Source organism: Arthrobacter sp. 10L424 (assembly GCF_056395325.1).
Genome location: NZ_JBFTJH010000002.1, coordinates 1 through 57671, shown reverse-complemented (window position 1 = coordinate 57671; position 57671 = coordinate 1). Strand labels below are relative to the sequence as shown.

Genomic DNA, 57671 nt, shown 5'->3' with positions numbered 1-57671 from the left:
CCCTCGTGGAGGCGCTTGATGTTGTGCTCGGCAAGCGCACCCCGGTGCTCATCCACATCGCGTCCGGTGCGCGGTCGAGGTTCGGTCGGGCTGAACGGGTCCGCTGATCCCGGCTGTGAGGTTTCGGCAACAACTTTGGCGCTGCCGCTGCGAGGGCAGCCGGGCGAGCCGATGGGGCCGACATCCGTGAAATGGCGCGGATTGTCCCACCCAACAACGGATCGGAATAGGGTCTCCTTTCCGTAAAGCTTCCATGTAAACGCTTGCATTCCTCACCGGATGTTGATTAGTGTGATGGGCACCACAGCAACGCACCGCCGTTTTTATCCGGTACTCAGCGAGGAGCCCCCAGTATGAAAACACCGAAGTTTCTACTTCCCGTCGCCGCAGCAGGCGTTCTAGCCCTTACCCTCTCGGCCTGTGGCGGCGGGGGCGGCACCACCGCCGGCGCCGACGCCGAGCAGGGCCTGGACAGCCGCGGACCCATTACCTACGTCCAGGGCAAGGACAACAGCAACGTTGTCCGCCCGCTGATCGAGAAGTGGAACGCTGCCCACCCGAACGAGAAGGTCACGTTCAAGGAGCAGACCGACCAGGCCGACCAGCAGCACGATGACCTGGTCCAGAACTTCCAGGCCAAGAACGCCAACTACGACGTCGTCAGCGTCGACGTGGTGTGGACCGCCGAGTTTGCCGCCAAGGGCTGGCTCCAGCCGCTCAAGGACAAGATGGCGCTGGACACCTCCGCGATGCTGAAGCCGACGGTCGAGAGCGCCTCCTACAAGGGCACGCTCTACGCGGCCCCGCAGAACTCCGACGGCGGCATCCTGTACTACCGCAAGGACCTCGTCCCCACGGCGCCCAAGACCTGGGACGAGATGATGAGCATGTGCTCCATCGCCAAGGAGAACAACATCGGTTGCTTCGCGGGCCAGTACGCCAAGTACGAGGGCCTCACGGTGAACACGTCTGAGGCCATCAACTCCGCTGGCGGTTCCGTACTGAATTCGGACGGCAAGCCGAACCTGAACACCCCTGAGGCCAAGGCCGGCCTCGAATCTCTGACCAAGGCATATGCCGATGGAAACATCCCGAAGGAAGCCATCACCTTCCAGGAGGAGCAGGGCCGGCAGGCCTTCCAGGACGGCAAACTCCTGTTCCACCGCAACTGGCCCTACGTCTACAACCTGGCCATGACGGAAGGTTCCTCCAAGGTCAAAGACGTCCTCGGCATGACCGCGCTGGTCGGCGCGAGCGGCCCCGGGGCATCGACGCTCGGCGGGCACAGCGCCGGCATGAGCGTCTACTCGAAGAACAAGGCCACGGCTTTGGACTTCCTGAAGTTCCTTACCTCTGAGGAGACCCAGAAGTTCTACGCCACGCAAGGCTCACTTGCTCCGGTCCTCGGCGCGCTCTATGACGACCAGGAACTTGTCACCAAGCTCCCGTACCTGCCCGTGCTGAAGACCTCGATCGAGAACGCCGTACCGCGCCCTGTCACCCCGTTCTACCCGGCCGTCACCAAGGCCATCCAGGAAAATGCGTACGCTGCCATCAAGGGCGAAAAGACCGTAGACTCGGCCTTGTCCGACATGCAGAAGTCCATCGAGTCCGCTAGCGCGGGACAGTAGCCCAGTCATGGCTACCGAACTAGGCCCGACGCCGGTCAAGGAACCGGCGTCGGGCGGTGCTCCGATCCACCACGGCCCCAAGGGCGTGGGCGAGGACAACGCAATAGCGAGCCAGGGCAAGTGGGCCTCGTGGCTGCTGGCGCCGACCATCGTTGCGCTGGCGATTGTGATCGTTTACCCGATCATCAGTGCCATCGTGATGTCGTTCCAGAAAGATGCCGGCCTGGACCCCGTCACGGGTCTCTTTACCGCCGGCGGCCCGGCTGGTTTCTCCAACTACACCAACTGGCTCTTCCAGCAGTGTGCCGCCCCGGGCGGCGGAACCGTGGCCTGCCCGCCGGGAACTTTGGGCGCGCAGTTCTGGTCCGCGACCGGGACCACCTTCTACTTCACGATTGTCACCGTCACCCTTGAGACGATCCTCGGCTTCTGGATGGCGATCATCATGGCGCGGACCTTCCGCGGCCGCAGCCTGGTCCGCGCGGCCGTGCTGGTGCCGTGGGCCATCCCCACCGCCGTCACCGCGCAGCTGTGGCTGTTCATCTTCGCTTTCGAAGGCATCGGCAACAAACTGTTCAACACGACCATCCTGTGGACGGGCAGCGAAATCCCGGCCCGGTGGGCGGTCATCATCGCCGACACCTGGAAGACGACGCCGTTCATGGCGCTGCTGATCCTGGCCGGCCTGCAGATGATCCCGGCCGAGGTCTACGAAGCGGCCAAGGTCGACGGCGCCTCCGCCTGGCAGCGGTTCCGGATGATCACCCTGCCGCTGGTGAAGCCGGCGCTGATGGTCGCCATCCTCTTCCGGACGCTGGATGCCCTGCGCATGTTCGACCTCCCGTACATCCTGACGGAAGGCTCCAACAACACCACTACGCTGTCCATTTTGGTGGTCAACCAGATCAGGCAAGGCTTCAACTCCGCCGCCGCCTTGTCCACCATCACATTCATCATCATCTTCATTGTGGCCTTCATCTTTGTCCGCTTCCTCGGAGCGAACGTCGTGGAGCAGCAAACCGGCGCAGGTAAGGGGAAGAAATGACCGCCGCGACCGAACTCCGGGCCGAGCAGGACCGAGGCCGCAAGGCGGGCCAGAACCGCGAGAAATGGGCGAGTGTCCGCACGTACGTCAGCGCCGCCGTGATCCTGTTCTGGTGCCTTGCACCGGCGTACTGGATGGTGGTGACGGCGTTCCGCGACGTGGGCTACACCTACGACACCTCGCTCCTGCCCACCCACGTGACACTCGACAACTTCAGGACGGCGTTCGACACGTCCTTCGGCAACCACTTCGCCCAGGCGCTGCTGAACAGTGTGTTCATCGGTGTGACAGTGACCCTGATCTCGCTGGTGCTGGGCGTGTTCGCGGCCTATGCCCTGGCCCGGCTGAACTTCCGGTTCAAGTACCTGGTGCTGGGCTTCATCCTGGGGGCGTCCATGTTCCCCGGCGTCGCCCTCATCACCCCGCTGTTCCAGCTGTTCACGAATATCGGCTGGATCGGCACCTACCAGGCGCTGATCATCCCCAATATCTCCTTCGTCCTCCCGCTGACGGTCTACACCATGACGTCGTTCTTCCGGGAAATGCCGTGGGAGCTTGAGGAAGCGGCCCGCGTGGACGGGTGCACCCAGGGGCAGGCGTTCCGGAGGGTCATCATGCCGCTCGCTGCACCGGCCATCTTCACGACGGCGATCCTGGCGTTCATCTCCTCATGGAATGAGTTCCTGATCGCCAGTCAGCTCTCGAACGACAAAACCCAGCCGGTAACAGTGGCCATTGCCAACTTCGCCGGTGCCCAGCCGCAGCAGATTCCGTACACCGCGATCATGGCCGCCGGAACGATCGTCACAATTCCGCTGGTCATCCTGGTGCTGGTCTTCCAGCGTAAGATCGTCGCTGGCCTCACCGCCGGCGCCGTGAAGTGACGGCCCGGCAATGAACGCCAAGCCGAGCCGTGGTCTGGTGCGGAGCGAACACCGTCGTGTCCGCTCCGGCGAGGACTTCGACATCATCATCGGGCTCCTCGGTTTCTGGGCGCTGGTGCTGTTCGTGGTCACCGTCTGGATGGAGGTGACGGGCCAGCCGGCGCTGGGCTGGGCCCTGGGCCTGCTGGCCATGGTGCTGGCCGTGTACGGACTGATCCGGCTGCGTCGCCGTCTGCCGGAAAGGACGGCAACCAGGCGCAACTGAGGGCCGGAGCTGCGGCTCTGGGTCGCGGGGGCGGGCAAGGAACTCCTGCGTCCGGGCATCAGGCGGCAGCAGACAGTCGACAAGGGGACACGGTGGCAAAGACAACGGACAGGGCGCAACGCGGAGGACACTCGGGCGTCAGCATCGAGGACGTGGCCCTGGCTGCAGGAGTTTCCACCGCCACAGTGTCCCGCGCCGTCCGCGGCCTGCCCAGGGTCTCGCCGGCCACCCGGGAGAAGATCCTGGGTATCGCCGAGGACCTGGGCTACGTCGCCTCCTCCTCGGCTTCCGGGCTGGCAACCGGCCGCACCAAAACCATCGGAGTGCTGGCCCCGTTCGTCAGCCGCTGGTTTTTCTCCAAGGCCATCGAAGGTGCGGACCGGGAACTGCATGCCCGGCAGTACAACCTCTCGCTGTTCAATCTCGGCGGCCACGGCAGCAACCGCGAGCGGCTCTTCAGCAAAACGATGGTCTACAAGCAGATCGATGCGCTGCTGGTCCTGTGTATGGCGCTGACGCATGAAGAGATCGAACACCTCCAGAAGATCGACATCCCGTTGGTCGTCGTCGGCGGCCACGTCGAAGAATGCCCCTACATCGGCATCGACGACTACGCCGCCGCCGCCACGGCGGTGCGGCACCTGATCGGACTGGGGCACACGGAGATCGCACTGCTGCACGGCGACGACGAAACCGACCTCAACTTTGACGTCCCCAGGGTCCGGATCAAAGCCTTCCAGGAGGTGATGGCGGAAGCCGGCCTGAACGTCCGGGAGGAATGGGACGAATGGGGCGATTTCACCGTCCCCAGCGGCCAGAACGCCTTCCGCCGGCTTTGGGACAGGCCCGGGCCGAAGCCCACCGCCATCTTCTGCGCCTCCGATGAGATGGCCATGGGGATCATCTTCGAGGCCACCCGGGCCGGAGTCCGAATCCCCGATGAACTCTCCGTAATCGGGATCGACGACCACGACTTTTCCGAGGCCATGGGCCTCACCACCGTCAGGCAGCGCCCCGACGAGCAAGCCGAACTGGGCACCAAAATGCTGCTGGACGAACTCGATGGAAATGAGGGGGCAGTGCGCTCCACGGTGGCCCCGCACCAGCTGATCGTCCGAAGCACAACAGCGCCGCCCCGCAACGCCGGCGCTGGCGCCGAAGCCGGCAGGGCCGCGCGGGGTGCAGGGACCCGGGAGCAGGGCGGCCGGCAGCCCGCCTAGTCAGTGCGGAACCAGTTCCTCAGGAAGCGCGGGCGAGTTGCCGGATCGGGATCCAGCGGGACGCCAGCCGGCGGTAGGCAGCGGCCGCCCCGGTCATGTCCCCTTCAGCCAGGCACTCGATGCCCAGCCTGACATCCATGGGCGACTCATCCGGGTAGACCTTGTCCGCCACGGCGCCGTAGTCCAGTTCCACCATCGACTCCGCGTGGAAGAGCTCCAGCCATTCGGTGAGCTGGGTCAGGTCCTCGAGCATGTCCAAGTCCGGCGCAGCGAGGGCCAGATGGGCCACCGCATAGCGGACCCGATCGAGGGCTTCGCCGATGGTCGCGCGGATCCGCACGGTGACAATGTGCCCCTCGGATTCCACCACGTCCGTCGGATCCGATTCCTGGAAGAGGCAGAACCAGCTGAACGGGATGCCCCACGTGGATGCCCGGGTGTGCACACGGCCCAGTCCGGCGTGCGCCCGCACATCATCGATGCGCTCCTGGTGCTTGTCGCGCTGCTCCTCCGGAATCAGCAGCTGCGCCAAAGGCCCATGGATCCCCTCCATCAAGGCGTTGGCGGCCAGCCCGGCCCGGAGCACAAGCTGGCTCGGGCAGTACAGCAGGCCGTCCGGATGCCCTGTGCCAGCCGGATGCCCCGCGCCGTGAGTGCCGGCGTCGGGAAGTCCGCCGCCTGCCGTTGGCGATGCTCCGGGAGCGCTGTCCGGGCGCGGTGCGGCAAGGATGCGGACCAGGTCCGTCGCCCCGGTGGGGAACGGGTCTCCGCCCGGGCGGGTGATGCGGCCAAGGGAAGCGAGCAGCTCGGCGTTTTCGACGGCCGCGCGGGAGACGCTCCGGGATCCCGCCTCGCGGAGGGTCTGCTGCTGGCCCTCCGGGAACGCCGCCAGGGGTTCGTAGATCCGCAGCGCCGAGGAGAACGGCAGCCCCGCCTGTCCGTGGTAGAGGTTTCCCGTCATTGGATTCCGTCGCTTCCCTGTGGCCTCATCAGTCACTCAGCTCCACGATTACGGGGGCGTGGTCCGAGGCGCCTTTGCCTTTGCGTTCCTCGCGGTCGATCGCGGCGCCGGTGACGCGGGCGGCCAGCGCGGGGGAGGCGAGGACAAAGTCGATCCGCATCCCTTCCTTTTTCGGGAAGCGCAGCTGTGTGTAGTCCCAGTACGTGTAGACGCCGGGTCCGGGGGTATGCGGGCGGACGACGTCCTGGAAGCCGGCGTTCTCGAAGGCATGGAAGGCTGCCCGCTCCGGCTCGCTGACATGGGTGAGGGCGTTGGCCCGGAAGTAGTCGATGTCCCAGACGTCATCGTCCTGCGGGGCAATGTTCCAGTCGCCCATCAGGGCGATCTGCGCCTCGGGGTCCTCCCGGACCCAGCCCTCGGCATGGGTCCGCAGCGAGTCCAGCCAGCTGAGCTTGTACGGCATGTGCTCATCGTCGAGGGCCCGGCCGTTCGGGACATAGAGGCTCCAGACCCTGACGCCGCCGCAGGTTGCGCCGATCGCACGGGCCTCCTGCACGGCGTCCTTGCCGTTCTTGCCGAAGACCGGCTGGTCAAGGAAGGTGCGTTCGACGTCGTCGAGCCCCACCCGCGAGGCGATCGCCACGCCGTTCCACTGGCTCAGGCCGAAGTGCGCCACCTCGTAGCCCAAGCTCTCGAACAGCTCCCAGGGGAAGTTGTCGTCCTTGCACTTGGTTTCCTGGATGGCCAGGACATCACAGTCGGTGCGCTGAAGCCAGGCTTCAACGCGGTCGGCACGGGCACGGAGCGAGTTCACATTCCAGGTAGCTATCTTCACAGTCCCTAACTTACCGAACTTGGCTGCCGGGCGAAGCTGCCGGCCGGCCACGGCCCCTCTGGAATTTAGTAGGAAGTCCGAGTATATTCAGGAGCAGCAGATGACGTGGGTCACAGGCGGCCCGGCCGCCACTACGTCAAACCACACGGTGCAAAGGAGCATTCCATCATGGTTCGCGAGCTATCCCATTACATTGACGGGCAGCATGTTGAAGGCACCTCGGGGCGCTTCAGCGATGTCTACGATCCGTGCACCGGCGAGGTCCAGGCCCGTGTGCCGCTGGCCAGCACCGAAGAGGTCCGCAACGTGGTCTCCAACGCGGAAAAGGGCCAGCTCGAGTGGGCGGCCATGAACCCGCAGCGCCGCGGCCGGATCCTGCTCAAGTTCGTTGACCTGGTCAACCAGAACATGGACGAGCTCGCCACCCTGCTGTCCTCGGAACACGGCAAGACCTTCCTCGACGCGAAAGGCGACATCCAGCGCGGCATCGAGGTCGTCGAATTCGCCGCCGGCGCCCCGCACCTGCTCAAGGGCGAATTCTCGGACAGCGCCGGAACCGGCATCGATGTCCACTCGCTGCGCCAGCCCCTCGGCGTCGTCGCCGGGATCACCCCCTTCAACTTCCCGGCCATGATCCCGCTCTGGAAGTCCGGCCCGGCCCTCGCCGCGGGCAACTCCTTCATCCTCAAGCCCTCCGAGCGTGACCCCTCCGTGCCGTTGCGCCTCGCCGAGCTCTTCACCGAGGCCGGCCTGCCGGCCGGCGTCTTCAACGTCGTCAACGGCGACAAGGAAGCGGTGGACGCACTGCTGGAGGACCCCCGCGTCCAGGCCATCGGCTTCGTCGGCTCCACTCCGATCGCGCAGTACATCTACGCCACGGCCGCCGCCAACGGCAAGCGCGCCCAGTGCTTCGGCGGCGCCAAGAACCACATGGTGATCATGCCGGACGCAGACCTGGACATGGCCGCGGACGCCCTGATGGGGGCAGGCTTCGGCTCCGCCGGCGAACGCTGCATGGCCATCTCCGTGGCCGTGCCGGTCGGCAAGGCCACCGGCGACGCGCTCGTCGCCAAACTCGAAGAGCGGATCGCGGACCTCAAGGTCGGCCACAGCCTGGCGAAGGATTCCGACTTCGGCCCGGTCGTCGCGGCGTCCGCCAAGGAACGGATCGAAGGCTACATCCAGGCCGGCGTCGACGAGGGCGCCACCCTGCTGGCCGACGGCCGCGGACTCAAGGTGGAGGGCTACGACGGCGGCTTCTGGGTCGGCCCCACGCTCTTCGACAACGTCACCAAGGACATGACGATCTACAAGGAAGAGATCTTCGGCCCGGTCTTGAGCGTCCTCCGCGCCGAGGACTACGACGAGGCCCTGCGCCTGTGCAGCGAGCACGAGTTCGGCAACGGCGTGGCCATCTTCACCCGCGACGGCGACTCCGCCCGTGACTTCGCCAGCCGGGTCCAGGTGGGCATGGTGGGCATCAACGTGCCCATCCCGGTGCCGATCGCCTACTACACCTTCGGCGGCTGGAAGGCCTCCGGCTTCGGCGACCTTAACCAGCACGGCGCGGACGCCTTCCGCTTCTACACCAAGACCAAGACGGTCACCACCCGCTGGCCCTCCGGCATCCGCACCGGCGCCAGCTTCGTGATGCCGGAAGGCAGCTGATGGCGGGCAAGCACGCCGAGGACGCCGCGGCGGCGGAAGTGCTGTTCGAGCGGCGCGGCCGGCTTGGTGTGGTCACGTTGAACCGTCCCCGGGCGGTCAACGCGCTCACCGCGGGCATGGCCTCGGCCATGCTGGAGCAGCTCACCCTCTGGGCGGACGACGACGCCGTCGCGGCCGTCCTGGTCCGCGGCGCCGGTGACCGGGGACTGTGCGCCGGAGGCGACATCGTTGCCATCTACCGGGACATGCTGGACGGCGGCGACGCGACAGCCGACTTCTGGGCCGAGGAATACCGGCTGAACTCCCTCATCTCGGGCTACCCCAAGCCGTATGTGGCATTCATGGACGGGCTGGTCCTCGGCGGCGGGGTGGGGATTTCCGCGCATGGCTCGGTCCGGATCGTCACCGAACGCACCCGGATGGGCATGCCCGAGACCACGATCGGTTTTGTGCCCGACGTCGGCGGAACCCTGCTGCTCTCGCGCTCACCGGGAGAGTCCGGCACCCACGCCGCCCTCACGGGAGCCCACCTGAGCGGCGCCGATGCGCTGTTCCTGGGGCTCGCGGACCATTTCGTGCCGTCCGCAAGCCTGGCGGAACTCGAGGTGGCGCTGGAGAGCGAGCCGGCGGACGCCGCCGTCGCGCGCTTCGCCGGGGAGGCCCCGAACTCTGTCCTCGCAGCGCAGCGGGAATGGATTGACGCCTGCTATTCGGCCGACGACGCCGAAGAGATCCTGCGGAGGCTGCGCGCTTTCCGTGGAGAGAACGCAGCTGAAGCGGCCGATGCCGCGGACACGGTCGAGAGCAAGTCGCCGACCGCCGTGAAGGTGGCACTGGCGTCCCTGCGCCGGGTCCGGGGCCTGAGCCTCGAGGAGGCCCTGGAGCAGGAGTACCGGGTGGGGCTGCGGTTCCTGGCCGGCCCCGACTTCCGCGAGGGCATCCGCGCGCAGGTGGTGGACAAGGACCGCGACCCGCACTGGCAGCCTGCCAGCCTGGCGGAGGTCAGCCGGGACGACGTCGAATCCTATTTTGCGCCGCTGGGCGACCGTGAACTGCAGTTGTCGAAGGAGCGGGACAATGTCTGAAACATCGCCGTCTGAAGCATCACAGGCCGGATCAGGCCGGCCCGGACCCGCAGAGTCCGGCACCATCGCCTTCCTGGGCCTTGGCCACATGGGCGGGCCGATGGCCATCAACCTGGTCAAGGCCGGCTACACGGTGACCGGCTTCGACGTAGTGCCGGCCGCACTGGAAACAGCCCGGGCGCACGGCATAACCACCGCGGAGACCGCGGTCGAGGCGGTGGCGGGCGCCGCCGTCGTGCTGACCATGCTGCCCAGCGGCAAGCATCTCCTGGACGCCTACCGCGGCAGCCCCGGCGGGCCGGGACAGCAGAGCCAGCCGGGCCTGCTGGACGTGGCCCGGCCGGGCACCGTCTTCCTGGACTGCTCCACGATCAACGTAGACGAGGCCCGCGAGGCCGCCGAGCTGGCCCTCGCAGCCGGCCACCGGGCCGTTGACGCCCCGGTCTCCGGCGGCGTCGTCGGGGCCGAGGCCGGCACCCTGACGTTTATGGTGGGGGCACTTCCCGAGGACTTCGAGGCAGTCACGCCGATGCTCGAAGTCATGGGCAAGCGGGTGGTGCACTGCGGGGAACACGGTGCCGGGCAGGCGGCGAAGATCTGCAACAACATGATCCTTGGCGTCTCGATGATCGCGGTCAGTGAGGCCTTTGTGCTCGGCGAGAAGCTGGGCCTGACCCACCAGGCGCTGTTCGATGTCGCCTCCGCGGCCTCGGGCCAGTGCTGGGCGCTGACCACCAACTGCCCCGTTCCGGGGCCGGTCCCCACGAGCCCTGCCAACCGCGACTACCAGCCCGGTTTCGCGGGAGCCCTCATGGCCAAGGACTTGAAACTGGCGCTCAATGCGCTGGAAAGCACCGGCGTCGCCGCCCGGCTGGGACCGCTCGCATCAGAAATCTACGATACCTTTGCCGCGGAGGGCGGGGCGGGCCGGGACTTCTCCGGAATCATCACCGACATCCGGGACAAGTCCGGCCACTGACCGCCGATAGACATTTCGAACAGCTGAGGGGACAGGCATGACGGAGCAGTACACAAACATTCTGGTGGAGCGGCGCGGACGGGTGGGGCTCGTGACGCTCAACCGGCCTGAGGCGCTGAACGCCCTCAACAAGGCCACCATGGACGAACTCGTCGCCGCGGTATCCGCCATGGACGCCGACCCTGCAGTGGGCGCGGTGGTGGTCACCGGCTCCGCCAAGGCCTTCGCCGCGGGCGCCGACATTAAGGAAATGCAGTCCAAGGGCTACATGGACATGTACGCGGCGGACTGGTTCCGGGGCTGGGAGGACCTCACCCGGCTGCGCATCCCCGTGGTCGCGGCGGTGTCCGGGTTTGCCCTCGGCGGCGGCTGCGAGTTGGCGATGATGTGCGATTTCATCATCGCAGGGGACAACGCCAAGTTCGGCCAGCCGGAGATCAACCTGGGCGTGCTGCCCGGGATGGGCGGCTCGCAGCGCCTCACCCGCGCCGTCGGCAAGGCCAAGGCGATGGACATGATCCTGACCGGACGCTTCATGGACGCCGAGGAAGCCGAACGCGCCGGCCTCGTGTCCCGCGTGGTGCCGGCCGCGGACGTGGTGGAGGAGGCCGTGAAGGCCGCCGAGGTGATTGCCTCCAAGTCCAAGCCGGTGGCGATGGTGGCCAAGGAAGCAGTCAACGCCGCCTTCGAGACCGGGCTGGCCCAGGGTGTGCTGTTTGAACGCCGGGTGTTCCACTCACTGTTCGCGACCGAGGACCAAAAGGAAGGCATGGCGGCGTTCACCGAGAAGCGCCAGCCGGACTTCACGCACCGCTGAGGCGCGCTGCGTCGTCAGGTGAAGATGTCGGCGACGTACCTGCCGTGGGTGCGTTCCACCTCATCCATCCAGGCCTCGGCCTCCGCCTTGGAGGCGCCGGTCGCCTCGCGGTAGATCAGCGCGCACGTCTCGCGCACCTGCGGTGCCATGTGTTGGCCGTCGCCGCAAACGTAGACGGTGGCGCCCTGTCGGACCAGCTCGACGACGTCGGCCCGGTCCGCCCACAGCCGGTCCTGGACATACTTCAGGCCGTCTTCGGGCGCGGCGGAAAAGGCCGGCCGGAGGTCGAGGCTGGCTTGGTCTGCCCAGGAGGCAAGTTCTGTGCGGTAGAGGAAATCAGTGTCCGGCGCCCGGCAGCCGAAGAACAGCAGGGCGGGGGCCGGCGTCGTGTCCTCGGCCTCGGCCCGCAGCGCCCGGTCCTGGATGAATCCGCGGAAGGGTGCCAGCCCGGTTCCGGCGCAGACCATGATGAGCGGGACGTCCAAGGACGATGGCGGGTGGAAGGCCGTGTTCGAGGCACGGACAGTAACCGCGACCCTTGACCCGGGCCTGGCCTGGGCGAGGAAGGTGGACGAGGCTCCCTCGAAGACACCGCGTCCCGACCACGCCGGAGCCTGGATGACGGAGAAGGTCAGGGTCGCATGGTCGGGGCTCCAGAGCGGGGACGAGGAAATGGAGTACCGCCGTGGGGTCAGCTGGGTCAGCAGTTGCAGGAACGAAGTGAACGACAGCTGGCTTGACGGGTACATTTCCAGCAGATCCAGGACAGAGACGCGCTTGTCGAGGATCTCGGCCGCATGCCGCTCGCGGTTCTCGGCCAGGGCCGCGAGTTCCCCGCGGTGTGCCGGATCCGTCGCGACTTCAGCCAGGCTCTCCAGTTGCGTGCGTGTGGCGGGGACCGCGAGCTCGACGTAGCTGCTCAGCAGTTCGCCCACAGCCACTGGAGTGCCGGTGGGCAGGAACGTGTCTCCCTGCTCCATGCTCAACTGGACATGCGAGTCGTAGTCGAGGTTGAAGTGGGCCAGGGCGCGCTGGACGAGGGCGCTGGGGTTCAGCGGCAGGACGGCCAGGTAATCCCCGGTCCGGTAGCTCATCCCTTCGGGCAGGGCGATCTCGACGTGCCGCTTGGACCGGGCGCCAGGCTTGGCCAGATCGACCAGTTCGCGGTTTGCGACGACGGTACCGAGGGCCAGCCCGTTCTGGCGCAACAGCGGATCCCGGACGTTGCCGACGAACTGGAGTTCAAGCTGGGGCTGTGCGGCGGGTGTGCTGGTCTTCTGCCCGAGGGCGGCGTCCACGGCGGGCCAGAATCCCGCGTACCACTCTTCAAAATCGCCGAAGAAGTCGCCGCGGGCGTTGGCTTCGCCGCGGTGATAGATCCGTGTGGCGCCGGCCGCCTCGAGCCGCGTGTCGATGGCCTTGGGCACCTCCTGGTACGTTCTCGCCCAGTCTTTGTTGCCGTTGCCGAAGACCGTGTACCGCACTCCGGCGAGGTCGCCCGGCTGGAGGTCCCCGGTCCAGGCCACGAATTTTCGTGCGTTGTCCGGCGGCCGTCCCTCGTAGGAAGAAGCCACGATGGCGACGAGCCCGGCCGTGGGCAGTCCGCCGGCGGCGTCGTCGAGCGGTCCGATGGTGGGGCTGTAGCCGCGCCGTCCGGCGTCGTTGGCGATGCGCTGGGCGAGGTCCTGGGACGTGCCTGCATTGGAACCGTAGAGCACCCGGACCGGGACGCCGTTGGGCTCTGCTGTTGCCGGCGCCTCCGCCTGCCGGGCACGTTCGACGGCGGCCTGGGGACCGGCCGCGATCGTGACGTCCCGCCGTCGCACCTGGATGAAGAGACCTTCGGGCTTCATGGTCAGGGTGTGGTGGATCTGCAGTTCATAGCCCGGGTCCGCCGGCGTGATCTCAAAGCGCTGCAGGAGCTTGGCGAGGAAAAGCAGGGCCTCCTGCAGGGCAAATCCCCGGCCGATGCAGGAGCGCTGGCCGTTGCCGAAGGGCTTCCAGGCGTTGGCAGGGATTTCCGCTGCCCGTTCCGGGGAGAACCGGTCCGGATCGAAGAGCCCGGCGTCCTCGCCCCACGCCGCCTTGTCGCGGTGCAGCAGCGGGAGCAGGACCAGGATTGGCTGGCCCGCCGGGATCTCGTAGCGGCCGCCCAGCGTTGTGTCCTCGAACGGGGCGACGTTGAACCCCGGGGCGGTGGGCCACAGCCGGAGCGTCTCCTTGAGGATCTGGTCCAGGTACCCCAGCCGCGGCAGGTGCTCGAACCGGGCGCTCTCGGCGCCGAGGACCTCGTCCACCTGGGCGCGCGCCTTGGCCAGGACGCCGGGGTGGCGCAGCAGTTCGTAGAGCGCAAAGGACAGCAGGCCGCTGGTGGTCTCATGCCCGGCCACCAGGAAGGTGACCATCTGATAGCGGATGTTGTCCTCGGACAGCCGCTCGCCGGTCACCGGGTCCGACGCGTTGAGCATGGTGTCAAGGATGTCTTCGCTGCCTGCCGGGCTGGGATTGCGCCGGCGGTCGCTGATCATCTGGTCGGCGACCTCGAACATCAGGGCGTTGTCTTCCTCGAGCTGGTGGCGTCGGCGCAGCATGATCTTGTTCTGGACGGGGAGCCTTCGCGCCCGCTGCCCGGATTCGACCAGGGCGCGGACCATCGCCCCCACGAAGGGATGCAGCTCCTCCCGGTAGAGGCTGTTGAAACGGTAGCTGAAGGAGCACAGGGCGATCGTGTCCAAGGTCAGCCGGGTGGTGTTGTCCGGAACGTCGATCCGGGCATCGGGGCCGAGCCTCTCCCATTTGAGGAGCAGCTGCTCGGCGATGTCGTCCATACCGCTGAACATCCGCTTCAGCGCCGCTGGCCCGAAGGCCGGCATCAGGATCCGGTGCGCCTTTTGCCAGTTGGGTTCCTGGGTTTCCGCGGTGAACAAGCCGTCGCCGATGAACTCGCGAACTTGCCGGAGCGATACGCCCAGCACTTTGCCGAAACGGGACTCATCGCACACTTCGTTGACGAGCTGCTGGGAGGAGATGGCGATGACGCTGCGGTTGAAGAACTGGATTCGCACAATAGGGCCATACCGCTCGGCAACCTCGGCCACTCCCAGGAGGCCCTTGCTGGAGTCGATATCGGGCAGGTTGCCGACCACCGGCTTCGGGGGAGGCTGCGGTATTGGGACGCTGGGCGAAGTCATAGCCCCTCCTGGGCGCTGGCCGATCGACGCTCTGTGCGCACGGATTGCCGCCTGACCGGACGGCACCGTCCGAATTCGAACCACGATACTCCGGTCAGGTTCGGGGCAAAATAGGCTCCCACAGCTCTCTGCGATGCGGGAGCATTCCATGACGCGCAAAAGCCCTGCCGCTACGGGAAAACCGCAGCGGCAGGGCTTTGCGCGTCGCGCGGCAAATTTCCGCCGCGTGGACCTGTCAGGCCGCGCTGATGCCGAACAGCCCGATGATGAGGGCCATGACCGCCAGGGTCACCAGTTCGTGGGCGCAGTTCAGCGCGGTCAGCCCGGCGGGCCGGCCTTCGAACGCGTCATGGGTGATGAACCGGGCCGCCGTGAAGCCGGCCCACAGAATCACCGCAGTGACCAGAGTGTTGACCAGGAAATTTCCGCCGTAGAAGTGCTGGGAGATGGCGGCGGAGCCGGCCAGGACCAGGGCGCTGACGAAGCTGACCACCAGGGTGATCAGGATGGGCTTGACGGCGTCCTTGGCGTCACCGCTGGGGGTGACCTTGGCGACGCGCATCCAGTAGTTGCCGAATACCTTCGGTGTGTACCAGACGGACCCGACCACCATGCTGGACAGCGTGGCCAGCAGTACTGCCCAGATGTTGATCTCCGGAATCATTGCGCTCCTCATGTTCAGGGTTGGTTTCTTTCCGAAGTCTAGGGGACCTCCGGGGCTGCCCTGCGGATTGCCAACTACCTCTTTTAGGAGGTAATTGGATATCCGCGCATTTCGGTACGGTGATCCAAGTCGGCGGGAAAGGCGTTCGACTGCATGAGTCGTCTCCTGGGGCCGCGGAGCCCATCGCTGCATTGTGACGGGCGGTCGTTGGTGGGGCATTGCAGCCCTGTGGATCACTCGCTGAAGTCGCCGGCGTTGCGGCGGAAGGTGCCCAGGATCCGGATCAGCTGGTCGACATCCTGCTCCGCGAAGCCGGACTGGGCGAACACCTCTGAGTTGAGTGCCGCCGTCGCCCGTTTGGCCAGCGTGCGCCCCTCCTGGGTGAGTTCAATCAGGGTGGTTCGCCCGTCCGTGGGGTGTGGCGACCGGATCACCAGCCCCGCCTGCTGCAGCCGGTCGACGGCGTTCGTCACCGAGGTGGGGTGGACCTGCAGCAACGCGCTTGCCTTGTTCATGGGCAGCGCGCCGCTGCGGGCGAAGCTCAGCAGGGCGAGCAGTTCGTAGCGGGCGAACGTCAGCCCGAACGGCTTCAGGACCCCCTCGATCCGGGCCAGCAGCAGCTGCTGGGTCCGCATGATGGCGGTGATGGCAGCCATCGGCGCGGCGACGTCGGACCAGCCGTGCCGTTCCCAGTTCAGCCGGGCGTCGGCGATCGGATCACGCGGCAGCGGCGTTGCCACGGCACCCCCAGCTTCTCGTCCTCAGTCTCATGGGGTTCAGCCTAGCTTTTCGGCCGGGCTTTTCAGGCCGGGGAAGTCGGCTTCGGAGTACTCCGTGCCGAGACCCGCCGGGACCGTGCCCCCGCCGTGGCGCAGTTCTTCGCTGTGCCGCAGTTCCACGCGCCGGATCTTGCCCGAGATGGTCTTGGGCAGCTCGGCGAATTCCAGCCGGCGGATCCGCTTGAACGGTGCCAGGTGGTCGCGGCAATAGCGCAGGATCTCCTCGGCGAGCTCCGGGCCGGCCTCGTGCCCGGCCGCCAGAACCACAAACGCCTTGGGCACGGAGAGCTTGAGTGCGTCCGGGGAGGGGACGACGGCGGCCTCGGCCACTGCCGGGTGCTCGATCAGGACGCTTTCCAGCTCGAACGGGGACAGCCGGTAGTCGGAGGATTTGAAGACGTCGTCGCCGCGTCCCACGTACGTGATGATGCCGCGTTCGTCCCGGCTGGCCATGTCACCTGTGTGGTAATAGCCGTCGCGGAACGCTTCCGCCGTCTTGTCGGGGTCGCCGTAGTACGCCTTCATCAGCCCGACGGGCCGCGGGTCGAGGCGCAGGCAGAGCTCGCCGTCGTCGCCCTCCGCGCCCGTGGCGGGGTCCACCAGGACGACGTCGTAGCCCGGCAGGGGTTTGCCCATGGCGCCGATCTTGATCGGCTGGCCGGGGGTGTTGGCGATCTGCACGGTGGATTCGGTCTGGCCGAAGCCGTCGCGGATGGTCTGCCCCCAAGCACGCTGGACCTGATCGATGACCTCGGCGTTGAGCGGTTCGCCGGCGGACACCACCTTGGTGGGCGGGTTCTTGAGCAGGGTCAGGTCGGCCTGGATGAGCATGCGCCAGACCGTGGGAGGGGCGCAGAAGCTGGTGACGGATTCGCGGTCCATCTGCTCCATCAGCGCCTTGGCGTCGAAGCGTTCGTAGTTGTAGATGAAGACGCAGGCCTCGGCGATCCACGGTGTGAAGACGTTGGACCAGGCGTGCTTGGCCCAGCCGGGTGAGGCCACGTTCAGGTGCACGTCGCCGGGTTCCATCCCGATCCAGAACATGGTGGACAGATGGCCCACCGGGTAGGAGGTGTGCGTGTGCTCCACCAGCTTGGCCTTGGAGGTGGTGCCCGAAGTGAAGTAGAGCAGCAAGGTCTCGTCGGCCAGCGTCGGCGCGTCAGGCGTGAAGTCCTCGCCCGTGCCGGCGGACTCCGAATATTGCAGGGCGGACTTGCCTGTCTCTGCGATGCCGCCGCCGATCTCGATCAGCGTGTAGTCGCCCGGAACCTCATCGAACTTCTCGATATTGGCGCTCCCGACGGCGGCCCAGTTCGCGCCGCCGCGCTCTACGCGGTCCTTCAGGTCCGCCGGCCCCATCAGGGTGGTGGTGGGGATCATAACGATGCCCAGTTTGATCCCGGCGAGCATCAGTTCCCAGAGTTCCACCTGGTTGCCGAGCATGATGATCATGCGGTCGCCGCGCCGCACACCCTGGCTGCGCAGCCAGTTGGCAACCTGGCCGGAGCGCCGGGACAGGTCCGCGAAGCTGCGCCGGGTGGCGGAGCCGTCCTGCTCGACGATGACCAGGGCCGAGTTGTCCGCCTTAGCCGGGTCCGCCGCGATCTGGTCGAACCAGTCCAGGGCGAAGTTGAAGTGCTCAAAGCGGGGCCACTGGAATTCGCTGCGCGCCGCGTCATAGTCCATGCGGAGGTCAAGCATGCGGTCGCGTGCTGCGCGGAAATCCTCAGTGACTGTCATGGTGCACCTTTCGAAGTCTGGTGGCGCAGCCGTTTCAGGCCCGGCGCCGTTGCCCGGCGACCACCCGTTGCCTAGTGATCCCCATCACTGTGCAATATACTAGGACATCCAAGGGTTTGGAAGAGCCGGCCCGGTTCATGACCGGATCACTACGAAGGGATACATGCCCGTGCAGCCACGAGGACGTGCCAGCGGACAGGGCCTCGAAGAGGTTAAGACTCAGGGCAACAGAGCAGGGGAGGGTGCAGCCGGCGTGGCGGCGCCGCCGTTCCCGGACGCCGACCTGATGTACATCGTCGACCTGCTGTCCCCGGCGGAACAGTCCCGCTACCAGGAGATCCGTGATTTCCTGCAGTCCCGGATCCGGGCGGCCTCGATCGACTACTGGAACCGCGAGGAATTCCCCTTCGGGCTGCTGGCCGAACTCGGCAAGTACGGCCTCGGCTGCCTGCAGACCGACGGCACCTCCAAACTGTTCAAGGGCCTCATGTACGTCGAGGTGGCCCGCGCCGACGTGTCCCTCTCGGCCCTCGTCGGGATCCACAACGAGCTGATCGTCGGCATGATCGACCAGCTCGGCTCCGAGGCGCAGAAGGCCCGCTGGCTGCCGGGACTCACCGCCTTCACGCAGATCGGCGCCTTCGCCCTCACCGAGCCGGACCACGGCTCGGACATCGCCGGAGGGCTGGCCACGACGGCCCGGCTCGAGGGCGGCGAGTGGGTGATCAGCGGTGCCAAGCGCTGGATCGGCGCCGGTACGATCGCGGACTTCGCCCTGGTCTGGGCGCGGGACGTCGCGGACCAGCAGATCAAGGGCTTCATCGTAGAGACGGACCGCCCCGGCTACACCGCCACGAAGATCGCGAACAAGATCGGGCTGCGGATCATGCAGAACGCGGATATCGTGCTCGACGAGGTCCGCATCCCGGAGTCCAACCTCCTGCCCGGGGCCACAGACTTCTCCAAAGCCAACGAGCTGCTCCGCGATTCGCGCGCCTGGGTGGGCTGGCAGGCCGCCGGCATCCAGCTGGCCGCGTTCGACGTCGCGCGTTCCTACTCGCTGGAGCGGAAACAGTTCGGCAAGGAGCTGGCCCGCTTCCAGCTGATCCAGCAGCAGCTGGCCGAGATCCTGGGCAACGCGTCCGCGTCGCTGTCGCTGATGGCGCAACTGGCCAGGATCCAGGAGGACGGCAAGCTCGAGATGGTCCAGTCCGCGATGGCCAAGTCCACCACCACCCGGCTGGCCAGGGCCTCGGTGGCCATGGGGCGCTCGCTGATGGGCGGCAACGGGATCAGCAGCGACTACGAGATGGGCAAGCTCTTCGGCGACGCCGAAATCCTCTACACCTACGAGGGCAGCTACGAGATCAACTCGCTGATTGTGGCCAGGGCCGTGACCGGGAAGTCCGCGTTCGTTTAGGCGTGCCGCGGGGAGAGCGGATCCGTCAGGGCAGGAAGCGGTAACCGATTCCCGCCTCCGTGATCAGGTGCCGCGGACTGGCGGACTCCGGTTCCAGCTTGCGCCGGAGCTGGGCCATGTACACACGGAGATAGTTGGTCTCCTTGGCATACGCCGGGCCCCAGACCTCGGACAGGAGCTGCTGCTGGGTGACGAGTTTCTCCGGGCTCCGGACCAGCACCTCCAGCATCTTCCATTCGGTTGGAGTAAGCCGGATGTCCTGGCCGTCGCGGAGGACGCGGCGTTTGCCCAGATCCACGGTGAACGCTTCGGTGGCGATGACCGCAGGCTGTTCCGGCTCTGCGCTGCGGCGCAGCAGCGCACGCAGGCGCGCCAGAAGCTCGTCCAGCCCGAAAGGCTTGGTGATGTAATCGTCGGCGCCGGCGTCGAGTGCTTCCACCTTGTCCTCTGACCCGTGCCGGGCGGACAGGATCAGGACCGGCACCGCGCTCCAGCCGCGAAGCTTCCGGATCACGGCGGAACCGTCCATGTCCGGGAGCCCCAGGTCCAGGATCACGAGGGCCGGCGGCTGCTGCTGCGCAGCGAGCAACGCCGAGCGCCCGTCGGCGGCCGTCACCACGTTGTAGCCATGGGCCTGCAGCGTGATCCGCAGGGCCCGGAGCAAGTACGCGTCGTCGTCGACTACCAGCACGGAGGTCATACCGGGTCCGTCCCGGACGCGAGGAGCGGCGGTGCGTGGAGGCGGCCGATGACCTCCGATTGGGGCTGCAGCGGCGCCTGGCCCGGCTCGGCGCGGAACGGAATGCCGGAGGACAGCGGAAGGCTGATCACCATGGTCAGGCCGCCGCCCGGCGTCGCTTCGGCGGTCAGCCTGCCGCCCATCGCCTCGGCGAATCCCTTCGCTACCGCGAGGCCGAGCCCCACTCCGGTGGCCTGCGTGGCATCGTCGAGGCGCTGGAAGGGACGGAACATATCCACGACGCGGTCGGCCGGGATGCCGCTTCCGTGGTCGATGACGCGCAGTTCACCGGCCGGGCGGCCACTCACGGTCGCCGGCCCCAACCCTCCCGCGGAACCGGCCAGGACAATATCGGACCCGGGGGCGTACTTGACGGCGTTCTCCACGATGTTGGCAATGACACGCTCGAGCATGCCCTCGTCCGCCTCGACCTCGGGCATGTTGGCCGGCAGCTCGACGCGCACCCGGTCCGGGGTGATCCCGTGCAGCCCGCCGGGAATGACCTCGTACCACCGCACCGGCCGCAACAGCGGCTTGATCGAGTCGGACGTGAGCCGGGACATGTCCAGCAGGTTTCCCACCAGCACTTCCAGCCGGTCCGAACAATCCTCGATGGTTGCCAGTAACTCGCGCTCCTCTTCCGGGGTATAGCGGACGCCTTCCTGCCGGAGGCCCCCCACCGCGAGCTTGATGCCGGCCAGCGGAGTGCGGAGATCGTGCGAGACGGCGCGAAGGATCGACGTTCGCATGGTGTTGCTTTCAGCGAGCTTCAGGACTTCGGACCGGCTGGCCAGCAGTTGCCGCCGTTCCAGCTGGGCCAGCAGATGGACACCAAAAGCGCCCAGGAGCCGCCTGTCACTGGCGGCCAGCACCCGGCCGGACAGGACGAGGCACGTGGTGGCGTCAATTTGCTCCACGTTGTCTCCGTGGAGGCTTCCATTGCCCGGAATCTCCCCGGGCCCGGGACCGAAGCCGGGAACTTCGCCGGCACTGGCGACCAGCCGCCAGCCCTCACCCTGGCCCGCAGCGGCGCCGGTTTTGGCCCCGGCGCCGGCCCGGGAGGCGCCGTCGTCCGGGCGGCTGAGCAGGGCCGCGCCCCGGACCTGGAAGACGTCCAGTGCCTGCTGCAGGAGTCCCGCAATCGTGTCCTCCGAACCGGCCGCCCCGCGCGAGAGGTCCGCGAGCGTGGCGGCCTCCGCCCTCGCGAGGGCCGCTTCCTTGGAACGCCGGGCGGAGACGTCAACCACGGTGGCCACTGCGGCGGACACGCCGACAAAAACCAGGAGCGTCAAGACATTCCGCGAGTCGCTAATGTGCAGGGTGCCTAACGGCGGGGTGGAGAAGTAGTTCACCAGCAGGCTGCTCCAGAGCGCCGCGAGGATCGCGGGCCACAGGCCGCCGACCAGCGCCACGGCGACGGAGCCGGTGAGCTGGATCAGGACAGCGGTCGCCACGTTCTTGTCCGGGCTGACGGCCAGCAGGAACTGCAGCAGGACGGGAAGCAGGACGGCCATGAGAAAACCCAGCGTGACGCGGGCACGGCCCAGGTCCCGCCGCCGCGGCACCCCCGGGCGGCCGCCCTCAGACTGCTGGGACACGATGTGAACGTCGATGGCGCCGGCGCCGCGGACCACTCTGGCGCCGGTGTGGCCGCCACGAAGTCCTGCCAGCAGTCCGGCCAGGCCGCCGCTGCGGGGGATTCCGACGACGATCTGGGTGGCGTTGACGCTGCGGGCGAAGTCCAGCAATGCGGCGGCCGGGTCTTCCCCTGCCACGAGGTGGTAGCTGCCGCCAAGGTCCTGGACCAGCCGGCGTTGGGACTCCAGCTCCTGCGGCGATTCCGCGGCCGCGGTGTCCGCTGCGCGCACGTGCACCGCCAGGAGGTCACCGCCGTTGACCCGGTTGAGGATGCGGGCACCGCGGCGGATCAGGATCTCACCCTCGGGGCCGCCGGGCAGCCCGACGACGATCCGTTCCCGGGCCGGCCAGCTGGCTTCGATTCCGTTTCCCGTCCGATACCTTGCGAGCCCCTCGTCCACCCGGTCCGCCAGCCACAGCAAAGCCAGCTCACGCAGGGCCGCCAGGTTGCCCGGGCGGTAATAGTTGGCGAGCGCAGCGTCCACCCTGTCAGCCGCGACGATCCTGCCGTCCGCGAGGCGCTGCCGCAGGAGTTCGGGGGAGATGTCCACCAGCTGGATCTGCCCGGCCCGCCGGGCGATCTCATCAGGCACACTCTCCACGGGCCGGACGTCGGTGATGGCGCTGACGACGTCGCTGAGGGACGCGAGATGCTGGATGTCCAGGGTGGTCAGGACGTTGATGCCGGCGTCGAGCAGTTCGTCGACATCCTCCCAGCGGTGGGCGTTCGGGCTGTCCGGGGGATTGGCATGGGCGTAGTCGTCGACGATTGCCGTGGCGGGCCCGCGGCGGATCACCGCGTCCAGGTCCAGCTCTTCGAGGTGGAGTCCTTGATAGGGAACCCGTTTGGCCGGGATCAGCTCGAGTCCTGCCAGCAGGGCGCGGGTGTCGCTGCGTCCCCGGTCCCGGGCGAACGCGACGACGACGTCCTCGCCGCCATCGCGCAGCCGGTGCCCTTCCCGGAGCATCGCGTAGGTCTTGCCGACGCCAGGTGCTGACCCCAGAAAGATGCGCAGCGTTCCACGTGCCATGGAGCCATTCTTCCATTTCAGCCGGCCTCGGGCGGGGCGGCCCGGCGTCAAGGATTCGTCAAGATCCCCGTCTCGACACCTGCGCCGCGGGCGGCCGCTGCTAGCTTCGCAATTGAGAGCTGTGCGGCGCACTGCCATCTGGGTATGCGCCGTGAGGGAAGGAAAAACATGACCACGCTGAGCAGGCCGCCGGCAGACCCGTCGGCGCCGCGGCCGCGAACCATTTCCGGTCTGAAGAACTGGCTGCTGTTCGGGCTGCAGGACAGCAAGGGCTCCCATCAGGGCCCGGGCGGAGTGCCCACTGCCCATGAGAAAAAGCACTCGTGGTGGCAGGTGATGTGCCTGACCGGCGTCGACTATTTCTCCACCCTGGGCTACCAGCCGGCGATCGCCGCGCTCGCCGCGGGCGCGATTTCGCCGCTCGCGACCCTCGTCCTCGTCGCCATCACGTTGCTGGGCGCCTTGCCCGTCTACCGGCGCGTCGCGGGCGAGAGCCACCGGGGCGAGGGCTCCATCGCGATGCTCGAGCGGCTTATGCCGCGGTGGGGCGGAAAGCTGTTCGTCCTGGTGCTGCTCGGTTTCGCCGCAACGGACTTCATGATCACCATGACGCTGTCGGCGGCAGACGCCACGGCGCACCTGATCCAGAACCCGATAGCCCCCGCCTGGCTGCAGGGACAGAACGTGCCGGTCACGCTGTTCCTGCTGGCGCTGCTGGGTGCGGTCTTCCTGCGCGGATTCAAGGAGGCCATCGGCGTCGCCGTCGTGATCGTCGCCGTGTACCTGAGCCTGAACGTCGTCGTGCTGGCAGTTTCGGTCGTTGAGGTGTTCACGCACCCCGTGGCCGTGGACAACTGGTGGCAGGCGATCTCGACGTCGCACGGAAACCCCCTGCTGGCTGTCGGTTTTGCCTTGCTCGTCTTCCCCAAACTCGCGCTTGGTCTTTCCGGGTTCGAGACGGGCGTAGCCGTCATGCCGCAGATCCGGGGACACGCGAACGATACCGAGGACAATCCAGCCGGCCGCATCGCGGGCACCCGCAAACTGCTGACGACGGCGGCGGTCATCATGAGCAGCTTCCTGATCGTCAGCAGTTTCATCACCGTCGTGCTCATCCCGGAGCCGGAATTCCAGCCCGGCGGGCAGGCGAACGGGCGCGCCCTGGCGTTCTTGGCCCACGAATACCTGGGGGTGGGGTTCGGTACCGTCTATGACATCAGCACCATCGCGATTCTCTGGTTCGCCGGGGCCTCCGCGCTGGCCGGGCTGCTGAACCTGGTGCCCCGTTACCTGCCCCGCTACGGGATGGCCCCCGGGTGGGCCCGGGCCGTCCGGCCGCTGGTGCTCGTGTTTACCCTGGTCGCGTTCCTGGTCACCTGGCTGTTCGACGCCGACGTCGATGCTCAGGGCGGCGCCTACGCGACCGGCGTCCTGGTTCTCATGACCTCGGCCGCGGTGGCCGTGACGCTTTCGGCCCGGCGTAAGCAACAGCGCAAACGCACTGTCGGGTTCGGCGTCGTCGCCGTCGTGTTCATCTACACCACGGTCGCCAACATCATCGAACGTCCGGAAGGCATCCGGATCGCTTCGGTGTTCATCCTGGGAATTATCGTCATTTCGCTGCTGTCGCGGGTCCGACGCTCGTTCGAGTTGCACGCCACCCACGTCCACCTGGACCGTGAGGCCCTCGAATTCATGTCCGACGAGCTGGACGGGCCGCTGCGGATCATCGCCCATGAACCGCTCCGAATGACCGCGGAGGCCTACCGGCAGAAACTGGAGTCAGCCACGGAGGTCAGCCACTTGCCGCTGGACTACCGCGCACTGTTCCTCGAGGTGGTGGTGGACGACTCCTCCGACTTCGAAACGGAGCTTATGGTCCGGGGCGTGACGCGGCACGGCTACCGGGTCCTGGAAGTCCACGGGCCCGTGGTCCCGAACACGATCGCCTCCGTCCTCCTCCACATCCGCGATGTGACGGGCCTGATGCCGCACGTCTACTTCCGCTGGACCGAAGGCAACCCGGTCACCAACCTGCTCCGCTTCCTGGCGTTCGGCGAAGGGGAAATCGCGCCCGTAACCCGTGAAGTGCTGCGGGAAGCGGAACCGGACGTGACCAAGCGCCCGTGGGTCCACGTCGGCTGACCGGACCATCCCTAACGACAAACGCCCCTCCCGAGAAATCCTCGAGCGGGGCGTTTGTGGTGTTGGGGAAAGCATGGCGGCCGGCTGGCCGGTGCTGCGATCCGGAGTACTTAGAGCGGGCGGATGTTCTCAGCCTGCGGGCCCTTCGGGCCCTGGGTGACGTCGAACTCGACCTTCTGGTTCTCGTCCAGGGAGCGGTAGCCGCTGCTGGCGATTGCCGAATAGTGGGCGAAAACGTCGGCTGACCCGTCATCCGGGGCAATGAAGCCAAAACCCTTTTCGGCGTTGAACCATTTAACTGTGCCTGTAGCCATGCCATATCCTTCTGAAATGCTGCTGATCTCCGGCGGCCCGGAGGCCAACGGCTGCGGAGACATTCGTCCGCTGTTGCCCAACCTACGGGTCCGGGGGCCATGGTGCAAGAGGCCAACGGGCGCATTTCGTCTTGTCCCGGGGCCATAGTCGGGGCACCATGGCAACAATCCCGGTGGTTATTGCGACCCGGAACGACGCCGACATGCTCGCGCACCCCCGCTAGGCGGAGCCGTAGAGCGCGATCAGATCGCGGCTCATTTGGTGCGGCGAGGTCTCGCTTGGACTGTGTCCGCCACGGTAGACCGCGATGCGCGCGCCGACGGATTGCGCGAAGCGGCGGTGCAGCGCCAGCGGCCAGAGGTCGTGTTCCCCGACGGCGACGAACTTCGGCAGCGACGCCGCGGCCAGTTCATCCCTCAGATCCGGCGCGTGCTGCATCAGCCCGATGATGTCCCGCACGGAGCTCCGTCGGGTGAACCGAAACCGGTAATTCACGAACCGTATCCGGTTGGGCGGGACGTGCACGACGTTAACGCGGATGCCCAGGATCATCAGCGCGGCGCCGACCCGGGGCCTGATCCAGCCGCTGAAACGTCCGACGCGCTGGACACCACGGAAGCTCTGGCCCGGTTCGGGAGGGCAGCTGAGCAGGGTGAGGCTGCGGAATTTTTCCGGCCGCCGGGAGAAGGCCAGCTGGGCGAAGATCGCGGCGAAGGAATACCCGACCACGTGCGCGGGGCCGTCCTCGGCGTCGAGCATGGCGATCAGGTCATCGGTGAACAGCTCGTAGTCGTAGTGGGCGCGGGGAGGTGTGAGGTTCTCGGGGCCCGCCGCGGCCGATTCGTACTGCCCGGCAATGTCGCAGGTCAGGACGTAATACCCGGCGGCGGCCAGCTCCGGCAGCATCAGCACAAAGTCTTCCTTGGACCCGGTGGCCCCGGGGATCAAGAGCACCCGCGTGTTTCCCGGGGTGCCTATGGCAAGCGTGGCAAGTTTTCCGCTGGGGGCTTCGAAGGTGCCGCGCACGGCGCCGTCGGGCAGGACGGTCCAGTCAACATCGCCCAGGGCGGCGTCCCGCCGGGCCGCTTCATCGACCAGCGCGGATCCGAACCCCTCGGGTTCCGGATCGTTCAGTGCGTTGCTGTCGGCAGACACCATGGTCTTAACATAGCCCGGTGCGGCAGCGGGCGGGACGGCTAGGACGCCGCTCAGGCCACTTTATGCACGAAGGTGTGAAGCCGGCGGTACACTTCCTGCGATTCCGGGTAGCGGAAGTCCTGCTGCCAGGTGTGTTCGGTGTTGGAGCTGTCCCAGCCGTAGATGAGGCTGTCCACGTGGACGCCATGTTCGCGAAGCCGGGCAATGAAGTTCATGTTGGCGGCGAAGAAGAAGTCCCGCTCCGAGGTGGTCACAAAGACGGGCGGGAAGCGGGAATCCAGCCATTCGATCGGCGAGAGGAAATCCGCGCCCTCGCGGAGGGCCTCCAGGTGCCCGGAGTCGGTGCCCGTGCGGCCGAACCCGCCGAAGGCGCGGCGCAGGCCGCCGCGGATGCCGCCGGTGCGGCCGCCGGGATGGAGGCCGGGCAACAGCATGCGGACGAAGTTCAGGCTCAGCACGAAGCCTTTTTCGAAGAACACGGAGAAGTCCACCACGCTGCAGTGCTGGACCAGGCCTTTGAAATCGGCGGCGGGGACGGCCGGTGTCAGGCCGTGGTGCCGCGCCAGTTCCGGCTGGAAGCTGGCTGCTGTCAGCAGTGCCGCAATCTGCCCGCCTGCGGAGTCACCGCCCAGCACGATCCGCGATGCGTCGCCGCCGTAGCCGGCGATGTTCTGCCGGACCCAGGTCAGCGCTGCATTGGCATCCGCCAGGACGTGGGACATCTGGAAGCGCGGAGCCTTCCGGTAATTGACGTTGACCACCACCATCCCGCCCTCGGCCTGGCTCGCGCAGTACTTGGTCAGCGAGGCCTTGTCTCCGGACGTCCAGCCGCCGCCGTGGAAGTACACGTAGACGGGCAGCGCTCCTGGTGAACTGTCGGAACCGACGTCGGGAGTCCCGGCGCCGCCGTTGGGGGAGGGGGTGGATTGGGAGGGGGTGACGGGGGAGGGGACGATGACGTCCAGGCGGTGGGCCCGGATGCGGTCGCCGACGAAATCGATGTCATGGAAGTATTCGACGCCGGTAATCGGGTCGACGTTGAAGCGGGAGTTCTCGCTGGCCTTAACCGAATGCATCAGCACCCGCCAGGTCCACACCGGAACCCGTTGCAGGAGGTTCCTCGCCTTGCGGGCCGGCGCGAAAGTGCCGGCTGGTTGTTGCGCTGACCGGTGCGGCCAGCGGGGAATCGACCGCTCGTGGTGCGTTGGCCGATGGGCCGGTGTGGTCATGATTCGATTCTATCTGGCACGGTTGTGCTACAGCTGTGGGGTCTGATCTCGGCTCACCGCAGGGATCGCGACGGGATCGTTGCCCGCTTCTGCCGGATCAAGGCTTCTCATTGATGGTGCCGGCGGCTCCGTCAACGGTGACCGTCTGGCCGGTGTGCAGCCGCGTGGTGGCGTCCGGGACGCCCACGACCGCCGGGATGCCGTACTCGCGGGCCACAACGGCCCCGTGGGAAATGATCCCGCCCATCTCCATGACAAGTGCACCGGCCGTCATGAACAGCGGTGTCCAGCCCGGGTCAGTGGAGGGGGCCACCAGGATTTCGCCGGGTTCCAGGTGGGCGCCCACCGGGTCCAGGATCACCCTGACCCGGCCGGTGGCGGTGCCGGCAGAGGCCGGTGTTCCGGTCACGGCACCGGATGCGGGCGAGTCCGCCATCAAGGCGGCCTCGACGTCGGTGCCGTCGGAGAGCAGCAGCCGGGGGATGCGCCGGCGTCGTAGCTCCGTGTCGTACAGCCGGCGGCGGTCCGTGACGATGCCGTGCAGGTCCGCGCCGCGCAGGCCGACGCGGATCTCGTCGAAGTCCAGGAAGAAGACGTCGTCCGCGGCCGCGACCGTGCCGGCGGAGGCCAGGTCGGCGCCGACGCGGAGGAGCTGCCGGTGCATCTCGCCGAGTATCAGCACGATGTAGAACTTGGGCAGTTCGCGTAACCCGGCTAGCTGCCGCACACGGCGCAGGCTCAGCTCCAGGGCCCGTGCGCGCCACGGACTCCGGGCACGCGCCTGTTCCACGAGGCCGCGGATCCGGTCCTCCGCATGCTCGGCGGCCCGGGCGAACTGCCGGTCCGGGGCCTGCTCCGGGTCCTCGACGCGGAGGTAGTTGGAGATCATGCCGAGGATGTGGTCGGGCTTCGCGGACCAGCGCGGCATGCCGAGGTCTATTTCCGCCACGGCGCGGTGGCCGTAGCGGGCGAGGAAGCCGCGCACTCCTGACTGGGCCCGGGGCGGCAGCCGGCCGGCGAGATAGTCGGCGGCCAACTCCTCGGGCCGTTTCGCCAGGAACTCCCCGCGCGACACCGGGTCGTCGCCGATGAAGGCGGCGAGCTGCCACAGTTCCAGGTCCATTTCGGTGGTGATGTTGTGGGGGAGCCCGCGCAGCACGGCCTCCAGCTCACGGGGCGCCGCGATGCCGCGCAGCAACCGGCGGGCCACGGCCAGCATGAGGTAACCAACGGACGGGCCCGGCAGCGTGGCCTGAATCAGCCCGTTAATCGTCCGACCAAGGATCTGCTCGGTGTAGTCCAGCCGCTGGGCGGAACTGACGGGTTCGGCCAATTCCAGCTCGGATTCTATCTTCTTCCCGTAGCTCATCGCCCGGCGCAGCTCAGCTGCGGGTCGGAAGGCGGCCCGGACCATGGCCGGAACGAGGCCTGCCATGAGGGCGAGGCTGGCCGTCTGCTTGCTGCTGCCCGGGCGTTGGGGCGGTTGCGGGCCGGTGCGCCGTCGCCCGGCCCTGCGGATGGATTGCCCAAACGAGTGCTCGATGACGCCGAACCGTGGATCCTCGAGCAGCGCGGGAAGCACGGCCCCGGATCGGCCGTCCGCCAGCGGGAGGATCCGGAGCAGATAAACCCGCCCCGATTTGCTGCGGGCCACCGCCGTGAGGTCCACGTACATCCGCAGCCCGGGGTTGGCGTACCGCCAGGGGCCCTTGCTGTTGCGCATCATCTCGAGGGCGGACAGCCCGAGCGGGGTGATCGGCCGGGTCAGCCCCTGGAACAGGGTGCCGCACAGGTACACCCGGATGGGGGCGGAAGCCCCGGCTGCGGCGTCTTCGGGTGCGGGTTCGGGCAGCGGATACAGCGTGGTGATCGGGCGTGACTGGGTGAGCCAGATCTTGCCGCCCCTTTCAATGGCCCACTCGATGTCCTGCGGCGCGCCAAAGAGGCGCTGGACGCCGTCGCCCAGCGCGGTGAGCTCCTGGAGCCGGGGGCCGCTCAGGCTCGGACCCCGCCCGGATTCCGGTCCTCCCGGGGTGCTCCGGATGACGGAGGCGGACGCCGTCTCCAGCACGAACTGGTCCGGGTTGACCGACCCCGAGACCACGGCCTGGCCTGAGCCCGGGCTCGCGTTGATCACCGTTTCCGTCCGGGTCCCGGTGACCGGATTTGCGGTGAACAGGACCCCCGCCGTCGCGGCGTCGACCATGACCTGGATGACGACGGCGAGCCCGACGTCGCGGTTGCTGATCCCGTTGGCGGAGCGGTACGCCACGGCCCGCTCGCTCCAGAGCGACGCCCAGCAGCGGCGGACTGCCTCGACCACCGCGTCGGCGCCGGTGACATCGAGGAAGGAGTCCTGTTGCCCGGCGAAACTAGCGAAGGGCAGGTCCTCTGCCGTGGCCGAGGACCGGACCGCCACGGGCACGCTTCCGCCCATTCCCTCGTAGGTTTTCCGGACCGCGGCATCCACCTCGGGCGGGATCGGGGACTCCTCGATCAGCCTCCTGGCCCGCGCCGCAACCGGGCTGAGTTCACCCGGGACTGGCCGGGTGGGGCCCGACGCCCGGGCCGCTCCGGACCCGATCGCGTCGAGTTCGGCCGCGAGGGCGCCGAGCCCGGGCGGTGCCGCCAGATCATACGCAAGCGTTGTCAGGCAAAACCCGCTCGGCACGGGCAGCCCGGCCGCCACAAGCTTCCCGAGGTTCAGGGCTTTGCCGCCCACCAGCCGCAGGGGCGCAGCGCCGGCCCCGCGGAGGTCCAGCACAAGGGGCTCTGCGGCACTGTGCTCAGTGTCCATGCTTGCGCCTACGGGTTATCGTCGGCGGAGCCGTCGTCTTCCCACATCACGTCCAGATTGCGGAACACCGGCGGCCCGTCGCAAAGGGCGGCCATCCTGGCGGCGAAGTCGGAGGTCTCCGGCCGGCCGGAGTTCTCCATGGCCGATTCGTAGGAGTCGAATTCGACGATGGTGAGATACGTTCCGGGGTTGTCGCGGTCCGCGGTGGCCAGGATCCGGCGGAAAGTGGGAGCAGTGCTCCCGTCGGTCCTGGACGGCCGGCCCAGGGCTTCAATTTCCTCAATGCGGGCGGTCTGGAATTCGATGATCTGCACGAACCTGGCCATGACGGCTCCTCGACGGCGGCGGATGCTGATGCGCTTCACGGTAGCCCTCCCGCTTTAGCAGAACAAGAGCCAGCACAAGGGCCCGTGCACGAGGCAGCGCACGGGACCGACCCGGAGCCCGCGCAACATTGCCGCGCCGCCGTCGGAAATGGTCAGGGGGTCAGCAGGACCTTAATGGCGCGGCGTTCGTCCATGGCGCGGTAGGCCTCCGGTGCTTCCTCCAGCGGCATCACAACATCGAAGACGCGGCCCGGATTGATGGTGCCGTCGAGGACGTCCGCCAGCAGTTCCGGGATGTAGGTCCGGGCGGGGGCCATGCCGCCGCCGATGGAGATGTTCGTGTCGAAGAGGTAGCGCAGCGGGATCTCGCTGCCGCCGGTGGGGACGCCAACAAAGCCCAGCGCGCCGCCCGGGCGGGTGCTGTGCAGTGCCTGTTCCATGGATTCTTTGGTCCCGACGCATTCGAGGACGGAATCGGCCAGCACTCCGCCGAGGAGTTCGCGGACCTTGGCGACACCCTCTTCCCCGCGCTCCTCCACGATGTCGGTGGCCCCGAACTCGCGGGCGATCGCCTGGCGGTCGGCGTGGCGGGACATCGCGATGATCCGTTCCGCCCCGAGCCGCTTGGCGGCCAGCACTCCGCACAGCCCGACGGCGCCGTCGCCCACCACCACGACGGTCCGGCCCGGTCCGGCCTTCGCGGCGAGGGCTGCGTGGTGGCCGGTCGCCATCACATCGGACAGCGTGAGCAGGCTCTTCCGGAGGGCGTCATCCGGCTCCGTGATGCCGGGAACCTTGACGAGGGTGGAATCGGCCAGCGGGACGCGAACCGCCTGGCCCTGGCCGCCGTCGATCGCGTGCCCGGCGTCGTCCTTGCCGCCCCAGCCGGCCAGGTGGTCGCAGGCCACGGTGACACCGTTGAGGCACTGGGGGCAGGCCCCGCAGCTGACCACAAACGGTGCGATCACCAGGTCTCCGACGGCCAGGGTGGTGATCCCGGAGCCGAGGCTCTCCACCGTGCCGATGAACTCGTGGCCGATCGCTGTGGGCCGGCGGGTGGGCTTCACACCCCGGTAGGGCCACAGATCCGAGCCGCAGACGCAGGACGCGGTGACTTTCACGACGGCGTCGGTGGGCAACTGGACGGTGGGGTAGTCGCGGTCTTCGACCCGGATGTCACCGGGTGCGTGGATGATCGTGGCGCGCATGGAGGCTCCTCAGATTGCGGCGGGGGATTCACTCGAGTCTAGGTGATCTCCGCGAGCCGGAGCCGGAGAATTTCCGTGAGGACCTCGTCAGGGAGGGGGTGGTCCGGTCCGAAGCGGATGGTTCCCTTGGACACGGAGAAGCCATCAAGCCGGGACGCGACGGCCGCCACCACCTCGGAGGAGAACGGGAAGACGGACAGATGCTTGGCGCTTGCCGTCACGCCAATGAGGGGCTTGCCGTGTACCTTCAGCGCGGGCATGCCGTAGCTGACACCATCGACGGCGTCTGGGGCCTCTGCGCGCGCGAGGTCGATGACCCGCTGCAGGGCATCGCGGGCCGATGCAGGCATGGCGGCCAGTGCGTCATCGACGGATCCCATGCCCGGAGTCTACTCCCGGGCAGAACCGGCGGTCCGTGGCCAGTGGCGGGACGGGCCCGGTTTTGGCGGGTGCAGCCTCCTGCAGGCGCGGCCGCACCCGTGGCCCGGGCGGAAAACCGGGCTGTTTGAGTGGATCCCTCTAGTGCAAGGTCAGCCCCGGCGCCGCCGGGCAGGCGCCGCAAAGTAGGCTCTGGTCTATGGGGAGGCTCAGGACGCAACCCGGACTTGGAGCATCGGGCGGTGCGCGGCGGAGGCTGGCAAGGGCGACAGCCGTGTGCCTGGCCGGTGTGCTGGCAGTAGCGCTCGCCGGCTGCGCCGGGGCGACTGAGGAATCGCGGCGGGAGACGCCTCCGCCGCCGGCCCAGGCATCGGAGTCGGCTGCGTCGCCCCCGGCTGCAACAGGGACAGCCGCCGCCCCGCCGGCTGTGACCCCTTCAGCTGTGACCCCTCCAGTTGTGACCCCTCCAGTTGTGACCCCGCCGGCGCTGGCTCCGGCAGCGCAGGCCGAGCTTGACCAGCAACTGGTCCGGGCGGCCAAGGCGAACGATGTTGCCGCGGTGACGCGGCTGATCCAGGCCGGAGGCAACGTCAACGCGAAGGATGCCATCCAGGACTCGGCCTTCCTCTACGCGGGAGCCGAGGGATTCAACGAGGTCCTGCAGCTGACCCTCGCGAACGGGGCCGACGTCGCCAGCACCAACCGCTTCGGCGGCACGGCCCTGATCCCCGCGAGTGAACACGGGCACGTGGACACCGTACGGATCCTCCTTGCCGCCGGCGTTCCCGTCAACCACGTCAACAAGCTGGGCTGGACAGCCCTGCAGGAAGCCATCCTGCTCAACGATGGGGGTCCAAGGCAGCAGGAGGTGGTCCGGCAGCTGCTGGCGGCCGGTGCCGACCCCGATATTCGGGACCCGCAGGGGAGAACCGCACTGGAGAATGCCGAACGGCTGGGCTTCGGCGCCATCGCGAAGCTGATCCGCGAACGCTAGTATCGCCGCGGTGACGGTGCGGAACCTCCCCACCTATGCGCCCCCGGGCAGCGCTGCAGGCCGGAACACGCCGGTGGAGTGCGCAAAAGGTGGGGAGGAACCGCGGCTCTGTGCCCCTAAACGGCTTCGAGCACGCTGACGTAATTGGCGATGCCGACGCCGCCCATGTTCTGTACCGCGGCGCGCCTGGCGGCGGGCAGCTGCATGTCGCCGGCGGTGCCGGTGAGCTGCATCGCGGCGATGACGTGCTGCGAGACGCCGGTGGCGCCCACGGGGTGGCCCTTGGCCTTGAGCCCGCCCGAGACGTTGATGGGAAGCTTGCCGTCCTTGAAGACCCAACCTTCCTCAATGGCACGCGATCCCTGGCCCGGTTCGGTCAGGCCCATCGCCTCGTACATCAGCAACTCGGCGATGGTGAAGCAGTCGTGCACCTCGGCGAAGTCCAGCTCCTCGAGGCCGACGCCGGCCATCCCCAGTGCGCGCTGCCAGGAGGCCCTGGTGGCGGCGAACGCGGTGGGATCCCGGCGGTCGGTCGGGAAGAAGTCGTTCGCCTGGCCGAAGCCGGCGAGCCGGACCGGGGCGGTGGCCCCGCCGGTGGGGGCCAGGGACAGCACGACGGCGGCGGCGCCGTCGGACACCGGCGAGCAGTCGGTGCGGCGCAGCGGGTCGGCGACCATCGGGTTCTTGTCCGAGACGGTCCGGCAGAACTCCTCGCCAAGATCCTTGCGGAGCTGGGCGTAGGGGTTGTCGACGCCGTTGCGATGGTTCTTGGCCGCGATGGTGCCCAGGACGTCCGAAACCGGCCCATAGCGCTTCTCGTAGTGCTTGGCCACCTCGGCAAAGAGGCCCGTGAACCCGGTGCTGGAGGCCTTGCCGGCCATGTCGTAGTCCGCGCCGAGCAGGGCCGCGCCCACGACGTCGGCGCCGGCGTGCGTCATCTTTTCGGCGCCGATCACGAGGACTGTCTTCGCGGTGCCGGCCAGCAGCGACTTGGTGCCCTGCTGGAAAGCGGCCGACCCGGACGCGCAGGCGTTCTCGACCCGGGTGGCCGGGACGTTGGCCAGCTGCTCGGAGACCTGCAGGGCCAGCGAGGAGGGGAAGGCCAGCGGCATCATGCCGGAGTTGAACTGGCCGAGGTAGATTTCGTCGATCTGGCCCGGCTCGATCCCGGCGTTGCCGATCGCCTCGGTAGCAACCTGCACGATGAGGGACTCGAGGGTCTCGTCCGTGAGTTTGCCGAAGCGGCTGTGGCCCCAGCCGGTCAGCAGGACATCCTTGCCGAACTGGTCGCGCAGGCTCATGCTGTGGCGCCTTCGAAGGTGGCGCTTTCGTCGAGGGAGGGAGCGACGTCGAACGTCGCCTCGGTCTTTTCGCGGATCTCCTCCACGGTGACGCCCGGGGCGAGCCTGGTCAGCGTGAGCCGCCGGACGCCGCCTGTTTCCTGTTCAGGCTTTTCCAGGTCGAAGACCGCCAGGTCGCTGATAATCCGGTCGACGCAGCTCAGGCCGGTGAGCGGCAGGGTGCATTCCTTGACGATCTTGGCGGTGCCGTCCTTGGCGTTGTGTTCGGTGAGGACCACTACGCGCGGGGTGCCGGCGACGAGGTCCATGGCGCCGCCCATGCCCTTGACCATCTTGCCGGGGATGGTCCAGTTGGCGAGGTCGCCGGCGCCGGAGACCTGCATGGCGCCGAGGATCGCGACCTTGACGTGGCCGCCGCGGATCATGCCGAAGGACGTGGCGGAGTCGAAGATGCTGCCGCCGGGCAGGACCGTGACGGTCTGCTTGCCCGCGTTGATCAGGTCCGCGTCCTCGTCGCCCTCGTAGGGGAACGGGCCCATGCCGAGGAGGCCGTTCTCGCTCTGCAGGACGACGCGGACGCCGTCGCGCAGGTTGTTGGCGACCAGCGTGGGGATGCCGATGCCGAGGTTGACGTAGTCGCCGTCGTTGAGTTCTTCGGCCGCGATGGCAGCCATTTCATTCCGGGTCCAAGCCATGGTGATTCTCCTGAAGAAAGTAGGGGCGGCGCTTAGGCCTGATTAGACGCCGACGGCGGCCGCGGCGTCGGCGGCTTCGCTGCGGGGACGGACGGTCCGCTGTTCGATGTCCTTGACCCGGCCGCTGGCCTGGACGAGGCGCTGGACGAAGACGCCGGGGGTGACGATGTGGTTGGGGTCGAGCTGGCCCGGTTCCACGATCACCTCGGCCTCCGCGACGGTGACGGCGCCGGCAGTGGCGACGACGGGGTTGAAGTTCTGCGCGGTGTAGCGGTAAATCAGGTTGCCGTCGGTGTCGGCGGTGTGGGCGTGCACCAGGGCGACGTCTGCCTTGATGGCGCGTTCCTGGACATACGTTTCGCCGTCGAACTCCGCGAGGGGCTTGCCTTCGGCGACGAGGGTGCCGACGCCCGTCTTGGTGTAGAACGCCGGGATGCCGGCGCCGCCGGCGCGGAGGCGCTCGGCCAGGGTGCCCTGCGGCGTGAACTCGACCTCCAGATTGCCGGCGAGATACTGCTCGGCGAAGAGCTTGTTCTCGCCCACGTAGGAGGCGATGACCTTGCGGACCTGGCCGGCTTCAATCAGCACGCCGAGGCCCTTTCCGTCCACGCCCATGTTGTTGGACACCACGGTGAGGTCCTTGACGCCGGAATCCCGCACGGCCTCGATCAGGTCAGCGGGGATGCCGCTCAGGCCAAAGCCTCCGACGGCGAGCGTCATGCCGTCCCGCAGTACGTCCTGCAGCGCGGCGGCCGCTCCGGATTTCACCTTTGACATCGCATCTCCTCATTGAGCTCTTGAAGCATTCCACTTTGTGGACTGTTGTTCTGCTGTTGGAGCCTACGGGGCCGAAAAGCAGGCTGTCAACGGCTGGTTTTAGCTTTTGGAGTGCGGTTTTTACAGTGTGGACGGTAGACTTCCGACTGTCCACAATATGGATACTTTGAGCAGTTCAAGGCCAACTCCCGAGGTAACAAGATGAATCCTTCACCTGTCCAGGGCGCTCAGGTCGTCAGCCGCGTCGCGTCCCTGCTGCGCATTGTTGGACGGAAACCGGAAGGCTCCCCGCTGGTGGAACTCGTCCGGGAATCCGGACTCACGCGCCCCACAGTGCACCGGCTGCTCACCTCGCTGGCAGCCGAGGGGCTGCTGGACCAGGATCCCCAGAACGGCAACTGGGTGCTGGGGCCGGAGATCCTCCTGATGGGTTCCGTGGCCTCGGCGCGTTTCCCGTTGGAGGATATCGCCCGGCCGAGCCTCCGCCGGCTCGCCGAGGAGACCGGCGAAAGCGCGTTCTTCTCCATCCGGCGCGGCGCCGAGACCGTGTGCCTGCTTCGGGAGGAGGGGAGCTTCCCGGTGCGGTCCTTCGTGCTGCACGAGGGAGTCCGCTTCCCGCTCGGGGTGGCGTCCGCCGGCACCGCCATCATGGCGTTCCTGCCCGCCGCGGAGCAGGAGGAACTGCTGGCCGGCTGGGCCGCGCACGCCGGCGATTTCGCGGCGGCGCACACGGAGGACCTGGTCCGTGCGAATCTCGAAGCGACGCGGCAGGCCGGCTATTCGGTGAATCCCGGGCTTGTGCTGGAGGGCAGCTGGGGGATGGGCGCAGCAGTCTTCGACCAGCGCGGCCGCCCCGCCTGGGCGCTGTCCCTGACCGGGATCGAGCCGCGCTTCAAGGGCGAACGGCAGGAGATGCTGGGCCGCCTGCTGATGGATGAGGCACACCGGATCTCCACGCTGCTGCAGGGCCGCTAGACGGGTCCCGGGCGGGTACCCGTGTCGGGGCGGGAGCTGCCGGCGAGGTGAGGCCCGGCGTCGGGCTTCACCGTGGGCCGTCCGGGGGACATTGACACGGAAGCGCCGGGCGATGGCCGCTAAACAGTCCCGCGGGGGCTCGAAGTGCCCCCGGAGCGCGGGGTGCCGGCTACTACCACCAGCTGGAGTACCCAGTTAGTCCCCGCCGGTGCGGGCGGCGAGGTGAGTCCCGGCGTCGGGCTTCACCCCGGCTGCGGTCCGGGGGCACATTGACACGGACGCGCCGGGCGATGGCCGCTAAACAGTCCCGCGGGGGCTCGAAGTGTCCCCGGAGCGTAGGTTGCTGCCTACTTCCACCAGGTATCAAAGATGGTGACCGGGACCGTGCGCTTGTGGCGGGTGCGGAGGTATTTTTGCTCGATGGATTCGGCCACGGAGCCCGGGACCTCGCGGCCCTCGAGGTAGTCGTCGATCTGGTCGTATGTCAGGCCCAGCTCGTCCTCGTCCGTGCGGCCGGGCTGGCCGTCGAGCAGGTCCGCCGTCGGAACCTTCTCCCAGATACGGGCCGGGGCGCCGAGCTCCGCGAGCAGGGCCCGGTTCTGGCGCTTGTTGAGCCCGAACAGCGGCAGGATATCCGCGCCGCCGTCGCCGTACTTGGTGAAGAAGCCGGTGACCGACTCCGCCCCGTGGTCCGTTCCGATGACGAGGTAGTTGTGCTCGCCGGCGAGGGCGTACTGCGCGATCATGCGGGTGCGGGCCTTGGTGTTGCCCTTGTGGAAGTCGGAGATCCCGTTGCCCACGGTCTTCTCGAATTCGTCCTCGAAGCCATCCACTGCGGCGGAGATGTTGAACGTCCACTCGGTCTTGGCCTGGATGAAGTCCAGGGCTGCCTGGGCATCGTCCTCATCATGCTGTACGCCGTAGGGCAAGCGGACGGCGACGAAGTTTGCCTCCACACCTTCGACCGTGAGCTCCTCGACGGCCAGCTGGGCAAGCCGGCCCGCCAGCGAGGAATCCAGGCCGCCGGAGATGCCCAGGACGAAGCCCTTGGTGTGCGTGGCCTTCAGGTATTCCTTCAGGAAGGTGACGCGCTTGCGCACCTCCCCGGCGGGGTCGATCCGGGGCTGGACGCCCATTTCTTCAATGATCCTGGCCTGGAGTTCGCGCATGTGATCCAGCCTAGTCAGCGCTGTCAACCACGCTCAACTGTTGCGGCCGGGCCGCCTGGCGGACGTGCGGCCCGGGCGCGGGAATGGCGCTACGGCTGAGGACCGTCGCTACGCTTTCGGACCCTCGCTACGCGGATATCCGTCGCGCCGGGCCGGATGCGTAGCCCACGCCGGGAAACGCCGCGAAAACCGGTCCAGCTGGGGACGCGCGATTTTCGGCGTCGTTCCTGTGCTGCGTTTCCGGGTGGCCGCTACGTTATCGGACAGGCGCTGCCCGGATCCGCGGTGCCTGGGTCCGAAAACGGCGCAGGTGTCCGGAACCGCCGCGAAAACCGGGCCAGCTGGGGACGCTGGGCCCAACCCGGCCCCTCCGACACCCGCCCCAACCATCCGCGCCGGGCGCCCGCCCCACCGGCGCGCCAGGAACCGCCCCGGCCCAATCCGGCCGGGTGGGCATGCGGCCTAGCGGTCCTGCCGCGCCGGGCCGGTGGAGCCCCGGACGGTGAGATGGGTGGGCATCACGGACCGGCTGCGGGTGCCGCCGCCGGCGAGAGGGTTCAGCTGGGCCAGCAGCATGGAAACCGCCACGCGGCCGGCCTGCTCGATCGGGGAGGCCATCGTGGACAGCGGCGGATTGCAGAAGTCGGCGCCGAAGATGTCGTCGCAGCCCACAATGCTCATGTCCTCGGGAACCCGGATGCCTCGTTCCCGCATGCGCTGAAGCATGCCGATGGCGATGAGGTCGTTGAATGCGATGCAGGCTGTCACCCCGCTGTGCACGGCGGCGTCCGCGGCTGCGGCGCCGGACTGGGTTTTTGGCGCGAACGGCCCCAGCCTGCGCACTTCCACGCCGCGCTCCTCGGCTGCCGCGGACAATGCAGTCCACCGCCGTTCGCTGGACTGGGACGTCAGGGGCCCGGCCATGTAGGCGATCCGGGTGTGGCCCAGCGAGACGAGGTGGTCCAGGGCCTGGCTGGTGGCGGAGGGGGTGTCGATGATTACGGCGGGGACGCCGGGTACGTCGCGGTTGATGGTGACCAGCGGCATCTTGGCCGCCGCGGCCAGTAGGGAGTCGTCGCTGAGCCGGGACGCGGCCACGATGATGCCGTCGGCACTCTTTCGCAGCTGGTCCAGGGTGCTGGCTTCCACCTCGTCGGATTCCTCGGTGTCCACCAGCAACTGCGTGTAGCCGGCTGCCTTGAGCTGGAGCTGGGTTCCCCGGATGAGGTCGAAGTAGAACGGGTTGGTGATGTCCGGCACCAGGACCCCCACTGCGCCTGTGCGGCCGGAACTCAGCGCCTTGGCCTGGCTGTTGGGGATGTAGTGCAGCTGGGCGGCGGCCGCCTCGATCCGCTGGCGCGTGCGGATATTGACGCGGTCCGGCGTCGAGAGCGCCCGGGAAACAGTGGAGGCCGCCACGCCGCACAGTGCTGCGATGTCATGGATGGTGGCCGGTCGGTCAACTGCTGGTGGTTGCGTCGTAGCCACGGCGCTCCTCTCTGAACGTGGTGGCGGGGCCATGGCGGCCGGGTCGGATGGGCCGGTCTGTGACTGCCGCCACAGGCCCGCTCCGCCAAGAATGCCACATCTTGTCAAAGTTTGGCAATCGGTTGTCATGACGCGACGACTGTCGCTAAACTGGCGGCGACACCGTTTGTGAACTGCGTCACCGCGCTGCAGCCAAAACCGGGCTGCCCGGCCCGGCGGCCGCGAAACCCAGGAGATCCGCGTGAGCAAAACACCAACCGCAGTCTGGCCACTCTCAGGCTTCGGCGACGAGATAGACCCGGATCCCGCGGTGCAGGCCGCGGTCCTGCTGGCCCTGGGCGCCAGCCACATCGAGGTCCGCAGCGCCTGGGGCACGAATGTCTCCGAACTCGAACCGGTGCAGGTTGCCCGACTCAAGGAAATCCTCGATGAGAAGGGCCTCAAAGTTTCGGCCGTGGCCAGTCCCATCGGCAAGGTGGACGTGAGCCTGCCGGTGGAACACGAGCTGGAACGCCTCCGCCAGATCATCTCCGTGGCAAAGGGGCTGGAGACAAGATACATCCGCATCTTCTCGTTCTACCGGGCGGACAACCAGGGCGCCGACGACATCCGCGGGGACGTCATGGCCCGGATGGGCGCACTGGCGGCGCTCGCCGCCGAAGCCGGCGTCGTGCTCCTGCACGAAAACGAAAAGGGCATCTTCGGCGACACCCCCGAGCGCGTCCTGGACATCATGGAGACCGTGGATTCCCCGGCCCTGCGCATCGCCTGGGACAACGCCAACTTCGTCCAGGTGGGCGTCAAGCCCTACACCGACGGCTATGCCATGCTGCGCCCCTACCTTGAGTACTTCCAGGTCAAGGACGCCGTGGCCGCCACGGGCGAGGTGGTTCCCGCCGGCGAGGGCGACGGCGAACTCGACGCCACCATCGCCGCCCTCACGGCAGACGGCTTCACCGGCTTCGCCTCCCTGGAGCCGCACCTGGCCAGCGCCCACGAACTCGGCGGGTTCTCGGGTCCCGTCGCCTTCGGCAGCGCGGCCCGCGCCTTCGCCGCGCTCGCCGCGAAAAACGGAGTTGAACTCTCGTGAGCACGACGACGGCGGCGGTCATCGGCTGCGGCGATGTTTCCGCCGTGCACTTCGAGGCGGTGGCGAAGCTCGACGGCGCCACCCTGGTGGCGGTCTGCGATTCGGATCCGCAGCGGCTGGCTGCCGCGGCAGCCGCCCATGGCGTCCCCGGCTTTTCCGACCACCTGAGCCTCATCGAGGCGGTCCGGCCGGACGTGGTGCATATCTGCACCCCGCACGACCAGCACGCCTCCGTGGCCGCCGACTGCCTGGAACGGGGCATCAACGTCATCGTGGAGAAGCCGCTCGCCCACACCCTGGCGGAGGGCCGCCGGCTCGTTGAAGCCGCCTCGGCGGGCACTGCGAAAATCGCCGTGTGCTTCCAGAACCGGTACAACGCGACCTCCCAGGCCCTGGCCGCACTGCTGTCCTCCGGCGAACTGGGGGCCGTGGCGGGGGCGTCGGCAACGGTCATGTGGCAGCGCTCCGCCGAGTACTACCAGGACCGGCCGTGGCGGGGGACCTGGGCCGGCGGCGGGGGCGGGCTGATGATGAACCAGGCCATCCACACCGTGGACCTGCTCCAATGGCTGGTGGGCGACGTCGTCGCGGTCAGTGGCAACGCCTCCACGCGTTTCCTGGGCAGCACCATCGAGGTGGAAGACACCACCGAATTCGTCGCCGAACATGCCAACGGCGCCAGGAGCGCGTTCTATGCCACCCTGGCCAACGCCACCAACGCGCCGGTAACACTCGAGGTTGTCACCGAAAAGGCCGTGCTGAGCCTGCGCGGCGACCTGACCATCGCCCATCAAGACGGGCGCGTGGATATCATTCCAGAGCGCAGTAGCGGCTCCGGCGGCCGGTCCTACTGGGGTGTCTCGCATGAACTGCTGATCGCTGACTTCTACGGCCGGCTGCACGATGCGGAGCCGTTCTGGATCAGCCCGGCGGAGGCCGAAAAGTCGCTGCGCATCGTCAAGGAAATCTACCGGCAGAGCTACCCCGGGTCTCTCGACGCCGTCAGCTGAGGCCCGTCGGGTCGTCCCCGCGGGACGTCTTCCGGATAGGCATTCCGGGGCACCCTCCGGCGTGCGCTTCGGGCAGGCCCCATTGTGTGCGTTCAAACAAGCGATTGCCGCGATCTGGGGCCGAAGCTCTCCCTGCTTTCCAGCTGTACTTTTCGGGCGTAAAGACATTTTCGAGAATTTATGACAATCGGTTGCCAAGAAAGGCAACTCTGCGTACTGTGATTCTCACGAGAGCAGTGTGGCCCACGCCACACGGCTTGAACGGGGAAACCCGCCCACAGTTTCACGACTCATAGGAGCCAACAATGAAGTTAGGTCCCAAAGCAGCAGCAGCTGCCCTCATCCTCAGCGCATCCCTGGCGCTGACTGCCTGCGGCGGTGGCGCGTCAGGCGCCGCCTCCGGGAACAACCCGGCCGGTCCGAAGACAACCACGCTGACCCTGGGTGCTGTTCAGGAAATCCGCTCGTGGGATCCTGCCCAGGCGCACGTCGGCCACTTCCTGCAGCCGTACCAGGCGGCCTACGATTCCCTGCTCCTGCGGGAACCGGACGGCAAGCTCAGCCCCATGCTGGCCACCGCGTGGAAGTACAACGCGACGAACACCGTGCTCACCGTTGATCTCCGCAAGGGCGTGACCTTCAGCGACGGCGCCACGTTCGACGCCGAAGCGGCCAAAGCGAACCTGGATCACTTCAAGAAGGCCAACGGCCCGCAGATGGCCCAGCTCACCGCGGTTTCCGACGTTAAGGTGGTGGATGCCGACACCATTGAGCTCAACCTGACGGCACCGGATCCCTCATTGGAGTTCTACCTCAGCCAGGCCGCCGGCCTCATGGGCAGCCCGAAGGCCCTGGGCACCGAAGGCATCAAGACCGAGCCCGTGGGCAGCGGCCCGTACGTCATGGACAAAGCCGCCACGGTCAAAGACTCACAGTCCGTTTTCACGGCCCGCAAGGACTACTGGAACAAAGACAACCAGAAGTTCGAGAAAGTCACCTTCAAGATCCTCGTTGACGCGACCGCCAGGACCAATGCCCTGGTCTCGGGACAGGTGGACGCCACGCTGCTGGACCCGAAGACCGGCAAGCAGGCCGAGGGCGCCAAGATGAAGCTCGTCACCAATGAGGTGGACTGGCAGGGGCTGCTGCTGCTGGACCGCGACGGCGCCAAGAACACCCCGCTGGGGAACGTCAAGGTCCGCCAGGCCATCAACTACGCCTTTGACCGCAAGACCATCCTGGACCAGGTCATGCTGGGCCAGGGCACGCCGACGTCGCAGCCGTTCGGCAAGGCCAGCGGGGCCTGGACCGAAGAGCTGGAGAACCACTACACGTACGATCCGGCCAAGGCCAAGCAGTTGCTGAAGGAAGCCGGCTACGAGAGCGGCGTCACCCTGGCCGTCCCGGCCGTCCCCGGCTTCGAAACCCAGCTCGCGGTGGTCAAGCAGCAGCTCGCTGACATCGGGATCACCCTCGAGGTCGGCGCCGCGATCACGAACACCTTCACCAGCGAAGTGGCCGCCCAGAAGTTCACCACCATGTACTTCAGCCTCTTCCAGGGCGAACCGTGGGTGGCCATCAACCAGATCGTCTCCACCAAGGCCCTGTACAACCCGTTCAAGAACACCACGCCCGAACTCCAGGCCAAGATCGACGCCGTGCAGAACGGCGGCAAGGATGCCGGCAAGCTGGCGCAGGAAGTCAACAAGTACGTGGTGGAGCAGGCATGGTTTGCCCCGCTGTTCCGTGTGAACCAGATGTACTACTACAACTCGAAGATCACCGTGACGCCGCAGGTCCAGCAGGCCGTTCCGTCCCTCTACAACTACGCGCCCGCCAAGTAACACCGGCGCACGTCGCCACACAACAAACCGGCGCCGGTCCGGCAGACCGTCACCACTGGCGGGCTGCCGGACCAGGCAGTCAATCCATGCCAGTTCAATGGAGCCAGCAATGATCACATTCATCCTCAAACGCCTCGGCAGCGGACTCGTCGTCCTGTTCGCCGTCTCGATCCTCGTCTTTTCCCTTCTTTACGTATCGAGCGGCAGCATTGCACGGAACATCCTGGGCGACCAGGCCACGCCGGAGCAGCTGGCCGTGAAGGAAGCAGAGCTGGGCCTCGACCAGCCCATCATCACGCGCTACCTGAGCTGGCTCACGGGCGCCCTGCAGGGTGACCTTGGAGCATCCTGGTTCACGTCCGAACCCGTGGCCGGCGCGCTCGCCACGCGCATTCCCGTCACCATGACCATGGTGGCCGCCGCCATGATCCTGATCGCCATCATCGCGACACTCCTGGGCGTCGCCGCAGCAGTGAAGCGCGGCTGGGTCGACAGGGTGGTCCAGATCGGCGCCATCATCGGCGACTCCGTCCCCGGATTCGTGATCGGCATCATCCTGGTCACCGTCCTGGCCATCCAGATGGGGCTCTTCCCCGCCACCAGCACCATTTCCCCGGGCGAACCCGCCTCTGCCTGGGTGCTTTCCCTGACGCTTCCGGTGATCGCTTTGCTCATCAACGGAGTCACCGGCGGCGCGCAGCAGATCCGCAGTGCCGTCATCAAGCAGCTCGAACGCGACTACGTCCGCACCCTCCGCAGCCGCGGCATCAAGGAGCGCGAAGTCCTGTTCCGGCATGTCCTGCGCAGCGCCGCTCCGGCGGGGCTCACCGTGCTCAGCCTGCAGCTCATCGGCATGCTCGGCGGCGTGGTCATCATCGAGCAAATCTTTGCCCTGCCCGGCATGGGGCCGCTGGCTGTCGCCGCCACCAGCCAGAGCGACCAGCCGGTGGTCATGGGCGTTGTTATGTACACCGTCGCCGTTGTCATTTTGGTCAACCTGATTGTTGACCTGCTCAACGGCTGGCTCAACCCGAAGGTGCGTGCCTCGTGACCGAGTCCGTCGAAACCTCAGCCCTGACGCCACTGCCCGGAACGACGGGCCAGACCGGAACCGTGGTCCGCTCCACGGTCCTCAAAAGGCTTTTCAAGAACCCGCTCGGGATCGTTGCCATGGCGATCCTGCTGGTGCTGGCACTCATGGCCGTGTTCGCCGATGTGCTGGCACCGTTCGACGAGAACTTCGCCAATATCTCCAAGACCCTCGCCGGCCCGGATTCGGTGAACATCCTGGGCACGGACAGTTCCGGGCGCGACGTCTGGAGCCGGCTGCTGTACGGGGCGCAGCTGACACTCCTGTCCGCGCTGCTGTGCGCCGCCGTCGCGATCGCGATCGGCCTGCCCGCGGGCCTGGTGGCCGGTTATTACGCCGGCAAGTTCGAGGCGGTGTCCAACTGGATCGTCAGCATCCTGATGAGCCTCCCGGGCCTGATCGTGCTGCTGACCATCCGCGCTGCCTTCGGCCCGTCGGTGTGGATCGCCATGATCGCCTTCGGCGTCCTGATCAGCCCCTCCTACTTCCGCCTCACGCGCTCGGCGGTGCAATCGGTCCGCAACGAGCTCTACGTGGATGCCGCCCGCGTGTCCGGGCTTTCGGACCTGAGGATCATCACGCGGCACATCTTCTCCGTGGTCCGCGCCCCCATCATCATCCAGACCGCCGCGATCGCCGGCGTGGCCATCGCGATCCAGTCCGGGCTCGAATTCCTGGGCCTGGGCGACCCCGCGAAGGCAACCTGGGGGGTGATGCTCAGCGAAGGATTCAAGAACGTCTACCTCACGCCGACGCTGCTCTTCTGGCCCGCCTTTGCCATGGCCCTCACCATCGGCGCCCTCGTCCTGCTGGGCAACGCCATCCGTGATGCCCTGGAAGACGGCGAAAAGATCAAGCACCGCAAGAAGCGCGCGACCGCTGGCGCCAACAAAAGCACGACGGGCACGACGCCGGCCCCCGCCGCCGCGCGCCCGGCGCGCAAGACCGTGGCCGCCGTCGACGCCGGCACCGAACACCACCTAGTGAAGGTGACTAATCTCGGCGTCGGCTACCCGCAGGCGGACGGGTCCATCAAAAAGGTCGTGGACGACGTGTCCTTCCACGTGGACCGTGGCGAGATCCTGGGCATCGTGGGTGAATCCGGCTCGGGCAAGTCCCAGACCGCGTTCTCCATCCTGGGCCTGCTCCCGGACAACGCCCGGATTGTGGCCGGCGCCATCCAGTTCGACGGCGGCTACACGGTTGCCCCGGGCGAGGACCGCGTCAGCCAGGAGCGCCTGACCAAACTGCGCGGCAAACGGATTTCCTACATTCCGCAGGAGCCCATGAGCAACCTGGATCCCGCCTTCACCATCGGCTACCAGCTGGTGACGCCCATGGTTCGCGTCCTTCGAATCTCCAAAGCCGAGGCCCGGAAGCGGGCGCTGAAGCTGCTCACGGACGTCGGCATCGTCAACCCGGAACGGACCTTCAACGCCTACCCGCACGAAGTTTCCGGCGGCATGGCCCAGCGCGTGCTGATCGCCGGTGCCATCAGCTGCGAACCGGACCTGGTGATCGCCGACGAACCCACCACCGCTCTGGACGTCACGGTGCAGGCCGACGTGCTGGACCTGCTCCGCGAACTCCAGCAGCGCCTGAACATCGGCGTCATCCTGGTGACCCACAACTTCGGTGTGGTGGCGGACCTCTGCGACCGGGTGGCCGTCATGCAGAACGGCCGGCTCGTGGAGGAAGGACCCGTCCGCGAGATCCTCCGCAACCCGCGCGAACCCTACACACAGACCCTGCTGGCGTCGATGCTGGAAGGCAAGGAACCCATGTCCCCGCTCGTTTCCACCCCGCAGAAGGAGCCCGTCGCATGAGCGCCACCGAAAACGCGCCGCTGCTCACCGTGGACCAGCTGGTGGTCGAGTACCCCGGCAAAGGCTTCAGGGCCAAACCCTTCCGCGCGCTGACGGACATCAACATCACCATCGGCCGCGGCGAGACCCTCGGCCTGGTGGGGGAGTCCGGGTCCGGCAAAACCACCCTGGGCCGTGCCGTGCTGGGCCTCGCGCCGGTCACCGCTGGCCGGATCATGTTCGACGGCAAGGACATCAGCCACGCCAGCCGGAAGGACCGCCGGACCCTGAGCCGGGACCTGCAGGTGGTCTTCCAGGACCCGTACACCTCGCTGAACCCGGCACTGGAAATCGGCGACATCCTCGCCGAGCCCCTCGGCGTGCAGGGCCTGGATCCCGCGGCGGCCAAAAAGAGGGTGAAGGAACTGCTGGACCAGGTGGGCCTTCCGTCCGACGCGATCCACCGGCTGCCGCGCGAATTCAGCGGCGGGCAGCGCCAGCGGGTGGCGATCGCCCGTGCGCTGGCGCTGGCACCGAAACTGATCGTCTGCGACGAGCCCGTGAGCGCACTGGACCTGTCCACCCAGGCCCGGGTGCTGGACCTGTTCCTGCAGATCCAGAAGGACACCGGGGTGTCCTACCTATTTGTCTCCCACGACCTCGACGTCGTCCGGCACATCAGCCACCGCGTGGCCGTGATGTACCACAGCGAAATCGTCGAACAGGGCCCGGCCGGCGTCGTCACCCGGGACCCCGAACACCCATACACTCAGCGGCTGCTGCTGGCCTCCCCGGTGCCGGACCCGGACCGCCAGGAACAGCGCCGGGCCGACAGGCACCGGCTGCTGGAACTCCAGCGGCAGCAGCACGAGCAGGCGGGAGCCCTCGTCTGAGGGTCCCGCCAGCAACCAGCAACCAACAGATGCGACACGCCGGCTTCCTTGCGGAGCCGGCCGAACGGAGGAACCGGAATGGCCAAAATTGGTGTGCAAGCCATGATGCTGCGGGACAGCTTCAAGGACCTCGGGGCGTTTGAGACGCTCCGGAAGGTCAACGCGATCGGCTACAACGCCGTCGAGGTTTCCCAGATCCCCATGACCGCGGCGAATGTGGCGGAGCTGGACCGTTCCCGCAGTGAGCTGGGCATGGACATCGCGGCGTTGTCCGTCGCGATGGAGACCCCCAAGGGCATGCCCGGCGACTCGCTCAAGGACCACTTCGACAAGATCGTCGACGACGCGAAGCGCCTGGACGCGAAGCTCCTGCGGATCGGCATGCTGCCCTTCCCGGCCATGAAGTCGATCAACGCGGTGGTCGATTTCGCCAAGCAGGCCAACGATTATGCCGAGCGCCTGCAGGAGCAGGGCCTCGGCCTGTACTACCACAACCACCACATTGAGTTCGCGAAGTTCGACGGCACCTACATGCTGGACATCATCGCGGCGAACTCCCCGGCCATGGGCATGGAAATCGACGTCCACTGGGTCCAGCGCGGCGGCCTGGACCCGGTCCGCACCCTGGAAAAGTACGCCGGCCGCACCGCCATGGTCCACCTGAAGGACTACCGGATCGGCGAATTGCCGGAGTCCGCCCTGAGCCTCCTGGAAACCGGGGACTTCATGGGCTTCATGGCCGAGTTCAAAAACGTGGTCCAGTTCGCCGAAGTAGGCGAGGGCAACCTGGACTTCCCCGCCATCATCCCGGCCGCCCAGGCGGCCGGTGCCCAGTACCTGCTCGTGGAGCAGGACGAGCTCTACGGCCGGACCGTCTGGGACGCCCTGCAGACCTCGTACGACAACCTCGTGGCCATGGGCCACTCGAACCTTTTCTAGACCACCCCAATAACCACGGAGAATCACCACATGAGCAAGAAAGTACGCCTCGGCATCATCGGTCTGGGCCAGCAGGGCGGCGCCTACGCCAAGTTCATCCAGGACGGAATGGTCCCCAACATGGAGATCGGGGCCATCTGCGACGTCGATCCTGCCAAGAAGGAACTGGCGGCGTCCCAGTACCCCGACGCGCCCTTCTACGACGACTACATCACCATGCTCGAAAGCGGCGACGTCGACGCGGTCGTCACGTGCGTGCCGCACTTCCTGCACCCGGAGATGGGCATCGAAACCCTCAAGCGCAACATCCACGCCCTCGTCGAGAAGCCGGCCGGCGTGTACACCAAGCAGGTCAAGGAACTCAACGAGTTTGCCGCCTCCAAGCCGGAGCTCTCCTTCGCCATTATGTTCAACCAGCGCAACAACCCGCTGTACCAGCGGCTGAAGGAGATCGTGGATGCGGGGGAGATCGGCAGCATCCGCCGCACCAACTGGATCATCACCACCTGGTGGCGGCCGCAGGGGTACTACAACTCCAGCGAATGGCGCGCCACGTGGGGCGGCGAAGGCGGCGGTGTCCTGGTCAACCAGGCCCCGCACCAGCTGGATCTGTGGCAGTGGATCTGCGGTGTTCCCAAGTCGGTGTACGCGAAGGTGGCCTACGGCTTCCGCCGCGACATCGCCGTCGAAGACGAGGTCACGGCGGTGGTGGACTACGGCGACGGCGCCACAGGCGTGTTCGTCACGGCCACCCACGATCTGACGGGCACGGACCGCTTCGAGATCCTGGGCGACCAGGGCAAGATCGTCGTCGAAAATTCCAAGACCGCCACCGTGACCCGCCTGCAGAAGCCCGAGCGGGAACTCAGCGACGGCATGGGCATGGACGATGTCCGGAAGCTCTTTATGGGCGAACTGAACCCGGAGGAGTACTACAGCACCGAGGTCATCGAGTTCGAATCCGTCTGGGGCGGCCAGCACGCCGGCGTCCTGGAGAACTTCGCCGCCAACATCCTGGACGGCACCCCGCTGCTCGCACCGGGATCGGACGGAATCAACGGTGTCCGCCTCGCCAACGCCATCCACCTCTCCAGCTGGACCGGCAAGGAAGTGGGCCTGGACTTCGACGAGGACGTGTTCCTGGCCGAGCTCAACAAGCGGATCGCGGACGAGGGCAAATTCCCCGAACGCTCGTAGCGCAACGCTCCCGAACATTTCGGCGGCGTGAGGCGAACGGTCTCTCACTTTCCTGAGGAGAGTGAGGGACCGTTGGCGTAAAAGGGGCGGAATGTGAGAGATGGTTTGGCAACCGTCCCGCTGTTTGTTGCCGTGCCGCACTACGATGGACCCGTGACTGAACCCAAGACGCCGGACGCCGACGCCACCAAGGCTCCGGCCAAGAAGCACGCCCGCGACGGTAAGTCCAACGCCACCATCTACGACATCGCCAAGGTCGCCGGCGTCAATCCGTCCACGGTGTCCCGGGCGCTCAGCAAGCCGGGCCGGGTCAGCGCCAAGACGCAGAAACTCATCGAGGATGCCGCGGCCGAGCTGAACTACCACGTCAATCCGTTCGCGCGGGCACTGCCCACCGGCCGGACCAACACCTTCGGCCTGATCGTCGCGGACATCACCAACCCCACGTTCTTCGACATCATCCGCGGGGCGGAAACCACGGCCACGGCCCGGGACTACACCCTGGTGCTCGCCGAATCCGCGGAATCCGCGGCCACCGAACTGACCGCCGCCCGGCGGATGATGGCCACCGTGGACGGCCTCATCCTGGCCAGCCCGCGCATGGACGACGACAACATCCGGGCCCTCGCCCGCGACAAACCCGTGGTGGTCATCAACCGCGAGGTCGACGGCGTGCCGTGCGTGGTCCCCGACGTGAACAAGGGCATCAGCGAGGCGGTCCGCAGCCTGGCCGCCAACGGGCACCAGAAGGTTGCCTTCGTGGCCGGGCCTCTGCAGTCCTGGATGTCCGCCCGCCGCTGGGAGGGCGTGCAGGCCGCCTGCGAATGGTCCCGGCTGGACGCCGTGCGGCTGGAATCCAGCAAACCCACGGTCGACGGCGGCCGGCAGGTGGCGCGCGACGTCCGGGCCAGCGGGGCCACGGCCGTGCTGACCTACAACGACCTCCTGGCCATCGGGCTCATGCAGGAACTCCAGGCCGCCGGCATGGTGGTCCCGGACCAGATCAGCATTGTGGGCTTCGACGACATCTTCGGGGCCGACTTCACCACACCCCCGCTGACCACGGTGCGCTCCCCGCTCGGGGAGTGCGGCTCGGGCGCCACCACGCTGCTGCTCGATCTCCTGCACCGAGATCCCCTGCACGGCGATCTCCTGCACGGCGCGGGGGAGCCCGCCGCCACCCTGCGCGTCGAAACGGAACTGGTGCTGCGGGGCTCGAGCGGACGGCTCCTGCCCGCCGGCAAGTAAGCCTGCCGCGTCGAAATCCGCGGCACATTCCGCTTTCTGCTGCATCCCGGGACATCCGCTACCGGGATCCGGTAGCGGATGTCCCGTTCCGGCGCGAAAATCCGTCCGGGGCGCGAAAAACGCACCGACAAATATGTTGGCAATTTATGGCAACCGGTTGACAAGGTGCTGTTGCAGGCCGGACCATTGAGCTATGTCACAGTCGATTGCCGCCAACCCAGACCGGCTCCTGCCCGCGGATCCCGGAACGCGCAGCATTGCGCGCGAGCTCCTGGGCCGGGTCGAGGACCTCCCCATCATTTCCCCGCACGGGCACGTTGACGCCGCCGTCATCGAGCACAACACCCCCTTCCCGGACCCGGCAGCGCTGCTGGTCAGCCCGGACCACTACGTCACCCGGCTGATCCACGCCAGCGGCGTTCCACTGGACCGGCTGCGTGGCTCCAAGACAGCCGAACCCGACTCCCGCACCGTCTGGCAGGAGTTCTGCAATGCCTGGCCGTTGCTGGACGGCACCGCCTCCGGCTACTGGCTCCGCACCCAGTTTGAGAGCGTCTTCGGGCTCCGGGACGAGATCAGCGCCGAGACGGCCGATGCCAGCTACGACGCGATTTCGGCCCGCCTGCTCGAGCCCGGGTTCCGTCCCCGCCAGCTCTTCAAGGACTTCAACATCGAAGTCCTCGCCACCACGGACGACCCCCTGGACAGCCTGGCCAGCCACAAGGCGATCGCCCAGGACCCCACCTTCCACGGCCGTGTCCTGCCGACCTTCCGCCCGGACGCGTACCTGAACATCGCGCACCCCGGCTGGTCCGCGAATGTCGACCGGCTGATCGCGGCTGCGGCCGACGGCGCCACCGGCTATGCCGGCTACCTCACCGCGCTGGAGAACCGGCGTCGTTATTTTGTGGACCACGGCGCGGTCTCCGCCGACCACGGCGTCCGCACACCGGCAACCCTCAAGCTCGACGCCGGAGACGCGGCGAAACTGTTTGACCGCGCCCGCGCCGGCCGCGCCACCGCGCAGGACCGCGACGACTTCGAAGCCCACATGATGTACCAGATGGCCCGGATGTCCGTGGAGGACGGCCTGGTTATGACCATCCACCCGGGGTCCTACCGCAACCACCACGAACCGACGTTCGCCCAGTTCGGCGCGGACACGGGCCACGACATCCCGTTCGCGATCAACTACACCGAGGCCATCCGCCCGGTGCTGCAGGACTTCGGTACCGCGAAGGACTTCCACCTGGTGCTGTTCACCCTGGACGAGACCGTGTTCTCCCGCGAACTCGCACCGCTGGCCGGGTTCTACCCGTCCGTCTACCTCGGTGCGCCGTGGTGGTTCCTCGACGCCCCCGACGCCATGCTGCGCTTCCGCTCCGCCGTCACCGAGACCGCCGGCTTCTCGCGCTCCTCGGGCTTCATCGACGACACCCGCGCGTTCTGCTCCATTCCGGCCCGGCACGATGCGTCCCGCCGGATCGAGGCCTCCTTCCTGGCCCGCCTCGTCGCCGAACACCGGGTCAGCGAGGACCGAGCCCACGAAATCATCGTCGACCTCGTCGACGGCTCCCCCCGAAGGGTCTTCAAACTGTGAGCATCGAACTGCAGGCAAAAGCGGAATCCGCCGTGGAACTTCCCCGGCTCAACCGCGCCCTCCGCCCCTCCGCGAAGGCCCCGGTGCGGATCGTCCACCTGGGCCTGGGCGCCTTCCACCGCTCGCACCAGGCCTGGTACACCCACCAGGCGGGCGACGCCGCGGACTGGGGCATCGCCGCCTTCACCGGACGCCGCCCGGACGCCGCTCTGGCCCTCGCCGAGCAGGACGGCCTGTACACCGTGGTGGAGCGGGGCGACGCGGGGGACTCGTTCGCGACCGTCAGCAGCATTGTGGAGGCCGTGGACGGGGCCGACGTCGGACGGCTCACCGCTCTGGTCGCCGCCCCGGCTACCGCAGTGATCACCCTGACCATCACCGAGGCCGCCTACCGCCTCCGCGCCGACGGCAGCCTGGACACGGGTGCCGCCGACGTCGCCGCCGACCTTGCTCTGCTGGCGTCCGGCAGCGGATACCCGACGACGCCGCTGGGCCGGCTGGTGCTGGCACTCGCCGCCCGCCGGGCCGCCGGGACGGGGCCACTCGCCGTCGTCTGCTGCGACAACCTGTCCAACAACGGCACCGTCGCCCACAACGCCGTCGTGGGCATGGCCGGGGCCTGGGACGCCGGGCTCGCGTCCTGGATCGAGGCGAACGCCAGCTTCGTCAGCACCTCCGTGGACCGGATCACCCCGCGCACCACCGGGGCGGACGTCGAAGCCGTCCAGGCTGCCTGCGGCTACCGCGACAGCTCCCCGGTAGTGGCCGAACCGTTCTCCAACTGGGTCCTCAGCGGCGATTTCCCCGCCGGACGGCCCCGTTGGGAAGACGCCGGGGCCGTCTTCGTCGCGGACATCGAACCGTACGAAAACCGCAAGCTCTGGCTCCTCAACGGCGCCCACTCCCTCCTGGCCTACGCCGGGCAGCTCCGCGGCCACACCACCGTGGCCGAGGCCCTGGCGGATCCGCTGTGCCGGGACGCCGTCGAACGCTTCTGGGACGAGGCCGAAGCCAACCTCCCGGCCGGCGAACTCGGAATCCCCGCCTACCGCGCCGCCCTGCTGGACCGCTTCTCCAACGCCCGGATCGCCCACCACCTGGCCCAGATCGCCATGGATGGCAGCACCAAACTCCGCATGCGTGCCGTGCCGGTGCTGCGGGCCGAACGCGCCCAGGGCAGGACCGGGGCCGCCGCGGCCCGCATGATCGCCGCCTGGATGGACCACACCACCACCGCGGACGAGCTCTCCGACCCGCTGGCCGGCGACGTGGCCGCAGCCAACCGGCTCACCGGCGCCGAGCGGATCCGCGCCTTGCTGGCCCTCGTGGATCCGTCCCTTGCCGCGGACGGACCGGTCGTGGAACTGATTGAAGGCCTGTGCGGAACGTTCGGGGAGCGGGCTGTCTCCCCGTAACGCCCTCCGTGCAAGCGCCGCTGCCCGGCTCCCGATCCCGGGGAGCCGGGCAGCAGCGTTTCACGGATCTTTTCAACAAAATTATGGCAACCGCTTGCCATGTGATTGCCAAGTGATTAGGATTACAACAGGAGCAAAAAACCCGGCCACGCCGCCGGCCCCCCAAAACCTCCCCGGCACTGCCCGCAAAGACGCGATAGGACCTCCCAAATGCTCAAGCCACAGGCCAACGAAACCCGCGAAATTATCAACCTCGATGGCCTGTACCGGTTCAAGGTGGACTTCGAACGGGCCGGCCACCGGGATGAATGGTTCAAGGCGCCGCTCGAATCAACACTGGAAATGGGAGTTCCCGCCAGCTACAACGACGTCTTCCCGGACAAGGCCATCCGTGACCACGTCGGCTACGTCTGGTACCAGCGCGACGTGCGCGTTCCCCGCGGCTGGGCAGGGGAGCGGATCCACGTCCGCCTCGACTCCGCCACGCACGAGGGGATGGTGTGGGTGGACGATGTCCTCGTCGCCCAGCACACCGGCGGCTACATGCCGTTCAGCGCCGACATCACCGACCACGTGGCCCCCGGCCAGGCGTTCCGCCTCACCGTCGCCGTGAACAACGAGCTCACCCAGGCCACCATCCCCCCGGGCAGCATCACCGTCACCGAGGACGGCCGCCGCCAGCAGAGCTACCTGCACGATTTCTACAACTACGCCGGACTGCACCGCAGCCTCTGGCTCTTCAGCACCCCCGCGGTGACCGTGGATGACATCACCGTCGTGACCGGCTTCGACGGGACCACCGGGAGCGTCGACTACACCATCGTCACCGCGGGCGGCACGGGCAGCGAAACGGTGACCGTCTCGCTCAGCGATGCCGACGGCGTCGAAGTCGCCCGCGCGGACGGCGCCAACGGCGCGCTGGTGATCGACGACGTCGTGCTCTGGAAGCCCGGCGCCGCCTACCTGTACAGCCTGACCGCCGAAATCCACGACGGCGGCACGCTGCTGGACACGTACACGCTGCCCGTCGGCGTCCGTACCGTAGAAATCAGCGGCAAGGAATTCCTCATCAACGGGGAGCCGTTCTACTTCACCGGCTTCGGTATGCACGAGGACCACGTCACGGTCGGCAAGGGCCACAGCAACGCCCAGATGGTCAACGATTTCCAGCTCCTGGACTGGGTGGGCGCAAACTCCTTCCGGACCTCGCACTACCCGTACGCCGAGGAGGTCATGGAGTTCGCGGACCGCCACGGGATCGTGGTGATCGACGAAACCGCCGCCGTGGGGCTGCACCTGGGCTTCGGTGCCGTCTTCGGCGGCATCGCCAAGAAGACCTACGTCGACGGCGGAGTGGACGCGAACACCGCCGCCAACCACCGGCAGGCCATCTCCGAGCTCGTGGCCCGGGACAAGAACCACCCGTCCGTGGTGATCTGGTCCATCGCCAACGAACCCAACGGTTCCGAGGAAGGTGCCCGCGAGTACTTCCAGCCGCTGGTGGAACTCACCCGCGAGCTGGACGCCACCCGCCCCGTGGGCTACGTCAACGTCATGTTCGACACCCCGAACAAGGAACTGCTGGGCGACCTCTTCGACGTCATCATGCTCAACCGTTACTACGGTTGGTACCTGAACAACGGGGACCTCGAAACGGCGGAGGCCGTCCTGGAGAAGGAACTCCGGGAATGGGAAGCCAAGTACGGCAAGCCCATGATCATGACCGAGTACGGCCCGGACACCATGCCCGGGTTCCACTCCATCTACGAACAGCCCTGGAGCGAGGAATACCAGGCCGCCTTCCTGGCCATGTACCACCGCGTCTTTGACCGCGTGGACGCCATGGTGGGCGAGCAGGTCTGGAACTTCGCCGACTTCCAGACGTCCAACGGCATCATGCGCGTGGACGGCAACAAGAAGGGCGTCTTCACCCGCGACCGTCGGCCCAAGCCCGCCGCGTTCGCCCTGCGCCAGCGCTGGACCGCGCTCGCCGGCACCAAGAACGGCAGCACGAAGAGCGTCACCCCCTAAGCGTTTTCACCATTTTGCCGGCCCCAGGGGCGGCCCCGGGTAAAGGAGCCCACATATGAAAAAGCTCAGCAAGTTAAGCATCGTCGGCTATGGCGCCGGCGACGCTGCCAACAACCTCGCCTTCACCACCGCCACCATGTTCCTGCTCGTGTACTACACGGACGTGGCCGGGATCTCCGCCGCCGCCGCCGGCACCCTGCTGCTCACGGTCAGGATCTTCGACGCCTTCGCCGACGTCTTCGCCGGCCGGGTGGTGGACCGAACGTTCAGCAAGCGCTTTGGCAAGTTCCGGCCGTTCATCATGTTCGGGTCCATCCCGCTGCTCCTGCTCAGCGTGGCAACCTTCTCCATCCCGGAGCTCGGCGAGTCCGGCACCCTCCTCTACGCCTACGTCACGTACGCCGCCCTCGGCCTGGCCTACAGCCTCGTCAACATCCCCTACGGATCCCTGGCCGGCGCCATGACGCAGGATCCGGGCGAGCGGGCAAAGCTGGGCTCCGCCCGCATGATCGGCGCGCTGCTGGTGGGTTCCGCCCTCGGCATCTTCGTGGCACCGCTCATCAAGCCCGGCGCCGACCTTCAGGCAACCTTCACCACCATCACCCTGGCCTTCGTGGTGATCGGTGCTGCCCTCTACTTCTTCACCGTCCTGACTGCCAAGGAGCGTGTGCACCGGGCCGTCCCGAACGTCACGTTCAAACAAAGCATGGACACGCTCAAAGGCAACAAACCCCTCCTGATGCTCTGCCTGAGCTCCTTCTTCTTCCTCTCGGGCTACCTCGCCCTGACCTCGGTCCAGCTGTTCTACCTGCGCGACGTCCTGGGCCGCCTGGACCTGTACCCGGTCCTGTCCATCACGCAGCTGGTCCTCACCTTCGTGCTGGCCGGGTTCATGCCCCGGCTGGTCCGGAGCCTCGGTAAGAAGCGCGTGTACATCTACTCCTCCCTGGTGACGGTGGTCGGCGGAATCATCGTTTTCCTCGCCCCGGCCAGCCAGGTCTGGATCGGATTCACCGGCCTCGTCGTGAGCCTCGTCGGTGTCCTGGCCGTGAACATCGTGGTGTGGGCGCTGGAAGCCGACACCGTGGAATACGGCGAATGGAAAACCGGTGTGCGCACAGAGGGCATCACGTACGCACTCTTCTCCTTCACCCGCAAAACCGGCCAGGCCGTGGGCGGAGCACTCGCCGCGTACGCACTGGCCCTGGGCGGCTACAAGTCCGGCGCCGTGCAGACCGCGGAAGCCGTGTTCGGAATCCAGGTCGCAGCCGGCGCCATTCCGGCCGTGCTGACCATCGTGGCCGTAGCCGTGATGTCCAAGTACAGGCTCACGGATGACAGGCACGCGGAGATCCTCGCGGACATCCGGTCCCGCCGCGAAAGCGGCACCGAGACCGCCGACGGCGCGTCCGACGGCGCGTCCGACGGCGCGTCCGACGGCGCGTCAGACGGCGCCGCCGGCGGAACATCCGACGTCGAACCGGCCGCCAAACCGCTGACGACCACCACCAACTAACCCCCACCAGCTACGACTGAAAGAGCCATTCAGACCATGAAAATCATTGCTGCTGAAGTCTTTGTGACCAGCCCTTCCCGGAACTTTGTGACCTTGCGGATCACCACGGAGGATGGTGTGACGGGGATCGGGGATGCGACGCTGAACGGGCGTGAGCTCGCGGTCGCGGCGTATTTGAAGGAGCATGTTGCGCAGTTGCTGGTCGGTAAGGATCCGCACCGGATCGAGGACACGTGGCAGTTCCTGTACCGGTCCTCGTACTGGCGCCGGGGTCCGGTGACGATGGCCGCGATCGCGGCGGTGGACATGGCGTTGTGGGACATCAAGGGCAAGGTCGCCGGGATGCCGGTGTACCAGTTGTTGGGCGGGGCGTCGCGGAACGGGCTGCGCGCGTACGGGCATGCCTCGGGCGCGGACCTGCCCTCGCTCTTCGATTCGGTCCGGGA

At 67.3% G+C, this 57671-nt stretch carries 47 protein-coding genes and 1 pseudogene (1 of these 48 running past the window's edge); 28 read left to right on the top strand and 20 right to left on the bottom strand.

The window, feature by feature from the left end; translation table 11 throughout:
* The 6 genes from AC1DC5_RS03370 to AC1DC5_RS03345 form a co-directional block, all read left to right on the top strand.
* A protein-coding gene (locus AC1DC5_RS03370; RefSeq protein WP_441405065.1) for a hypothetical protein crosses the window boundary here: on the top strand, positions 1-107 show its 3' portion. 505 nt of this gene lie to the left of the window's left edge; 107 of the gene's 612 nt are visible here — the last part of the coding sequence; its start codon lies off the left edge, out of view; it ends in the stop codon at positions 105-107.
* Between the two features lie 246 nt (positions 108-353).
* A complete protein-coding gene (locus tag AC1DC5_RS03365) occupies positions 354-1631 on the top strand; it encodes an ABC transporter substrate-binding protein (RefSeq protein WP_476864200.1) in 1278 nt (425 codons plus the stop codon).
* Positions 1632-1638: 7 nt separating this feature from the next.
* Positions 1639-2676, top strand: coding sequence for a carbohydrate ABC transporter permease (locus tag AC1DC5_RS03360; RefSeq protein WP_476864199.1), 1038 nt, complete (start codon positions 1639-1641; stop codon positions 2674-2676).
* On the top strand, positions 2673-3560 hold the full coding sequence (locus tag AC1DC5_RS03355; protein WP_476864198.1) for a carbohydrate ABC transporter permease: 888 nt from the start codon (positions 2673-2675) through the stop codon (positions 3558-3560). Before AC1DC5_RS03360 ends, AC1DC5_RS03355 begins: the two co-directional genes overlap by 4 nt.
* Before the next feature lie 10 nt (positions 3561-3570).
* Positions 3571-3825 (top strand): hypothetical protein, encoded by a 255-nt coding sequence (locus tag AC1DC5_RS03350; RefSeq protein ID WP_441405061.1) that lies wholly within the window; start codon positions 3571-3573, stop codon positions 3823-3825.
* Positions 3826-3917: 92 nt separating this feature from the next.
* Positions 3918-5045 carry a LacI family DNA-binding transcriptional regulator gene (locus tag AC1DC5_RS03345; protein ID WP_476864197.1) on the top strand — a complete coding sequence of 376 codons (1128 nt, stop codon included), beginning with the start codon at positions 3918-3920 and terminating at the stop codon, positions 5043-5045.
* A 19-nt stretch (positions 5046-5064) separates the two neighbouring features.
* On the opposite strand, the gene AC1DC5_RS03340 is transcribed toward AC1DC5_RS03345, so the two are convergent.
* Positions 5065-6006, bottom strand: coding sequence for a DUF8083 family protein (locus AC1DC5_RS03340; RefSeq protein ID WP_476864196.1), 942 nt, complete (start codon positions 6004-6006; stop codon positions 5065-5067).
* 28 nt (positions 6007-6034) lie between these two features.
* Complete coding sequence (locus AC1DC5_RS03335) at positions 6035-6841, bottom strand: exodeoxyribonuclease III (protein WP_476864195.1); 807 nt, start codon at positions 6839-6841, stop codon at positions 6035-6037.
* 168 nt (positions 6842-7009) lie between these two features.
* Between AC1DC5_RS03335 and AC1DC5_RS03330 the strand changes: the two genes are divergently transcribed.
* Genes AC1DC5_RS03330 through AC1DC5_RS03315 form a run of 4 tightly spaced genes read left to right on the top strand, consistent with a single transcriptional unit; the run spans position 7010 to position 11390 of the window.
* Entirely contained in the window at positions 7010-8509 is a 1500-nt protein-coding gene (locus tag AC1DC5_RS03330) for a CoA-acylating methylmalonate-semialdehyde dehydrogenase (protein WP_441405057.1), read from the top strand.
* Positions 8509-9594 (top strand): enoyl-CoA hydratase/isomerase family protein, encoded by a 1086-nt coding sequence (locus AC1DC5_RS03325; RefSeq protein ID WP_476864194.1) that lies wholly within the window; start codon positions 8509-8511, stop codon positions 9592-9594. Before AC1DC5_RS03330 ends, AC1DC5_RS03325 begins: the two co-directional genes overlap by 1 nt.
* Entirely contained in the window at positions 9587-10573 is a 987-nt protein-coding gene (gene mmsB, locus AC1DC5_RS03320; protein ID WP_476864193.1) for a 3-hydroxyisobutyrate dehydrogenase, read from the top strand. The genes AC1DC5_RS03325 and mmsB overlap by 8 nt, the downstream gene beginning before the upstream one ends.
* Positions 10574-10610: 37 nt before the next feature.
* A complete protein-coding gene (locus tag AC1DC5_RS03315; protein ID WP_476864192.1) occupies positions 10611-11390 on the top strand; it encodes an enoyl-CoA hydratase in 780 nt (259 codons plus the stop codon).
* A 14-nt stretch (positions 11391-11404) separates the two neighbouring features.
* Here the strand turns inward: AC1DC5_RS03315 and AC1DC5_RS03310 are convergent, their stop codons facing one another.
* The 4 genes from AC1DC5_RS03310 to AC1DC5_RS03295 all read right to left on the bottom strand — a co-directional run bounded on the left by AC1DC5_RS03310 (position 11405) and on the right by AC1DC5_RS03295 (position 17764).
* A complete protein-coding gene (locus AC1DC5_RS03310) occupies positions 11405-14581 on the bottom strand; it encodes a bifunctional cytochrome P450/NADPH--P450 reductase (protein ID WP_476864191.1) in 3177 nt (1058 codons plus the stop codon).
* Positions 14582-14816: 235 nt separating this feature from the next.
* On the bottom strand, positions 14817-15245 hold the full coding sequence (locus tag AC1DC5_RS03305; RefSeq protein WP_441405148.1) for a DUF1761 domain-containing protein: 429 nt from the start codon (positions 15243-15245) through the stop codon (positions 14817-14819).
* A gap of 233 nt (positions 15246-15478) precedes the next feature.
* On the bottom strand, positions 15479-15985 hold the full coding sequence (locus AC1DC5_RS03300; RefSeq protein ID WP_441405052.1) for a MarR family winged helix-turn-helix transcriptional regulator: 507 nt from the start codon (positions 15983-15985) through the stop codon (positions 15479-15481).
* A 36-nt stretch (positions 15986-16021) separates the two neighbouring features.
* Positions 16022-17764: an AMP-binding protein gene (locus AC1DC5_RS03295; RefSeq protein WP_476864190.1), complete on the bottom strand. Its 1743-nt coding sequence runs from the start codon at positions 17762-17764 to the stop codon at positions 16022-16024.
* A gap of 286 nt (positions 17765-18050) precedes the next feature.
* Here AC1DC5_RS03295 and AC1DC5_RS03290 point away from each other — a divergent pair, with 286 nt between their 5' ends.
* Complete coding sequence (locus AC1DC5_RS03290; RefSeq protein WP_476864467.1) at positions 18051-19184, top strand: acyl-CoA dehydrogenase family protein; 1134 nt, start codon at positions 18051-18053, stop codon at positions 19182-19184.
* A gap of 25 nt (positions 19185-19209) precedes the next feature.
* On the opposite strand, the gene AC1DC5_RS03285 is transcribed toward AC1DC5_RS03290, so the two are convergent.
* Together AC1DC5_RS03285 and AC1DC5_RS03280 are read right to left on the bottom strand one after the other, a co-directional pair.
* A complete protein-coding gene (locus tag AC1DC5_RS03285; RefSeq protein WP_441405050.1) occupies positions 19210-19884 on the bottom strand; it encodes a response regulator in 675 nt (224 codons plus the stop codon).
* Positions 19881-22592 carry a DUF4118 domain-containing protein gene (locus tag AC1DC5_RS03280; RefSeq protein WP_476864189.1) on the bottom strand — a complete coding sequence of 904 codons (2712 nt, stop codon included), beginning with the start codon at positions 22590-22592 and terminating at the stop codon, positions 19881-19883. Before AC1DC5_RS03280 ends, AC1DC5_RS03285 begins: the two co-directional genes overlap by 4 nt.
* Positions 22593-22760: 168 nt before the next feature.
* On the opposite strand from AC1DC5_RS03280, the gene AC1DC5_RS03275 reads away from it, so the two are divergent.
* Complete coding sequence (locus AC1DC5_RS03275; protein WP_476864188.1) at positions 22761-24737, top strand: APC family permease; 1977 nt, start codon at positions 22761-22763, stop codon at positions 24735-24737.
* Positions 24738-24847: 110 nt separating this feature from the next.
* Here AC1DC5_RS03275 and AC1DC5_RS03270 read toward each other — a convergent pair whose 3' ends face one another.
* The 7 genes from AC1DC5_RS03270 to AC1DC5_RS03240 all read right to left on the bottom strand — a co-directional run bounded on the left by AC1DC5_RS03270 (position 24848) and on the right by AC1DC5_RS03240 (position 32150).
* Entirely contained in the window at positions 24848-25051 is a 204-nt protein-coding gene (locus AC1DC5_RS03270; RefSeq protein ID WP_013599688.1) for a cold-shock protein, read from the bottom strand.
* A 220-nt stretch (positions 25052-25271) separates the two neighbouring features.
* Positions 25272-26210, bottom strand: coding sequence for an alpha/beta fold hydrolase (locus tag AC1DC5_RS03265; protein WP_476864187.1), 939 nt, complete (start codon positions 26208-26210; stop codon positions 25272-25274).
* 50 nt (positions 26211-26260) lie between these two features.
* A complete protein-coding gene (locus tag AC1DC5_RS03260) occupies positions 26261-27439 on the bottom strand; it encodes an alpha/beta hydrolase (RefSeq protein ID WP_476864186.1) in 1179 nt (392 codons plus the stop codon).
* A 97-nt stretch (positions 27440-27536) separates the two neighbouring features.
* Complete coding sequence (locus tag AC1DC5_RS03255; RefSeq protein WP_476864185.1) at positions 27537-30236, bottom strand: PEP/pyruvate-binding domain-containing protein; 2700 nt, start codon at positions 30234-30236, stop codon at positions 27537-27539.
* An 8-nt stretch (positions 30237-30244) separates the two neighbouring features.
* The gene (locus AC1DC5_RS03250; RefSeq protein ID WP_476864184.1) at positions 30245-30601 is read right to left on the bottom strand and encodes a hypothetical protein; all 357 of its coding nucleotides are present in this window, start codon (positions 30599-30601) and stop codon (positions 30245-30247) included.
* Positions 30602-30714: 113 nt separating this feature from the next.
* Positions 30715-31770: a zinc-dependent alcohol dehydrogenase family protein gene (locus AC1DC5_RS03245; protein ID WP_476864183.1), complete on the bottom strand. Its 1056-nt coding sequence runs from the start codon at positions 31768-31770 to the stop codon at positions 30715-30717.
* A 38-nt stretch (positions 31771-31808) separates the two neighbouring features.
* On the bottom strand, positions 31809-32150 hold the full coding sequence (locus AC1DC5_RS03240; RefSeq protein WP_476864182.1) for an iron chaperone: 342 nt from the start codon (positions 32148-32150) through the stop codon (positions 31809-31811).
* Between the two features lie 197 nt (positions 32151-32347).
* On the opposite strand from AC1DC5_RS03240, the gene AC1DC5_RS03235 reads away from it, so the two are divergent.
* Positions 32348-33142 (top strand): ankyrin repeat domain-containing protein, encoded by a 795-nt coding sequence (locus AC1DC5_RS03235; RefSeq protein WP_476864181.1) that lies wholly within the window; start codon positions 32348-32350, stop codon positions 33140-33142.
* 116 nt (positions 33143-33258) lie between these two features.
* Here the strand turns inward: AC1DC5_RS03235 and AC1DC5_RS03230 are convergent, their stop codons facing one another.
* From AC1DC5_RS03230 to AC1DC5_RS03220, 3 genes are read right to left on the bottom strand one after another with little or no spacing between them, the layout of a single operon-like run.
* Positions 33259-34443, bottom strand: coding sequence for an acetyl-CoA acetyltransferase (locus AC1DC5_RS03230; protein WP_476864180.1), 1185 nt, complete (start codon positions 34441-34443; stop codon positions 33259-33261).
* A complete protein-coding gene (locus AC1DC5_RS03225) occupies positions 34440-35138 on the bottom strand; it encodes a CoA transferase subunit B (protein ID WP_476864179.1) in 699 nt (232 codons plus the stop codon). Before AC1DC5_RS03225 ends, AC1DC5_RS03230 begins: the two co-directional genes overlap by 4 nt.
* Before the next feature lie 42 nt (positions 35139-35180).
* A complete protein-coding gene (locus AC1DC5_RS03220) occupies positions 35181-35915 on the bottom strand; it encodes a CoA transferase subunit A (protein WP_441405038.1) in 735 nt (244 codons plus the stop codon).
* 201 nt (positions 35916-36116) lie between these two features.
* Here AC1DC5_RS03220 and AC1DC5_RS03215 point away from each other — a divergent pair, with 201 nt between their 5' ends.
* Entirely contained in the window at positions 36117-36890 is a 774-nt protein-coding gene (locus AC1DC5_RS03215) for an IclR family transcriptional regulator (RefSeq protein ID WP_476864178.1), read from the top strand.
* A gap of 347 nt (positions 36891-37237) precedes the next feature.
* Here AC1DC5_RS03215 and nadE read toward each other — a convergent pair whose 3' ends face one another.
* Together nadE and AC1DC5_RS03205 are read right to left on the bottom strand one after the other, a co-directional pair.
* Positions 37238-38059, bottom strand: a complete 822-nt coding sequence (nadE, locus tag AC1DC5_RS03210) for an ammonia-dependent NAD(+) synthetase (RefSeq protein ID WP_441405036.1) — start codon at positions 38057-38059, stop codon at positions 37238-37240.
* A 462-nt stretch (positions 38060-38521) separates the two neighbouring features.
* Entirely contained in the window at positions 38522-39580 is a 1059-nt protein-coding gene (locus AC1DC5_RS03205; protein WP_476864177.1) for a LacI family DNA-binding transcriptional regulator, read from the bottom strand.
* A gap of 208 nt (positions 39581-39788) precedes the next feature.
* Here AC1DC5_RS03205 and AC1DC5_RS03200 point away from each other — a divergent pair, with 208 nt between their 5' ends.
* The 14 genes and pseudogenes from AC1DC5_RS03200 to AC1DC5_RS03135 all read left to right on the top strand — a co-directional run.
* Entirely contained in the window at positions 39789-40637 is an 849-nt protein-coding gene (locus tag AC1DC5_RS03200; RefSeq protein ID WP_441405034.1) for a sugar phosphate isomerase/epimerase family protein, read from the top strand.
* Positions 40634-41647 (top strand): Gfo/Idh/MocA family protein, encoded by a 1014-nt coding sequence (locus tag AC1DC5_RS03195; RefSeq protein WP_476864176.1) that lies wholly within the window; start codon positions 40634-40636, stop codon positions 41645-41647. The genes AC1DC5_RS03200 and AC1DC5_RS03195 overlap by 4 nt, the downstream gene beginning before the upstream one ends.
* Before the next feature lie 305 nt (positions 41648-41952).
* The gene (locus AC1DC5_RS03190; RefSeq protein ID WP_441405032.1) at positions 41953-43491 is read left to right on the top strand and encodes an ABC transporter substrate-binding protein; all 1539 of its coding nucleotides are present in this window, start codon (positions 41953-41955) and stop codon (positions 43489-43491) included.
* A 109-nt stretch (positions 43492-43600) separates the two neighbouring features.
* Positions 43601-44542, top strand: coding sequence for an ABC transporter permease (locus AC1DC5_RS03185; protein ID WP_476864175.1), 942 nt, complete (start codon positions 43601-43603; stop codon positions 44540-44542).
* The gene (locus AC1DC5_RS03180) at positions 44539-46407 is read left to right on the top strand and encodes a dipeptide/oligopeptide/nickel ABC transporter permease/ATP-binding protein (protein ID WP_476864174.1); all 1869 of its coding nucleotides are present in this window, start codon (positions 44539-44541) and stop codon (positions 46405-46407) included. Before AC1DC5_RS03185 ends, AC1DC5_RS03180 begins: the two co-directional genes overlap by 4 nt.
* Positions 46404-47279 carry an ATP-binding cassette domain-containing protein gene (locus AC1DC5_RS03175; protein ID WP_476864173.1) on the top strand — a complete coding sequence of 292 codons (876 nt, stop codon included), beginning with the start codon at positions 46404-46406 and terminating at the stop codon, positions 47277-47279. Before AC1DC5_RS03180 ends, AC1DC5_RS03175 begins: the two co-directional genes overlap by 4 nt.
* Positions 47280-47357: 78 nt before the next feature.
* On the top strand, positions 47358-48218 hold the full coding sequence (locus AC1DC5_RS03170; RefSeq protein WP_441405028.1) for a sugar phosphate isomerase/epimerase family protein: 861 nt from the start codon (positions 47358-47360) through the stop codon (positions 48216-48218).
* A gap of 30 nt (positions 48219-48248) precedes the next feature.
* Positions 48249-49415 (top strand): Gfo/Idh/MocA family protein, encoded by a 1167-nt coding sequence (locus AC1DC5_RS03165; RefSeq protein WP_476864172.1) that lies wholly within the window; start codon positions 48249-48251, stop codon positions 49413-49415.
* Positions 49416-49568: 153 nt separating this feature from the next.
* Positions 49569-50663 carry a LacI family DNA-binding transcriptional regulator gene (locus AC1DC5_RS03160; RefSeq protein WP_476864171.1) on the top strand — a complete coding sequence of 365 codons (1095 nt, stop codon included), beginning with the start codon at positions 49569-49571 and terminating at the stop codon, positions 50661-50663.
* Between the two features lie 193 nt (positions 50664-50856).
* Entirely contained in the window at positions 50857-52263 is a 1407-nt protein-coding gene (uxaC, locus tag AC1DC5_RS03155) for a glucuronate isomerase (RefSeq protein WP_476864170.1), read from the top strand.
* A complete protein-coding gene (locus tag AC1DC5_RS03150) occupies positions 52260-53678 on the top strand; it encodes a mannitol dehydrogenase family protein (RefSeq protein WP_476864169.1) in 1419 nt (472 codons plus the stop codon). The genes uxaC and AC1DC5_RS03150 overlap by 4 nt, the downstream gene beginning before the upstream one ends.
* 210 nt (positions 53679-53888) lie before the next feature.
* Positions 53889-55709, top strand: a complete 1821-nt coding sequence (uidA, locus tag AC1DC5_RS03145) for a beta-glucuronidase (protein ID WP_476864168.1) — start codon at positions 53889-53891, stop codon at positions 55707-55709.
* A 55-nt stretch (positions 55710-55764) separates the two neighbouring features.
* Positions 55765-57225 carry a glucuronide transporter gene (uidB, locus tag AC1DC5_RS03140; protein WP_476864167.1) on the top strand — a complete coding sequence of 487 codons (1461 nt, stop codon included), beginning with the start codon at positions 55765-55767 and terminating at the stop codon, positions 57223-57225.
* Between the two features lie 36 nt (positions 57226-57261).
* Positions 57262-57671: pseudogene (locus AC1DC5_RS03135) on the top strand (bifunctional D-altronate/D-mannonate dehydratase); the annotation flags it as partial.

What these genes read in the sequence shown, in the direction of transcription:
- AC1DC5_RS03175 (WP_476864173.1), top strand. Translation starts at nt 46,404, where the DNA reads ATGAGCGCCACCGAAAACGCGCCGCTGCTCACCGTGGACCAGCTGGTG.
- AC1DC5_RS03350 (WP_441405061.1), top strand. Translation starts at nt 3,571, where the DNA reads ATGAACGCCAAGCCGAGCCGTGGTCTGGTGCGGAGCGAACACCGTCGT.
- AC1DC5_RS03270 (WP_013599688.1), bottom strand. Translation starts at nt 25,051, where the DNA reads ATGGCTACAGGCACAGTTAAATGGTTCAACGCCGAAAAGGGTTTTGGC.
- AC1DC5_RS03280 (WP_476864189.1), bottom strand. Translation starts at nt 22,592, where the DNA reads ATGGCACGTGGAACGCTGCGCATCTTTCTGGGGTCAGCACCTGGCGTC.
- AC1DC5_RS03330 (WP_441405057.1), top strand. Translation starts at nt 7,010, where the DNA reads ATGGTTCGCGAGCTATCCCATTACATTGACGGGCAGCATGTTGAAGGC.
- AC1DC5_RS03255 (WP_476864185.1), bottom strand. Translation starts at nt 30,236, where the DNA reads ATGGACACTGAGCACAGTGCCGCAGAGCCCCTTGTGCTGGACCTCCGC.
- AC1DC5_RS03165 (WP_476864172.1), top strand. Translation starts at nt 48,249, where the DNA reads ATGAGCAAGAAAGTACGCCTCGGCATCATCGGTCTGGGCCAGCAGGGC.
- AC1DC5_RS03265 (WP_476864187.1), bottom strand. Translation starts at nt 26,210, where the DNA reads ATGGTGTCTGCCGACAGCAACGCACTGAACGATCCGGAACCCGAGGGG.
- AC1DC5_RS03230 (WP_476864180.1), bottom strand. Translation starts at nt 34,443, where the DNA reads ATGAGCCTGCGCGACCAGTTCGGCAAGGATGTCCTGCTGACCGGCTGG.
- AC1DC5_RS03190 (WP_441405032.1), top strand. Translation starts at nt 41,953, where the DNA reads ATGAAGTTAGGTCCCAAAGCAGCAGCAGCTGCCCTCATCCTCAGCGCA.
- AC1DC5_RS03205 (WP_476864177.1), bottom strand. Translation starts at nt 39,580, where the DNA reads ATGGCCCCGCCACCACGTTCAGAGAGGAGCGCCGTGGCTACGACGCAA.
- AC1DC5_RS03245 (WP_476864183.1), bottom strand. Translation starts at nt 31,770, where the DNA reads ATGCGCGCCACGATCATCCACGCACCCGGTGACATCCGGGTCGAAGAC.
- AC1DC5_RS03260 (WP_476864186.1), bottom strand. Translation starts at nt 27,439, where the DNA reads ATGACCACACCGGCCCATCGGCCAACGCACCACGAGCGGTCGATTCCC.
- AC1DC5_RS03305 (WP_441405148.1), bottom strand. Translation starts at nt 15,245, where the DNA reads ATGATTCCGGAGATCAACATCTGGGCAGTACTGCTGGCCACGCTGTCC.
- AC1DC5_RS03220 (WP_441405038.1), bottom strand. Translation starts at nt 35,915, where the DNA reads ATGTCAAAGGTGAAATCCGGAGCGGCCGCCGCGCTGCAGGACGTACTG.
- AC1DC5_RS03310 (WP_476864191.1), bottom strand. Translation starts at nt 14,581, where the DNA reads ATGACTTCGCCCAGCGTCCCAATACCGCAGCCTCCCCCGAAGCCGGTG.
- AC1DC5_RS03225 (WP_476864179.1), bottom strand. Translation starts at nt 35,138, where the DNA reads ATGGCTTGGACCCGGAATGAAATGGCTGCCATCGCGGCCGAAGAACTC.
- AC1DC5_RS03295 (WP_476864190.1), bottom strand. Translation starts at nt 17,764, where the DNA reads ATGACAGTCACTGAGGATTTCCGCGCAGCACGCGACCGCATGCTTGAC.
- AC1DC5_RS03365 (WP_476864200.1), top strand. Translation starts at nt 354, where the DNA reads ATGAAAACACCGAAGTTTCTACTTCCCGTCGCCGCAGCAGGCGTTCTA.
- uidA (WP_476864168.1), top strand. Translation starts at nt 53,889, where the DNA reads ATGCTCAAGCCACAGGCCAACGAAACCCGCGAAATTATCAACCTCGAT.
- AC1DC5_RS03215 (WP_476864178.1), top strand. Translation starts at nt 36,117, where the DNA reads ATGAATCCTTCACCTGTCCAGGGCGCTCAGGTCGTCAGCCGCGTCGCG.
- uidB (WP_476864167.1), top strand. Translation starts at nt 55,765, where the DNA reads ATGAAAAAGCTCAGCAAGTTAAGCATCGTCGGCTATGGCGCCGGCGAC.
- AC1DC5_RS03275 (WP_476864188.1), top strand. Translation starts at nt 22,761, where the DNA reads ATGACCACGCTGAGCAGGCCGCCGGCAGACCCGTCGGCGCCGCGGCCG.
- AC1DC5_RS03185 (WP_476864175.1), top strand. Translation starts at nt 43,601, where the DNA reads ATGATCACATTCATCCTCAAACGCCTCGGCAGCGGACTCGTCGTCCTG.
- AC1DC5_RS03360 (WP_476864199.1), top strand. Translation starts at nt 1,639, where the DNA reads ATGGCTACCGAACTAGGCCCGACGCCGGTCAAGGAACCGGCGTCGGGC.
- AC1DC5_RS03285 (WP_441405050.1), bottom strand. Translation starts at nt 19,884, where the DNA reads ATGACCTCCGTGCTGGTAGTCGACGACGACGCGTACTTGCTCCGGGCC.
- AC1DC5_RS03340 (WP_476864196.1), bottom strand. Translation starts at nt 6,006, where the DNA reads ATGACGGGAAACCTCTACCACGGACAGGCGGGGCTGCCGTTCTCCTCG.
- uxaC (WP_476864170.1), top strand. Translation starts at nt 50,857, where the DNA reads ATGTCACAGTCGATTGCCGCCAACCCAGACCGGCTCCTGCCCGCGGAT.
- AC1DC5_RS03355 (WP_476864198.1), top strand. Translation starts at nt 2,673, where the DNA reads ATGACCGCCGCGACCGAACTCCGGGCCGAGCAGGACCGAGGCCGCAAG.
- AC1DC5_RS03235 (WP_476864181.1), top strand. Translation starts at nt 32,348, where the DNA reads ATGGGGAGGCTCAGGACGCAACCCGGACTTGGAGCATCGGGCGGTGCG.
- AC1DC5_RS03170 (WP_441405028.1), top strand. Translation starts at nt 47,358, where the DNA reads ATGGCCAAAATTGGTGTGCAAGCCATGATGCTGCGGGACAGCTTCAAG.
- AC1DC5_RS03315 (WP_476864192.1), top strand. Translation starts at nt 10,611, where the DNA reads ATGACGGAGCAGTACACAAACATTCTGGTGGAGCGGCGCGGACGGGTG.
- nadE (WP_441405036.1), bottom strand. Translation starts at nt 38,059, where the DNA reads ATGCGCGAACTCCAGGCCAGGATCATTGAAGAAATGGGCGTCCAGCCC.
- mmsB (WP_476864193.1), top strand. Translation starts at nt 9,587, where the DNA reads ATGTCTGAAACATCGCCGTCTGAAGCATCACAGGCCGGATCAGGCCGG.
- AC1DC5_RS03325 (WP_476864194.1), top strand. Translation starts at nt 8,509, where the DNA reads ATGGCGGGCAAGCACGCCGAGGACGCCGCGGCGGCGGAAGTGCTGTTC.
- AC1DC5_RS03290 (WP_476864467.1), top strand. Translation starts at nt 18,051, where the DNA reads ATGTACATCGTCGACCTGCTGTCCCCGGCGGAACAGTCCCGCTACCAG.
- AC1DC5_RS03240 (WP_476864182.1), bottom strand. Translation starts at nt 32,150, where the DNA reads ATGGGATCCGTCGATGACGCACTGGCCGCCATGCCTGCATCGGCCCGC.